Annotated in this window: 42 protein-coding genes and 2 pseudogenes (2 of these 44 only partly in view); 31 read left to right on the top strand and 13 right to left on the bottom strand. The window is 74.1% G+C overall.

The genetic code is table 11. The features are described from left to right. From ABD832_RS29300 to ABD832_RS29290, 3 genes are all read left to right on the top strand, one after another. Positions 1-1,547, top strand: partial view of a polynucleotide kinase-phosphatase gene (locus ABD832_RS29300; RefSeq protein WP_344901232.1) — the 3' portion only. Its footprint begins 982 nt before the window's first position; 1,547 of the gene's 2,529 nt are visible here — the last part of the coding sequence; its start codon lies beyond the left edge, outside the window; the stop codon is at positions 1,545-1,547. 193 nt (positions 1,548-1,740) lie between these two features. Then, entirely contained in the window at positions 1,741-3,150 is a 1,410-nt protein-coding gene (locus tag ABD832_RS29295; RefSeq protein ID WP_344901229.1) for a sugar porter family MFS transporter, read from the top strand. Positions 3,151-3,208: 58 nt separating this feature from the next. Continuing rightward, a complete protein-coding gene (locus ABD832_RS29290; RefSeq protein ID WP_344901226.1) occupies positions 3,209-4,120 on the top strand; it encodes an SMP-30/gluconolactonase/LRE family protein in 912 nt (303 codons plus the stop codon). A gap of 86 nt (positions 4,121-4,206) precedes the next feature. On the opposite strand, the gene ABD832_RS29285 is transcribed toward ABD832_RS29290, so the two are convergent. The 3 genes from ABD832_RS29285 to ABD832_RS29275 form a co-directional block, all read right to left on the bottom strand. Beyond that, entirely contained in the window at positions 4,207-7,422 is a 3,216-nt protein-coding gene (locus tag ABD832_RS29285) for a GH92 family glycosyl hydrolase (protein ID WP_344901223.1), read from the bottom strand. A gap of 135 nt (positions 7,423-7,557) precedes the next feature. Beyond that, positions 7,558-10,257, bottom strand: a complete 2,700-nt coding sequence (locus ABD832_RS29280; RefSeq protein WP_344901220.1) for an AAA family ATPase — start codon at positions 10,255-10,257, stop codon at positions 7,558-7,560. A gap of 145 nt (positions 10,258-10,402) precedes the next feature. Continuing rightward, entirely contained in the window at positions 10,403-12,178 is a 1,776-nt protein-coding gene (locus tag ABD832_RS29275; RefSeq protein ID WP_344901217.1) for a 2-isopropylmalate synthase, read from the bottom strand. 282 nt (positions 12,179-12,460) lie between these two features. Between ABD832_RS29275 and ABD832_RS29270 the strand changes: the two genes are divergently transcribed. From ABD832_RS29270 to ABD832_RS29260, 3 genes are all read left to right on the top strand, one after another. Further along, on the top strand, positions 12,461-13,363 hold the full coding sequence (locus tag ABD832_RS29270) for a UbiA family prenyltransferase (protein WP_344901214.1): 903 nt from the start codon (positions 12,461-12,463) through the stop codon (positions 13,361-13,363). 210 nt (positions 13,364-13,573) lie between these two features. Continuing rightward, complete coding sequence (locus tag ABD832_RS29265; protein WP_344901211.1) at positions 13,574-14,533, top strand: sensor histidine kinase; 960 nt, start codon at positions 13,574-13,576, stop codon at positions 14,531-14,533. Then, positions 14,523-15,200 (top strand): response regulator transcription factor, encoded by a 678-nt coding sequence (locus ABD832_RS29260; RefSeq protein ID WP_344901208.1) that lies wholly within the window; start codon positions 14,523-14,525, stop codon positions 15,198-15,200. The genes ABD832_RS29265 and ABD832_RS29260 overlap by 11 nt, the downstream gene beginning before the upstream one ends. Here the strand turns inward: ABD832_RS29260 and ABD832_RS29255 are convergent. Then, the gene (locus tag ABD832_RS29255; protein WP_344901205.1) at positions 15,176-16,141 is read right to left on the bottom strand and encodes an aldo/keto reductase; all 966 of its coding nucleotides are present in this window, start codon (positions 16,139-16,141) and stop codon (positions 15,176-15,178) included. The genes ABD832_RS29260 and ABD832_RS29255 overlap by 25 nt on opposite strands. 421 nt (positions 16,142-16,562) lie before the next feature. Between ABD832_RS29255 and ABD832_RS29250 the strand changes: the two genes are divergently transcribed. Beyond that, positions 16,563-16,769 carry a hypothetical protein gene (locus ABD832_RS29250; RefSeq protein WP_344901202.1) on the top strand — a complete coding sequence of 69 codons (207 nt, stop codon included), beginning with the start codon at positions 16,563-16,565 and terminating at the stop codon, positions 16,767-16,769. A 30-nt stretch (positions 16,770-16,799) separates the two neighbouring features. On the opposite strand, the gene ABD832_RS29245 is transcribed toward ABD832_RS29250, so the two are convergent. Then, positions 16,800-18,278 (bottom strand): NDP-hexose 2,3-dehydratase family protein, encoded by a 1,479-nt coding sequence (locus tag ABD832_RS29245; protein ID WP_413224687.1) that lies wholly within the window; start codon positions 18,276-18,278, stop codon positions 16,800-16,802. Between the two features lie 282 nt (positions 18,279-18,560). Between ABD832_RS29245 and ABD832_RS29240 the strand changes: the two genes are divergently transcribed. The 3 genes from ABD832_RS29240 to ABD832_RS29230 all read left to right on the top strand — a co-directional run bounded on the left by ABD832_RS29240 (position 18,561) and on the right by ABD832_RS29230 (position 22,140). Next, positions 18,561-19,157, top strand: a complete 597-nt coding sequence (locus tag ABD832_RS29240) for a dTDP-4-dehydrorhamnose 3,5-epimerase family protein (RefSeq protein WP_344901196.1) — start codon at positions 18,561-18,563, stop codon at positions 19,155-19,157. A gap of 362 nt (positions 19,158-19,519) precedes the next feature. Beyond that, a complete protein-coding gene (locus ABD832_RS29235; RefSeq protein ID WP_344901193.1) occupies positions 19,520-20,704 on the top strand; it encodes a macrolide family glycosyltransferase in 1,185 nt (394 codons plus the stop codon). Next, positions 20,704-22,140: an AfsR/SARP family transcriptional regulator gene (locus ABD832_RS29230; RefSeq protein ID WP_344901190.1), complete on the top strand. Its 1,437-nt coding sequence runs from the start codon at positions 20,704-20,706 to the stop codon at positions 22,138-22,140. Before ABD832_RS29235 ends, ABD832_RS29230 begins: the two co-directional genes overlap by 1 nt. A gap of 96 nt (positions 22,141-22,236) precedes the next feature. On the opposite strand, the gene ABD832_RS29225 is transcribed toward ABD832_RS29230, so the two are convergent. Both ABD832_RS29225 and ABD832_RS29220 read right to left on the bottom strand, forming a co-directional pair. Next, positions 22,237-22,620 carry an aromatic-ring hydroxylase C-terminal domain-containing protein gene (locus ABD832_RS29225; protein ID WP_344901804.1) on the bottom strand — a complete coding sequence of 128 codons (384 nt, stop codon included), beginning with the start codon at positions 22,618-22,620 and terminating at the stop codon, positions 22,237-22,239. 232 nt (positions 22,621-22,852) lie between these two features. Beyond that, positions 22,853-23,983, bottom strand: a pseudogene (locus ABD832_RS29220) (FAD-dependent oxidoreductase); the annotation flags it as partial. 134 nt (positions 23,984-24,117) lie between these two features. Here ABD832_RS29220 and fabG point away from each other — a divergent pair. From fabG to ABD832_RS29185, 7 genes and pseudogenes are all read left to right on the top strand, one after another. Continuing rightward, the gene (gene fabG, locus ABD832_RS29215; RefSeq protein ID WP_344901187.1) at positions 24,118-24,870 is read left to right on the top strand and encodes a 3-oxoacyl-ACP reductase FabG; all 753 of its coding nucleotides are present in this window, start codon (positions 24,118-24,120) and stop codon (positions 24,868-24,870) included. A 37-nt stretch (positions 24,871-24,907) separates the two neighbouring features. Next, on the top strand, positions 24,908-25,198 hold the full coding sequence (locus ABD832_RS29210; RefSeq protein WP_344901184.1) for an acyl carrier protein: 291 nt from the start codon (positions 24,908-24,910) through the stop codon (positions 25,196-25,198). Beyond that, positions 25,195-25,719: a 3-hydroxyacyl-ACP dehydratase FabZ gene (gene fabZ / locus ABD832_RS29205; protein ID WP_344901181.1), complete on the top strand. Its 525-nt coding sequence runs from the start codon at positions 25,195-25,197 to the stop codon at positions 25,717-25,719. The genes ABD832_RS29210 and fabZ overlap by 4 nt, the downstream gene beginning before the upstream one ends. Positions 25,720-25,722: 3 nt before the next feature. Continuing rightward, the gene (locus ABD832_RS29200) at positions 25,723-26,787 is read left to right on the top strand and encodes an aminomethyl transferase family protein (protein ID WP_344901178.1); all 1,065 of its coding nucleotides are present in this window, start codon (positions 25,723-25,725) and stop codon (positions 26,785-26,787) included. A gap of 31 nt (positions 26,788-26,818) precedes the next feature. Then, positions 26,819-29,137 (top strand): beta-ketoacyl synthase N-terminal-like domain-containing protein, encoded by a 2,319-nt coding sequence (locus ABD832_RS29195; RefSeq protein ID WP_344901175.1) that lies wholly within the window; start codon positions 26,819-26,821, stop codon positions 29,135-29,137. After that, positions 29,134-29,886 (top strand): nitroreductase family protein, encoded by a 753-nt coding sequence (locus ABD832_RS29190; protein ID WP_344901172.1) that lies wholly within the window; start codon positions 29,134-29,136, stop codon positions 29,884-29,886. The genes ABD832_RS29195 and ABD832_RS29190 overlap by 4 nt, the downstream gene beginning before the upstream one ends. Continuing rightward, a pseudogene (locus tag ABD832_RS29185) lies at positions 29,874-30,038 on the top strand (FAD-dependent oxidoreductase); the annotation flags it as partial. The gene ABD832_RS29190 and the pseudogene ABD832_RS29185, both read left to right, overlap by 13 nt. Here the strand turns inward: ABD832_RS29185 and ABD832_RS29180 are convergent. Then, positions 30,002-30,187 (bottom strand): hypothetical protein, encoded by a 186-nt coding sequence (locus ABD832_RS29180; protein WP_344901169.1) that lies wholly within the window; start codon positions 30,185-30,187, stop codon positions 30,002-30,004. The pseudogene ABD832_RS29185 and the gene ABD832_RS29180 overlap by 37 nt on opposite strands. Positions 30,188-30,270: 83 nt before the next feature. Between ABD832_RS29180 and ABD832_RS29175 the strand changes: the two genes are divergently transcribed. The 12 genes from ABD832_RS29175 (at position 30,271) to ABD832_RS29120 (ending at position 41,372) form a co-directional block, all read left to right on the top strand. Then, positions 30,271-31,128, top strand: a complete 858-nt coding sequence (locus ABD832_RS29175; protein WP_344901166.1) for an NAD(P)/FAD-dependent oxidoreductase — start codon at positions 30,271-30,273, stop codon at positions 31,126-31,128. Between the two features lie 22 nt (positions 31,129-31,150). After that, entirely contained in the window at positions 31,151-32,020 is an 870-nt protein-coding gene (locus tag ABD832_RS29170; protein WP_344901161.1) for an alpha/beta fold hydrolase, read from the top strand. 21 nt (positions 32,021-32,041) lie between these two features. Continuing rightward, complete coding sequence (locus ABD832_RS29165) at positions 32,042-33,061, top strand: ACP S-malonyltransferase (RefSeq protein WP_344901158.1); 1,020 nt, start codon at positions 32,042-32,044, stop codon at positions 33,059-33,061. Further along, positions 33,058-33,597 (top strand): holo-ACP synthase, encoded by a 540-nt coding sequence (locus tag ABD832_RS29160; protein ID WP_344901155.1) that lies wholly within the window; start codon positions 33,058-33,060, stop codon positions 33,595-33,597. The genes ABD832_RS29165 and ABD832_RS29160 overlap by 4 nt, the downstream gene beginning before the upstream one ends. Continuing rightward, complete coding sequence (locus ABD832_RS29155; RefSeq protein WP_344901152.1) at positions 33,597-34,445, top strand: ester cyclase; 849 nt, start codon at positions 33,597-33,599, stop codon at positions 34,443-34,445. The genes ABD832_RS29160 and ABD832_RS29155 overlap by 1 nt, the downstream gene beginning before the upstream one ends. 22 nt (positions 34,446-34,467) lie before the next feature. Continuing rightward, positions 34,468-35,247: an alpha/beta fold hydrolase gene (locus ABD832_RS29150; RefSeq protein ID WP_344901149.1), complete on the top strand. Its 780-nt coding sequence runs from the start codon at positions 34,468-34,470 to the stop codon at positions 35,245-35,247. 65 nt (positions 35,248-35,312) lie between these two features. Next, complete coding sequence (locus tag ABD832_RS29145) at positions 35,313-35,816, top strand: 4'-phosphopantetheinyl transferase superfamily protein (protein ID WP_344901146.1); 504 nt, start codon at positions 35,313-35,315, stop codon at positions 35,814-35,816. Continuing rightward, the gene (locus tag ABD832_RS29140) at positions 35,816-36,832 is read left to right on the top strand and encodes a right-handed parallel beta-helix repeat-containing protein (protein WP_344901143.1); all 1,017 of its coding nucleotides are present in this window, start codon (positions 35,816-35,818) and stop codon (positions 36,830-36,832) included. The genes ABD832_RS29145 and ABD832_RS29140 overlap by 1 nt, the downstream gene beginning before the upstream one ends. Beyond that, complete coding sequence (locus tag ABD832_RS29135; protein ID WP_344901140.1) at positions 36,829-37,779, top strand: ABC transporter ATP-binding protein; 951 nt, start codon at positions 36,829-36,831, stop codon at positions 37,777-37,779. The genes ABD832_RS29140 and ABD832_RS29135 overlap by 4 nt, the downstream gene beginning before the upstream one ends. 14 nt (positions 37,780-37,793) lie before the next feature. Further along, positions 37,794-38,960 (top strand): ABC transporter permease, encoded by a 1,167-nt coding sequence (locus tag ABD832_RS29130; RefSeq protein WP_344901137.1) that lies wholly within the window; start codon positions 37,794-37,796, stop codon positions 38,958-38,960. After that, positions 38,957-40,210 carry an ABC transporter permease gene (locus ABD832_RS29125; protein WP_344901134.1) on the top strand — a complete coding sequence of 418 codons (1,254 nt, stop codon included), beginning with the start codon at positions 38,957-38,959 and terminating at the stop codon, positions 40,208-40,210. The genes ABD832_RS29130 and ABD832_RS29125 overlap by 4 nt, the downstream gene beginning before the upstream one ends. 166 nt (positions 40,211-40,376) lie before the next feature. Beyond that, positions 40,377-41,372: a hypothetical protein gene (locus ABD832_RS29120; protein WP_344901131.1), complete on the top strand. Its 996-nt coding sequence runs from the start codon at positions 40,377-40,379 to the stop codon at positions 41,370-41,372. On the opposite strand, the gene ABD832_RS29115 is transcribed toward ABD832_RS29120, so the two are convergent. The 3 genes from ABD832_RS29115 to ABD832_RS29105 are packed head-to-tail and all read right to left on the bottom strand — an operon-like array spanning position 41,359 to position 45,228. Continuing rightward, positions 41,359-42,540, bottom strand: coding sequence for a cysteine desulfurase family protein (locus ABD832_RS29115; RefSeq protein ID WP_344901128.1), 1,182 nt, complete (start codon positions 42,538-42,540; stop codon positions 41,359-41,361). The two genes, ABD832_RS29120 and ABD832_RS29115, sit on opposite strands and share 14 nt — an antisense overlap. A 4-nt stretch (positions 42,541-42,544) precedes the next feature. Next, the gene (locus tag ABD832_RS29110) at positions 42,545-43,435 is read right to left on the bottom strand and encodes a hypothetical protein (RefSeq protein ID WP_344901126.1); all 891 of its coding nucleotides are present in this window, start codon (positions 43,433-43,435) and stop codon (positions 42,545-42,547) included. A 5-nt stretch (positions 43,436-43,440) separates the two neighbouring features. Beyond that, the gene (locus tag ABD832_RS29105; RefSeq protein WP_344901123.1) at positions 43,441-45,228 is read right to left on the bottom strand and encodes a condensation domain-containing protein; all 1,788 of its coding nucleotides are present in this window, start codon (positions 45,226-45,228) and stop codon (positions 43,441-43,443) included. Positions 45,229-45,434: 206 nt separating this feature from the next. Here ABD832_RS29105 and ABD832_RS29100 point away from each other — a divergent pair, with 206 nt between their 5' ends. After that, positions 45,435-45,704, top strand: coding sequence for a phosphopantetheine-binding protein (locus ABD832_RS29100; RefSeq protein ID WP_344901120.1), 270 nt, complete (start codon positions 45,435-45,437; stop codon positions 45,702-45,704). Between the two features lie 46 nt (positions 45,705-45,750). Here ABD832_RS29100 and ABD832_RS29095 read toward each other — a convergent pair whose 3' ends face one another. Next, entirely contained in the window at positions 45,751-47,403 is a 1,653-nt protein-coding gene (locus ABD832_RS29095) for an AMP-binding protein (RefSeq protein ID WP_344901117.1), read from the bottom strand. Between the two features lie 27 nt (positions 47,404-47,430). Further along, positions 47,431-48,822, bottom strand: a complete 1,392-nt coding sequence (locus tag ABD832_RS29090) for a condensation domain-containing protein (protein ID WP_344901114.1) — start codon at positions 48,820-48,822, stop codon at positions 47,431-47,433. Between the two features lie 263 nt (positions 48,823-49,085). Between ABD832_RS29090 and ABD832_RS29085 the strand changes: the two genes are divergently transcribed. After that, positions 49,086-57,671: the 5' portion of a type I polyketide synthase gene (locus tag ABD832_RS29085; protein ID WP_344901112.1), read on the top strand. It continues 333 nt past the right edge of the window; only the first 8,586 of its 8,919 coding nucleotides appear in the window; the start codon lies at positions 49,086-49,088; its stop codon lies beyond the right edge, outside the window.

Genomic DNA, 57,671 nt, shown 5'->3' with positions numbered 1-57,671 from the left:
CGTCCGGCCGGGTGCGCGCCTTCGCGCTGTACGGCGACACCACCGGCGAGACCGACGAGTACGGCCTGCCGGTGCGCTACCCGTGGGCGCGGGAGTACCGGGGCCGGGCCATGGTCGTCTACGGCCACACCCCGGTCCCGCGGGCCGAGTGGGTCAACAACACGATCTGCCTGGACACCGGCGCCGTCTTCGGCGGGACGCTCACCGCGCTGCGCTACCCCGAGAAGGAGATCGTCTCGGTCCCGGCCGAACGCGTCTGGTACGAGCCGGTACGGCCGCTCACCGACCCCGGCCACGGCGACCCCGGCCACCGCGACCCCGGTTACCGCGACCCCGGCGTGCTCTCGGTCGAGGACGTCCGGGGCACCCGGCACGTCGAGGTGCGGTACGGCGGCGGCGCCGTCAAGGTCCGCGAGGAGAACGCGGCCGCCGCCCTGGAGATCATGAGCCGGTTCGCGGTCGACCCGCGCTGGCTGGTCTACCTGCCGCCGACGATGGCGCCCGCGCAGACCTCGCGCCTGGAGGGCCACCTGGAGTACCCCGCGGAGGCGTTCGCCGAGTTCGCCGCCGCCGGGGTGGACCGGGTGGTGTGCGAGGAGAAGCACATGGGCTCGCGGGCGGTCGTGGTGCTGGCGGCCGGCCCGGACGTGGCGGCGGCGCGGTTCGGCGTCACCGACGGCACCGCCGGGGCGGTCTACACCCGTACCGGCAGGCCGTTCTTCGCCGACACCGGCGCGCTGGTCGACCGGCTCAGGAAGGCGTGCGCGCCGCTGATGCGGGAGCTGGGGTCGGACTGGCTGGTCCTCGACTGCGAACTGCTGCCCTGGTCGGTCAAGGCCGAGGGGCTGATCCGCGAGCAGTACGCGTCGGTGGGTGCCGCGGCCCGCGCGGCGCTGCCGGAGGCGATCGCCGTGCTGGAGGCGGCGGCCGGGCGCGGGTTGGATGTGAGCGAGTTGCTGGACCGCACCCGCCGCCGCTCCGTCAACGCTGCCCGTTTCAGCCAGGCATATGCACGTTACTGCTGGCCTGTCGCGGACCTGGACGGGGTCCGGCTGGCCCCGTTCCAGATCCTCGCCTGCGAGGGCCGGGCGACCGCCGCCACCGAACCGCGGACCTGGCACCTGGAGACGCTGTCGCGGCTCGACGACCCGCTGATCGCGCCGACCCGGCACGTGTTCGCCGACACCTCCTCGCCGGAGTCGGTCGAGGCGGCCACCGCCTGGTGGGAGGCGCTGACGGCCGAGGGCGGCGAGGGCATGGTGGTCAAGCCGGTCCAGGTGCCCGACGGGCGGAGCCGGGTGCAGCCGGGCCTCAAGGTGCGCGGCCGGGAGTACCTGCGGATCGTCTACGGACCCGACTACACCGAGAGCCTGGACGTGCTGCGCAACAGGTTCCTGGGACGCAAGCGCTCGCTGGCGCTGCGCGAGCACGCCCTGGGGCTGGAGGCGCTCTTCCGGCTGGCCGGGGGCGAGCCGCTGTGGAGGGTGCACGAGGCGGTCTTCGCCGTCCTGGCGCTGGAGTCCGAGCCGGTCGATCCCCGTCTGTGATTTTTCGACAAAGCCGGATGAAGAAGGAGACATCTCCCGCGGTGTGACGATCGTCGTATCCGCCCTGGTCCCTAGGCTCTGAACACGCCGGCGGGGCGAGGGCGGGCCACCGATGGGCGGGCGGCGACGCGCGGCCGTCCACGGGAGCCGGAGGTTCGATGTCTCAAGCCCCTTTTCGGGGGAAAGGACTCTCATGGCCGGCACTGCCCCCTCGGGGACCTCCAGTGAGAACATCGGGCACGTCGTCTTCATCACCGCCGCCGCGGCGATCGGAGGCTTCCTCTTCGGGTACGACAGCGCCGTCATCAACGGCGCCGTCACCGGGATCGAGAAGTACTTCGAGGTCGGCGCGGTGCAGACCGGCTTCGTCGTGGCGATCGCGCTGCTGGGGTCGGCCCTGGGCGCGTGGGTCGCCGGAGGACTGGCCGACCGCTGGGGCCGGACCAGGACCATGCAGGTGGCCGCGATCCTGTTCGCGATCAGCTCGGTCGGCCAGGCGCTGCCCTTCGCCGTGTGGGACCTGGCCTTCTGGCGGGTGCTCGCCGGCGTGGGCATCGGGATGGCCTCGGTGATCGGCCCCGCCTACATCGCGGAGGTCGCCCCGCCCGCCTACCGGGGACGCCTGGGCTCCTTCCAGCAGCTGGCCATCGTGCTGGGCATCGCCGTCTCCCAGCTGGTCAACTACGCGATCGCGGAACGGGCCGGGGGCGACGTCAACAACGAGCTGCTCGGCCTGCAGGCCTGGCAGTGGATGCTCGGCGCCTGCCTGGTCCCCGCCCTGCTCTACCTGATCTTCGCGACGATCATCCCCGAGTCGCCGCGCTTCCTGGTCGCGGCCGGCAGGTCGGCCGAGGCGCGCAAGGTGCTCGGCGAGGTCGAGGGCGAGAACACCGACCTGGACGCCCGGATCACCGAGATCGAGAACTCGCTGCGCAGCGAGCACCGGCCCCGGCTGCGCGACCTGCGCGGCTCCCGGCTGGGCCTGCTGCCGATCGTCTGGATCGGCATCCTGCTCTCGGTGTTCCAGCAGTTCGTCGGCATCAACGTCATCTTCTACTACTCGGCGTCGCTGTGGCAGTCGGTCGGCATCAACCAGTCGGACTCGCTGCTGATCAGCTTCTCCACCTCGATCATCAACATCGTCGGCACGTTCATCGCCATCGCGCTGGTCGACAGGATCGGCCGCAGGCCGCTGCTGCTGATCGGCTCGGTGGGCATGGCGGTGTCGCTCGCCGTGGCCGCGTGGGCGTTCAGCGCCGGTGTCCCGAACGGCGAGACGGTCAGGCTGCCCGAGACGCAGGGCACGGTCGCGCTGGTCGCCGCGCACGTCTTCGTGCTGTTCTTCGCCCTGTCGTGGGGCGTGGTCGTCTGGGTGCTGCTGGGTGAGATGTTCCCCAACCGGATCAGGGCCGCCGCGCTCTCGGTGGCGGCGTCCGCCCAGTGGGTGGCCAACTGGCTCATCACCGTCTCCTTCCCGTCGCTGTCGGAGTGGAGCCTGGCGGGCGCCTACGTGGGGTACACGGCCTTCGCCGTGCTGTCGTTCATCTTCGTGATGTTCAAGGTGAAAGAGACGAAGGGCCGGAAACTGGAGGACATGGGGTAGCGCCCCCTTGGCCCGGCGGGGTGGATCCTGAGAAGGTGTGGCACCGAGGAGGTGCCCGGTGGATCTCATTCCCCTGGAGTTCGAAGCGTTCGACCGCCGCATCGCGGGGGTCTCCGGCGACCGTAACGTCGAGCGGCTGCACCGGGGCACGCGCTGGGCCGAGGGGCCCGTGTACGTCCCCGCGGGCCGCTACCTGGTCTGGAGCGACATCCCGAACGACCGCATGCTGCGGTGGGACGAGCTCACCGGCCGGGTGGGGCCGTTCCGGGAGCCCGCCGGGTACGTCAACGGCAACACCCTCGACCGCGAGGGCAGGATCGTCTCGTGCGAGCACGGCGCGCGCCGGGTGACCCGGACCGAGCACGACGGCTCGGTCACCGTGCTCGCCGACCGGTGGCGCGGCAGGCGGCTCAACAGCCCCAACGACGTGGTGGTGCGCTCCGACGGGTCGGTCTGGTTCACCGACCCGCCGTACGGCATCCTCAGCGACTACGAGGGGCACCGGGCCGAGCAGGAGATCGACGGCTGCCACGTCTACCGCGTCGACCCGGGCACCGGCGAGGTGAGCGTGGTGGCGGACGACTTCGCCCGCCCCAACGGCCTGGCCTTCTCCCTCGACGAGCGGCTGCTGTACGTCGCCGACACCGAGCGCCGCCACGTGCGGGTCTTCGAGGTCACCGGCGACGGCGCCCTCACGGGCGGCGAGGTGTTCGCCGGGCACGACGGCGAGGGGAGCTACGACGGCATGCGCCTGGACGAGACCGGCCGCCTGTGGGCCGCCGTCGGCCCGGCGATCCACGCCTACCACCCGGACGGGACGCTGCTGGGCAGGCTGCTCCTGCCCGAGAGCGCCTCGAACCTCGTCTTCGGCGGCCTGAAGCGCAACCGCGTCTTCGTCACCGCCACGACGTCCCTGTACTCGGTCATGCTGAGCATCCGGGGCGCCGAGCCGGTGTGGGCGCGCCGATGACGCGCCCGGGAGGGGCCGGGAGGGCTCCCGGGTGAGGCCGGGAGCCCTCCCGGGGACTACCGGGGACTACCGGGGACCACCGGGGACTAGGAGAACGCCCAGGTGAACAGGTGCAGCTGCCCGTCCTCGGGGGTGGAGAACGTCAGGCTCCGCACCTTCTTGCCCGGGTCCAGGGCGATGGGCCGCGACGCGTAGACGTGGGCCGGCACGGGCTGCAGCGCCCACGAGCCCCAGAACAGCCGGTGCGGGGTGCGGGCCACGACCTCGTTGCCGAACCGGGGCTCGTCCGAGCCGAAGTCCAGGATCCAGTCGCTGAGGCCGAGCCGTCCCGTGCCGGTCGTGCCGTCGGTGTAGGTGACGGTGACGTCCGCCTCGGGCCAGCCGTTCACGCCCGTCCCCAGGAAGGAGACGCCGGTGGCGCCGTCCGGCGCGGCCACCTCCAGCGGCTCCGCCCCGGGGCGGACGTTGTCCCACTCGCCGCGCTTCCTGTCCGGCCAGGTGAAGGTGACGCCGCGCGACGTCACCCGCCCGCCCGGGGTGAGACCGGCCTCGGCCAGGGCCTGCGCCGAGAGGCTGAAGCCGGGCCCGTCGATGTTGGCCTCGCCGGGAGCGCCCATGTGGCCGATGCCGGCGTTGTTGTGGTGCCACTCCGGGGTGCCGCGACCGGCCACGTTGAGCCGTACCGAGGCGGTGAGGTCGCCCACGACGACCGGCACCGTCAGCATGCCGTGCGGCACGGTGCCGGACACCGAGATCCGGAGGGCCTGGCGGGCCTGCCCGCCCGCGGTCAGGGCGAGCGTGCCGCGCGCGGGCGACACGGTGACGCCGGCCGGGGGCCTGGCCTCCCAGGTGAGCGTGGCGGCCCGGCCCAGCGACCGGACCGCGAGGTCCGTGGTGAGCGTGCCGCCGGGCTCGACCGGGCCGCTGCCGCGGCTGAACCCGGCCAGGTACGGCCTGGTCCCGGTGCCGAACGACGGTGGCGCGTCCTCGGGGTCGGCGCCGAAGGCCCGGTTCGGGGAGGTGTCGCGGACGAAGCCCAGCCGCCCGCCGCCGGTCGCGAACGACTCCGGCAGCCACGCCCGGTCCGTCGCCGCGCCGTTCACGGTGAGCGAGCGGACGTACGGCCCGGAGCCGCGGGCGTCCACCACGATGTCGCCGGCGTCGCCGCCCGGCCGGTCGATCGTGACTCGCTCGAACAGCGGGGTGTTCACCAGCAGCTCGGCGCGGCCGGGGATCGCGGGGAAGAGCCCCATGGCCGACCACACGTACCACGACCCCATGGCGCCCAGGTCGTCGTTGCCGACCAGGCCGTCCGGGCCCGATCTGTACAGCTCCTGCTGCACGCGCCGCACCAGCTCCTGCGTCTTGTACGGCCGGCCGGCCCACGCGTACAGCCACGGCGACGTCATCGCCACCTCGTTGCCCAGGTAGGCGTACGGCTCGGCGGGCCCGGCGTTGAGCTTGGTGAAGTAGGTGTCGAGCCGGGGCACGACCGCGCCGGGGCCGCCCATCGCGGTGAACAGCCCGGCCGGGTTGTGCGGCACCAGCCAGTGGTACTGCGCGCCGTTGCCCTCCATGTAGACGTCCGGGTGGGCCGGGTCGAACGGTGAGGTGAACGCGCCGTCGCCCTGGCGCGGCTGGATCCAGCCGGTGCCCGGGTTGTAGATGTGCTGCCAGGCCTGCGAGCGTCCCATGAACTCCGTGGCCGTGGCCCGGTCGCCGAGCCGGGAGGCGAGCTGGGCGATCCCGAAGTCGGCCACGCCGTACTCCAGCGTCGCCGACGGGTCGCCCGGGACGTGCCCCTGGCGCATGTACGCGGCGTTGCCCGGCCGCTCGTCGTACTGCAGCAGCGGGTGCCCGATGTCGCGGGGGCCGGTCCGCCTGGCCGCCTCGGCCATCGCCCGCAGCGCCGCCCGCGCGTCGAAGTCGCGCGCGCCGAACGCGTACACGCTGGACAGGATCGAGTGGTACGGGTCGCCGACCATGACGCCGGTGACCGCGGTCTGGTGCGACCACCGGTCCCACACGTTGCCGAGGGCCTGGGCGTTGTCGTACATCGACTGTGCGATGTCGGCGGCCACGTCCGGCGCCAGCAGCGCGAGGAGCTGCACCTGGCTGCGGTAGATGTCCCACCCGGAGAAGGTCGCGTAGTGGTGGCGGCCCGGCCGCACCCGGTGCGGCGCGTAGTCGCTGCCGGTGTAGGCGCCGTCGACGTCGTCGGAGACGTGCGGCTGCAGCAGCGTGTGGTAGAGGTTGCTGTAGAAGGTGCGCTGCTGGTCCTCGGTGCCGCCGGCGACCCGGACCCGGCCCAGGCGCTCGCGCCACACGCCGGCCGCCTCACGCGCCACCTGGTCCACGCCCTTGCCGGCGATCTCGGCCTGGAGGTTGCGCCGGGCGCCGTCGAGGCCGACGTAGGACAGCCCGACCCGCATCTGCACCGGCCGCTCCGGGTCGAACTGCAGGTACGCCCCCGAGCCCGGCCCGTTGACGGTCACGTCCTCGCGGGTGACCAGGTCGCCCCTGACCCTGGCGGGTCCGGCGTTGGCGACGCTGCTCCCGCCGGGACGCACCTCGCCGTCCTTCCAGGTGCCGAACGCGGTGACCGGCCGGTCGAACGTGGCGTGGAAGTAGATCTTGTAGCGGGTCGGCGGGCCGCAGAATCCGCCGGTCTGCACCCAGCCCTCGACGGTGTTCCCGCTGATCCTGGTCTCACCGTCGTCGACGCCGTTGACCGAGCCGCTGGTGTTCAGCAGCACCGTGCCGGGCTTGCCCTTGGGGAAGGTGAAGCGGGCCACGCCCGTCCGCATGCCGGTGCTGAGCTCGGCCTTGACCCCGCTGTCGAGCGTGGTGCCGTAGAAACCGGGGGAGCCCCGCTCGTTGTCGTGCGAGAACGTCTGCACGTAGTCGTCGCCGTGGGTGGCGGGCGAGCGGCCGATCGTCCCCGAGACGGGGATCACCGGGAAGTCCTGCGCGCCGGTGCAGCCGGGTCCGGAGATGTGCGTCATGGAGAAGCCGCGCAGCCGGTCGTCCTCCCACCGGTAGCCGCCGCCGGCGTCGGAGACCGTGTCGGGGCTCCACTGCATCATCCCGAACGGCAGGACGGCGCCGGGGAAGGTCATGCCGCCGCCCCCGCCGTGGTCGAAGTCGGGTGCCGCCTCCTTGGTCCCGTGGAAGACGTTGACCAGGGACACGGGGTCGCGCTCGGCCGGCACGGGCTGCGGGGCGCCGAGCGGCAGAGCGGTGGCCGCGAGCAGGGCGGTGACGACCGGCACGGACCAGTGAGGCAGGGACCAGAAAGACACGGCAGTCCTCCGAAGGTGGGGTCGCCGTATCGAACCCCGGCCCCGCGCGGCCGGTCAACGGACGGCAACGACGGCCACAACCGGCCACCGGACCCGCCCGCGAACAGGGGTTGACGTCCCCGCGTCCGGGTGCGGTCAGAGCTGTTCACCGGTCAGGGGCTCGGGCAGGTCGGCGCGCCGCGCCACGCTGAGCTTGCGGTAGACGCGCGTCAGGTGCTGCTCCACCGTGCTCACCGTGATGAACAGCTGGGCGGCGACCTCCCGGTTGGAGTAGCCGTCGGCCACCAGCGTCGCCACCCGCCGCTCGGCGTCGCTGAGCGGCGGCCGCGCGCCGGGCAGCTCACCGGCCCACGCGCCGTCGGAGTCGTCGGGCAGCATCCGGCTCAGGGCCCCGGCCTGGCACTCCTGGGCCAGGGCACGGGCCCGGCGGCCCAGCACCGCGGCCCGGCGGAACTCGCCGACCGCGTGGTAGGCCCTGGTGAGGCCGGTCAGCGACCTGGCGAGCTCGTACCTGTCGCCCCCCTGCTGCAGCAGCTCGGCCGACTGGCGCAGCAGCATCACCCGGTGACGCTTGTCGGCGGTGGCGGCCAGCACGCGCAGCGCCATCCCCTGGACCCGCCCGGAGCCGCCGGAGCGCGCGAGCTGCTCCTCCACCAGCAGGCGGGCCTCCCGCACCTCGTCGAGGGCGATCAGGGCCTGCGCCGCGTCCAGCCGCCAGGCGATGAACTCGGCGCTGTCGAGCCGCCACTCGACCATGAGCTCGCCGCACAGCCGCAGGTCGCGCAGCGCCTGCCGGGCCTGGCCGGCCGCCAGGTGGAAGCGGCCCTTGCCGTGCAGGTACTGCAGCCCGAACCGGGTCTCCAGCATGGCTTCGGGCACCGGCCGGGTGAGGGGCGGCAGGAACTCCTCCTGACGGCCCATCGCCACACCGGCCAGCAGCAGGCTGCCCAGCGGCCCGCCGACGGCGACCCCCCAGCTGTCCGGCGGGATGAGCTCCAGGGCGCGCTGCGCGTCGGCGGCGGCCGCGGCCGGGTCGCCCCGGCGCAGGCCGATCTCGGCGCGGATGGCCGACAGGCGGGCCTGCCGGCTCGGGGCCCGGCGCGAGACCGCCTCGGTGATGAAGGAGTCGCACCAGGGGGCGGCCAGATCGGCCCGGCCGGTGTAGGTCAGTGCCAGCAGCGCGCTCTCCACCGTGTCCATCGACATCTCGTCCAGCCGCGAGCCGCGCAGGATGCGCTCGGCGGCCGCCGCCGTCTCCGGGAGCGGGCCTCCCGTCAGCGCGCGCACCAGCGCGTCCGCCGACTCGGTCCTGCGGTCCGCGCTGAGGGAGTGGGCGGCGCCCCCCGCCTGCTCGTCGGTCAGCTCGGGCAGGTGCGGCAGGAACGACGGGCAGCTGCTGCGGAACCAGGCGTGCGCCACGGCCAGCTCCGCCACCGCGTCCCGGTCCAGCTCCTGGAGCCTCCTCAGGTGCGCCAGGACGTCCCTGGCGTCGTCGGCGTGACCGTGCCACAGCAGCGCCTTGGCCAGCACCACGGCGTCGCCGCCGGTCAGGTGACCCCGGCGCAGCGCCTCGGTCAGCTCGGCCAGGTGCCCGGCGAGCGTGCCGGGGTCGATCCGCCACTTGGCCCGCACCAGGACGGTGGCGATCCTGGCGCGCCGGCGCTCGTCCCGGCAGGACCGCAGGGCCAGCACGAGGTACTCGATCGCGGACTCCACGCCGTCCTGGCGCAGCGCCCGCGCCGCGGCCTCCTCCAGGACCGGCAGCGCCCACGGCTCGGCGGCCTGACCGGCCCGCAGCAGGTGCCCGGCCACCACCGGGACCGGCGCGCCGTCGCGGTAGGCCAGCTCGGCGGCCCGGCGGTACAGGTCGACGCGCTCGTGCTCGTCCAGCCCGGCCAGCACGGCGGACCTGGCGGCCTCGTCGCGGAACCGGCCGCCGTCCAGCAGCCCGGCACGGGTCAGGTCCTGGACCGCCCTGACGACGACCGTGTCGTTCTCGCCGAGCAGCCGGGGGACGAGCCCGGCCTCGCCGAGCACGGCCAGTGCCCGCGCCACCCGGGAGGTGTCGTCCCCGGCGCGGTGCAGGCAGGCGAGAACGGCCTCGGCGTACCGCTCGCCCCGGCCGTCCCCGGTGCGGTGGTCCTCCAGCAGGGCGTCCACCAGCAGCCGGTTGCCGCCGGTCAGCGCGTGCCAGCGCTCCGGCGTGGCGCCGGCGTCCCCGGACGCGAGCCGCGTCACCTCCTCGGGGGACAGGTGCCCGAGGCGGATCGCGCGGTAGTGCGGCCGCCGCTGCATCTCCGCGTGCAGGCCGCCGAGGGTGTGCGCGTCCGGCACGCTGAAGGCCAGCATGACCCTGGCGTAGGCGATCCTGCGGGCCAGGTGCGACAGGCACAGCTGCGAGACGCGGTCGGCGTGGTGCAGGTCGTCCACGACGACGAGCAGCGGGCGCCGCTCCGACAGCTCCAGCAGCACGGCGCAGAGCGCGTCCACGACCAGCAGGTCCGCCCGCTCACCGGCCGGCGCGTCCTCCGGGTGCGCGCGGGCACCCTCGCGGAGCAGGCCGACGGCGGTGGCGCGGTCCGGCTCGGTCATGGACGCGCCGTGCACGAGCTGCGAGAGCACGCCGAGCGGGAGCGCGCTCTCGGCGGGCGAGCCCGTGGCGGCGAGCAGGAGGGCGTCGTGGCCGAACGCGTGCTCGCCGAGGCCGTACAGGAGCGCGCTCTTGCCGGTGGCGATCGCGCCGGTCACCATCGCGACGCGGCCCCTGCCGGCCACCGCCTCGTCCAGGAGCTCCCGCAGCGTGGTCATCTCGTGCCGCTGGACGTCCTCGCCCATGACGGTCCTCCGTTCGGTGGTCAAGCGGTCGGTCTGACGGAGCGCGGGCCGGGACGGCGGTCGGGACGGCGGTCGGGGCGGGGAGCCGGGACGGCCCGGCCCCCGCCCCGCGACGAGGCGGGTCACGCCGGTCTCCTCGCGCACGTCAACCGGCGGTCGCCAGGCGGCGCGGCTCGCGCGGGAGCGGGACCGGCCGCGTGCGGCCCGCGAGGCGGGCACCGGCCACGCGCACGGCGGAGAACGCGGCCGTGGCCACGTCGGCGCCGATGCCCGCACCCCACGCCACCCTCGCCGTCCCCGTCCCGCCGGTGCCGGGCCCGTCTGCGCCGGGGGCACCTGCGGGGGTGCACTCCGCGTAGACCACGACGTCGCCCGGGGAGCGGCGGATCAGGGCGGGACGTTCCGGCGCCATCTCGCGCTCGTCCAGCGCCGGGGCGGTCCTGTGCACGGCGCGCACGTCGATGCCCCACGGGCCGAGTACGGCGCGCAGGTCGCACGGCCCCTCGGGGACGCGGGCACCGTCGATCCAGAGCGTGACACCGACCGGCTCGTCCTCCAGCGGGCGGGACCCGCCGCGCTCGCCGTGATCCAGGTACTCCGCGCGGAACAGCTCGCCGATCCGGCTCGGGGACAGCTCGCAGCCCTCGGCGTCGGCCTGCGCCTGCACCCGGGCCGCCAGGTCGGCCTGCAGGCCGCGGGGCAGGTCGAGCCCGTGCCAGGCGCTCATCACGTACGCGACACCGCCCTTGCCGGACTGGCTGTTGACCCGCACGACCGCCTCGTAGGTGCGCCCCACGTCCCTGGGGTCCACCGGCAGGTACGGCGTCCGCCACGGCAGCTCGCGGGCCGGCACCCCGGTACGGGCCGCGAGCCGCTCGTGCTCGTCGAACCCCTTCTTGATGGCGTCCTGGTGCGATCCCGAGAACGCCGTGTAGACCAGCTCGCCCGCGTAGGGGTGGCGCGGGTGGACGGGCATCTGGTTGCACTCCTCCACGGTGCGCCGGACGGCGTCGATGTCGGACAGGTCGACGCCCGGGTCGATGCCGTGCACGAACAGGTTCATGCAGAGCGTCACCAGGCAGACGTTGCCGGCCCGCTCGCCGTTGCCGAACAGGCAGCCCTCGATCCGCTCGGCCCCGGCCAGCAGGGCCAGCTCGGCCGCGGCGACCCCGGTCCCGCGGTCGTTGTGCGGGTGCACGGACAGGCACACGTGCTCGCGGCGCGACAGGTTGCGGTCGAGCCACTCGATCTGGTCGGCGAAGACGTTGGGCAGCGAGCGCTCCACCGTGGTCGGGAAGTTGAGGACGATCCCCCGGCCCGCCTCCGGCCCCCAGGCGTCCATGACCGCCTCGCACACCTCCAGCGCGAAGTCCGGCTCGGTCTCGTTGAACAGCTCCGGGGAGTACTGGTAGGACAGGTCGCAGTCGCCGAGCACGCGTTCGGCCTGGTCCATCATGACCCGGGTGGCCCGTACCGCCATGTCACGGCACCCGGCGCGGTCGACGCCGAGCACCATGTCCCGGAACTGCGGCGACGTGGCGTTGTAGATGTGCACCATCGCGCGCGGCGCGCCCCGCAGGCAGTCCACGGTGGCCCTGACGAGCTCCTCGCGGGCCTGGGTGAGCACGGTGACGCGCACGTCGTCGGGGATGAGGTCGCCCTCGATGAGCAGCCGCACGAAGTCGTGGTCGTCCCGGCTGGCGACGGGGAAGCCGACCTCGATCTCGGTGAACCCCAGGTTCACCAGCAGGTCGAACATCATGAGCTTGCGTTCGGGGGACATCGGGCGGGCCAGCGACTGGTTGCCGTCCCGCAGGTCGGTGGAGAGCCACCGGGGGGCCGAGCGGATGCGCCTGCCCGGCCAGGTGCGGTCGGTCAGATCGAGGGGCATGAATCCGGTGTAACGTCCGGCACCCTGCATCGTGGTTTTCCTTTCGTGGGTGACCCTCGTTCTTCGGGAAGCTCGAAATAGGGGTTGGAAATCCGCGACGTCGTTTTCTAGGGTGAGGATCATCCGCCCCGCATTCGTTCACCGGTGTTATGGCCGGACGCTATAGGGGCTCCGGCGGCCGGGCAACAGGGGGATCGGGAGTTCTCCGGGAATGACCCAGGGAAGCGCACCCGGTATCGAAAGGAGTACCGTCCGCTACACCTTTCGGATCACCCCCTATCGGTGGCGCCGCCCCCGATCACAATGCGAGTCATGGCAGCCATCTCCTCGCACGCCCTCACCCTCTGCGTCATCGAGGCCCGCCCTTCCGTACTCGCCGTCTCGGCCATGCGTTACCTGACCGGTGTCGCGCTCGCGCTGCCGGCCGCCACGGTCGCCGTCCCCCTCCCGCGGGTCGCGCAGGGGACGGCCGCCTGGGTGCTGTCGATCCTCGCGGTCTACCTGTACAACGGTGTCACCGACGTTACGGAGGACCGGATAAACGCTTCCGGCCGTCCCATCGCCAGGGGGGAGCTGGAGACGCGGACGGCCGCCGCCGTCGCCGCCGGCGCGGGCTGCCTGGCGCTCCTGGCGACCTGGGGCCTGCCGTCGCCGATGTTCGGGATCGTCGCCGCCAACCTGGCGCTGGGGTATCTGTACTCGGGGCCGCCGTCTCCGCTCAAGGACAGCTCGGGCGGTACGGTCGCGGTGCTGTGCCTGTCGGGCCTGCTGTCCTACCTGGCGGGATTCACCGTCGCGACCGGTGGCGGCGGCGTGGCCCTGCCGGCCGCGCTCGTGCTGTTCGCGGGCGTCGCCATCGGCTGGATGGTGCTCGTCGGCATGCCCGCCAAGGATCTGTCCGACATCACGGGGGACACCGCGGCGGGCCGGCGCACCCTCGGCGTCCTGCTCGGCGACCGGGTGTCACGGCAGGTCACGGTGGGGGCCGCGGTCGTGCTCCTGGCGGGGTTCGCCATGGCGGTCTCGCTGACGCACGTGCCGCTCACGGGCGTCGTGCTGGCCCTGGCGGCCGGGGTGGTCGCGGTGGCGGTCGCGGCCCTGTCCGCCGCGCCGCGGCCCGGCGACGACGGCCGCCGCCGCACCCGCCGCCCGTACCGGGCGTTCATGGGGACGCAACACCTTCTTCACCTGACCGCATTTTTGTCCCCGATCTGACTGAAACATTGCATGTGACTCCTGGCCGCGCCATAGTTTTGGGGAGCGCTCGGCGGCGGAGAGGGGACACCGGAGGTGACTCACGGGGCCGCGGGGGACCCGGCGGAATTAGTCGAATCGTGTCGTGAAGAAATAATCGACGAGTTCGAATCGGCTCTGCGTTCCACCGGAAACGCCGTCTTCTCAGACCGGGGCGCCCGTGAGCAGGCGTTGCGCACCGCCCATCACATACTCGACGACGTCACGGCCACGTTGCGCGCCGGGAGGATACAGGTGGGGGAGCTGTATCGATTCCAGGCGCGGGAGCTGGGGAACGTGCGCGCGGCCGGGGGGGTGCACCCCAAGGCGTCCCTGGAGGCGGGCTCGCTGTTCTTCCGCGCGGCGCTGCGCCACCTGACCCGCCGGATCGCGGAGGCGTACGAGTCCCCGGCCGACGTCATCGTGCTGGCCATCGGCGGCATGGAGGAGAGCCTGTCCCAGCGCGTCCGGGAGTCCGCCGACAGCTACCACAGCTTCCTGCTCAACCAGGTCCAGGAGAAGCAGGAGGACGAGCGCCGCCGCATCGCCCGCGAGCTGCACGACCACATCGGGCACGGCGTCAGCGTCGCCCACCAGCAGCTCGCGCTGTCCGAGGTCTACCGGCCCGTCGACGCCGCCCGCGCCGGTGCCAAGATCGGCCTCGCCCAGCAGGCCATCAGGGAGACCATGGAGAACCTCCGGCAGATCACCTCCGAGCTGCACCCGCAGATCCCGGCCCGTAGCCTGGAGAAGTCCCTGCTGGGCTTTCTGGAGACCGTCGAGGACGACGCGGTCTCCGTCAGGCTGGACGTGAACGGCGACGAGTCGTGGGCCTGGCCGCAGGTGCTCGACGAGGCGTTCCTCATCATCCGCGAGGCCGTGCGCAACGCGCTCGCCCACGGCCGGCCGAAGACCGTCCTCGTCCGGGTGAACATCGCGCCGCACGAGCTGGCGGCGTCCGTCCAGGACAACGGGCGCGGCTTCACCCCCGCAAGGGCGCGCGAGCGCGGCGGCGTGGGCCTCTCGTCCATGCGCGAACGGGCCGGGCTGCTCGGCGGCCGGGTGCTCATCTCCAGCGACCCGGGGAACGGCTGCCTGGTCGAGCTCGTCCTGCCCCTGCAGGGGCGGTCCGGTGGCGGCCGTGACACCTGAGGCGAACGGGTCGGGCGGGGCCGGCATCTCCGTGGTCCTGGTCGACGACCACGCCCTGTTCAGGGAGGGCCTGCGGGAGATCCTGGAGATGGCCGGCGGCATCGTCGTGGCGGGCGAGGCCGGTGACTCCGCCACCGCCGTGCGGGTGGTGGCGCGGACCCGGCCGGACGTGGTGCTGCTCGACGTGGAGATCCCCGGCGACGAGGTGACCGAGACCGTCGGCCGCATCCGCGAGCTCTCCCCGGAGAGCGGCATCATCATCCTCAGCATGTACGACGGGCCCCACCTGCTCACCCGGCTGCTGTCCGCGGGCATCCGCGGCTACCTGCTCAAGAGCGTGCACCGGCACGAGCTGATCTCGGCGGTGCGCAGCGTCCACGAGGAGCCCTCCCGCCTGGTGCTCGCCGTCTCCCGCACCAGCCTGGCCCGGGTGGAGGCGCCCTCGGCCGGGGTGCTGTCGGGCAAGGAGCTGGAGGTGCTGCAGCTCGCGGCGCAGGCGCTGAGCAACGGCCAGATCGCCCGCCGCCTCGGGCTGGCGGAGGCGACGGTCAAGCGCCACATGCGCAACATCTTCGTCAAGCTCAACGCCGCCTCCCGCATCGACGCCGTCAACAAGGCCCTGGCCGCCTCGCTGATCCCGCCTCAGAGCAGGGGCGGCGAGGAGTGACCCGCGGCCCGGGGCGGGAAGAGCACGGACAGCGCCTCGCGGGTCTCGACCGGCAGTTCGACCGACGAGGCCGACAGGTTCATCTCCAGATGGATCGGGTCACGCGTGCTCGGGACGGGCACGACGTGGTCGTCCTGGGCCAGGAGCCAGCTCAGCGCGAGCCTTCCCGCGCCCACGTCGAGCCGCGCGGCCATGGCCTCCAGCGTCCTGAGACGGGTGGCGTCCGACCACCGCGCCGCCGGGTCGAAACGGGGGTCGGCGCGCCGCCAGTCACCGGGCTCGAAGTCCACGCGCGGCCCGACCCGGCCGGTGAGGAAGCCCCGGCCCAGCGGGCGGGCGGCGACCACGGCGATGCCCAGCTCGCGCACGGTGGCCAGCAGGCCGGGCGCGGGCCGGCGGCCCCACAGGGAGTACTCCACGGCCAGCGCCGTGATCGGGTGCACGGCGTGCGCCCGGCGCACCTGCTGGGGGGTGCCGCCGGTCAGTCCCAGATGGCCGATCTTCCCGGCCGCCACCAGCTCCGACAGCCGCGCCACGCTCGGCTCGACGGTCGCGCGCTCGTCCTGGCAGTCCAGATAGAACAGGTCGATGCGGCCGGTACGCAGGCGCCGCAGTGAGGCGTCGCAGTCCCGGTCCAGCGAGGCGGGGCGCCCGTCGAACTCCTCGGTCCCCCGGGGACCGTGGCGGCGCACCCCGCCGCGCGTGGTCACCACCACCTCGTCACGGCGCCCGGTGACGGCCTTGCCGATCAGGCTCTCCACCCGGCCCCCGGCGTAGAAGCCGGCCGTGTCGAACAGGGTCACACCGGCGTCGAGCGCCGACCGGATCAGCCGGTCCGCGCCGGCGGTCCCGGAGCGCCCGTAGGCGCCGGTGAGGGCGAGCGAGCCGAGCCCGACACTGGAGATGACCGGCCCCGCCGGGCCGAGTCTCGTGTACCGCACGAGTCACCTTTCGTTCCACCGGTCTCCGGTGCGTCTCTCCGGTTAAAGGAGGGGGAAAAGCGAAAGCAACCCCATGTATCGCAAATAACGGGATTCGATCGTCAGTCCCGGTGGATCTTTTTCGCATGATAGGCGATCGCCCGCGTGAGCGGCCGTTTCGGGACCCCTAGGCGAACCCCTGAAACCGCGTGAGACGCATAAAAGATGATTAAGGCTCATTTAAAGAGTGCGCACGGTGGCTAATGTGTGACTTATTGGGATCAGGGAGGTTCAGGGGGACGAGCGTATTCCGCACGTGACGGTCGGGGCCCCGGCGCCTTTACCGCCCCGTCCTCCGGAAGGAGAGCGGAGACGACCGGATCCGGGATCGTGCTCATCGCCGGGAACCGCTCCAGGAACGAGTGGGCCGCCCGGTGCCGACGTGCCGACGTGCCGGGGCGCCGGGGCGCTCGGCGTCCCGGGCCTCGCCGCCCGCGACGCCGCGGTGCGCGGCCTGCGCCGCTACGCCCCGGACCTCACCGTCGAGCGGCTTCCACAGGTGCCGGCGCTCTTCACCGTCACCCCCGCGCGATCACCGAGCGGATCCGCCGCGACCGGGAACGCTAAGGGTTCACCCACGTCACCGTGACGGACTCCGCCATGGAGGACCTCGCGAGGGTCATCGGACCCCTCCGGTGACGGGCCACCGGTGTGCGTCCGCCGCCATCCTCGCGCCCGTCGTGCCCGCCGCCGCCGTGTCCGCCGCCACCGTCGTGCCCGCCGTGTCCGTCAGGCCGTGCAGGCAGGCGATCAGGGTGCGGGCCTGGATGTTCAGGTAGTAGCTGTGCCGCAGCAGCCCGTCGAGCTGGTGCAGGGCGAGCCAGCGGAACGACGGATGACCGGGCAGCGGATCCTCGTCGGTCTCGACGACCAGGTAGCGGTTGCGCGCGTGGTAGAAACGTCCGCCCTCCTCCGACAGGACGGTGTCGAAGAGCACCCGCCCGGGCAGAGTCCTCACCGTCTCCAGCACCCTCTCCAGCAGCACCGGCCGGGCCCGCGCCGGCAGGTGGTCGTAGTTGCCCGGCGCGCACTGCACGGTCGGGGCCAGCTCCACCACGTCGGTGCAGCCGGGCTCGGCGCGGGCGTGCACCAGCGCGTGCAGCACCCCGCGGACCGGTCTGACCAGGAAGGCGACGAGCCCCGTGCCCACCGGCTCGATCATCGGCTGTGTCCACCGGCTCACCTCGCGGCCGTGCGCCTCCACGCGCACGCCGACGACGTCGAAGAACCCGCCGCTCTCATGCGAGATACGGCCACCGGAGCGGTGCCAGCCGCGCAGCCGGTTGAGCGGCAGCGGCCTGGTCTGGACGTCCACCGTGGAGCGGACACCGCTGAGCCAGCTCAGGATCTCCCGCGTGCCGTGCGCGGCGTCCGCGCCCGGGTCGCGCGAGCGCTCCATCAGGGCACCGAACCCACCACCGGACCCACGACTGGACCCACGACCGGGCCCACCGGCGAGCCCGTCGTCCGCCCGGCCGTCCCGCGCCGACAGGCACGCCAGCACCGTCCGGACGTCCATGTTGACCAGATCGGGCACCGACAGCAGCTCCCGCACCCGCCGCAGCGGCAGCCACCGGAACCCCTCGGCCGCGGCCACCTCCTCGCCGACCTCCACGACCATGTTGCGGTTGCGCTTGCGGTAGAACCAGGCGCCCTGCTCCGACTGGCGCACGTCGGCCAGCACCCGCCCGCGCGGCTCCCGGAAGAGGTCCAGGTACGGCACCGGCCGCCCCCGGTGCACCCCGGTGTAGTTGCTCCTGGTCGCCTGCACCGTGGGCGAGAGCTGCGGCCCGTCGATGTTGCCCGGCTCGTTCTTGGCCTGCATCAGCAGGTACGGCACCCCGCCCACGCGCTTGAGCAGGATGCCGAGGATGCCCGCCTCGGGCTGGTTGATGATCGGCTGGGTCCAGGCCGGTACCGCCCACCCGGGCCGGCGCACGTCGAGTCCCTCGACCGTGAAGAACCGGCCGCTGCGATGGCGGATGTCGCCCGTCCCCGGGTCCTCGTACCAGCCGGCCAGCTCCTCCAGGGGCAGCCGGGTCACGCTCATGAACGTGTGCCCGGCCGTCTCGCGCAGCCACTCCTGTACGTCGGTGATGACAAGCTCCTCACAGCGCCGTCCGTCTGCCGTCCGTCTGCCGCCCCTCTGTCGCCCGTCGGCCGTCCGTCCGTCTGCGGTCCGTCGTCCGTCCGCGGTGGTCCGTCGGCGGTCCGCCGGTGGCGACGCTGTCACGGGCCGCCGGGACCGCTCAACCCCTGCTCACGCGCGGTCCCCTGCCCCGCGGGGAGCCGGATGATAGGGGTTCTGCTCCCGGCCGCGGCGTTCCTACGCTTTCGGGGTGAACGCCATGACCGATCACCGGGGAACGCGGACCGGCGGGTGAGGCACCGCGAGCTGGCCGTGGCCGGCGCCTTCGTGTTCGACCCCGAGGTCCGATCCGACCCGAGCGGCAGCTTCGCCTCGCCGTACCAGGAGAGCGCGTTCGCCGCCGCGACGGGCCGCCCGCTCTTCCCGGTCGTGCAGACCGGCCGGAACGTCTCCCGGCGCGGGGTGGTGCGTGGCGTGCACTACACGCTGACCCCGCCCGGCACCGCCAGGTACGTCTTCTGCGCCGGTGGCCGCGCTCTGGACATGGTCGTCGACCTGCGGGTGGGCTCTCCGACGTTCGGCCGCTGGGAGGCGGTGGAGCTGACCGCCGGCAACGGCCGCGCCGTCTACCTGCCGCCGGGCACCGGTCACGCGTTCGCCGCGCTGGAGGACGACACCGTGATGTGCTCCCTGCTGTCCGCCGAGTACCGCGAGGAGGACGACCTCACCCTGTCGGTCCTCGACGAGGACCTCGCGCTGCCGCTGCCGGGCGGGCGGCCACCGGCGCTGTCGGAGCGCGACGCCGCCGCACCCACCCTGGCCGAGGCGGCGGCACAGGGACTGCTCCCGGACTACAGGCCCGCCCCGGCGCCGTACACGGTGCGGTGACGACCCTCCCGCGTGTCCCGCGTGTCCCGCGCGCCGCGGTGGGCCGTCGTGCGCGGTGGCCGTGAGACGACCCCTACTCGCACCCCGGGGTGGACGTCGCGGGCGCGGCTCCCGGGCGGCCCCGTCCCGGTGCCGGGCGTCCGCCGTGGCCGGGGACGCCGGCCGGGCCGCGGGGACGTCCGGGAAGGCGATCCGCGTTCGTTCTCCCCGGACTCCGGCGGCCCCGGATCACCACCCCTTCCCGGAGCGGGGGAACCCCTAGAAAAGGCGCGAACATAAGGGGCACGGTAGGGGAGACCGTCCCTTCCACCCCCCCTAGATTGGGCACCGCACGTAAAGCGCAAAGCCCTCGGGAGGATCCAATGACGGGGCGTTTTCTTTTCATGTGCCAACCCGACCACGGACACGTCATTCCCAGCCTCGCCGTGGTCGCCGAACTGGTCCGCCGGGGGAACCAGGTCACCTATCTCACCTCGCCCACGATGGCCGGGCCGGTGACGCAGGCCGGAGCCACCGTGCTCCCGTACGACTCGATCTACCAGGACGTGGAGCTGCGGAAGCTGGAGGACGACCCGCTCGGCCTGCTCTCGCTCTTCCTCGACGAGAGCACGGAGATGCTCGCCGCAGCCGGCCCCGAGCACAGGCCGGACGTGATCGTCTACGACCTCTCCGTCCTGCACGCCGGGCGCATCCTGGCCAGGAAGTGGGGGGTGCCCGCCACGCAGCTCATCCCCGTCTTCGCCTCCAACGCCCACTTCTCCTTCCTGTCGGCCATCTACGCCGAGGAGGACGGCGGGGCCGTTGCCGAGTTCCCGGGCTGGGTGGACGGCATGCTCGCCAGGACCCGCGACCTCGCCGAAGCCCACGGCGTGCGGGCCGACCCCACCGAACTGTGGTGGGAGGTGCAGGACTCCACCCTGGTCGCCCTGCCGCGCGCCTTCCAGTTCGCCGGCGACACCTTCGACGAGCGGTTCGCCTTCGTCGGCCCCTGCCTGGGCGAGCGCCGCTTCCTGGGCGGATGGGAGCCACCGGGGGACGGGCTGCCGATCGCACTGCTGTCCTTCGGTACCGTGCTCAGCAGCCGCCCGGAGGTGTTCCGCACCTGCGTGCGGGCCTTCGCCGAGCTGCCCTGGCGGGCCGTGATCACGCTGGGCGACGGCATGGACCCGGCCGACCTCGGCGCGCTGCCGCCCAACGTCGAGGTCCACCGGTGGGTGTCGCACCTGGACGTGCTGCGCCACGCGTCGGTGGCGGTCACCCACGCCGGCATGGGGACCGTCATGGAGACGCTCTACCGGGGCCGTCCCTCGGTCCTGCTCCCCGCCACCGCCATCGACCGGCTCAGTGCCCGCCGCGTCGAGGAGCTCGGGCTCGGCCGGGTGCTCGACTCCGCCGTCCTCACCCCGGACCGCCTGATGGAGACGGTGCTCGCCGTCGCCTCGGACGAGGGCATGCGGCGGGCCGCGGACGGGATGCGGCGGGAGATCGAGGCGGCGGGCGGCACGGCACGCGCCGCCGACGTGCTCGAACGCCGTCTGGCCGCCTGATGGAGCGCCCCGCGCCCGGCCGGGCGCCCGCGTTCGAGTTCCACGTGCTCGGCCCGCTCAAAGTGTTCAAGGACGGCACCGAGCTGCCCATGAGCGCCAACAGGGAACTGGTCATCCTGGCCAGCCTGCTGCTCAACGCCAACCGCGTGATGAGCGTGGAACGGCTCGTCGAGGCCGTGTGGGCGGGCTCGGCCCCCCCGAGCGCCTGGCGGCAGGTGGCCATCTGCGTCTCGCGGCTGCGCCGCACGCTCGGCGCGGGCCTGATCGAGACCTCCAGCCCCGGCTACCTGCTGCGCGCCGCCCCGGCCGCCATCGACTGGCTCCGGTTCCGGGAGCTGGTGGCGCGCTCGCGCGGCCAGGCGGCCGCCGGTGAGCGCGAGGACGCCGTCCTGCTGCTGCGCGACGCGCTCGCGCTCTGGCGCGGCCAGCCGTTCGAGGACATCCGCGGGCTGCGCTACGACGCGGCGCGGATGGCCGAGTCGCGGCTGGAGGCACTGGAGACCTGCCTGGTGCTGGAGATCGAGCTCGGCCGCCACCACCAGGTGATCCCCGAGCTGCTCGCCCTCGTGGCCGAGTCGCCCTTCCGGGAGCGGGTACGGGCGCAGCTCATGCTGGCGCAGTACCGGGCGGGCCGGCGCGCCGACGCGCTGCGGACCTACCAGGAGACCCGCCGTTACCTGCTGAAGCAGATCGGCCTCGAACCCGGCCCGGCCCTGCGGCGGCTGCACGAGCAGATCCTGCGGGACGAGTCGGCCCTGATGCGCCCGCCCGTGTCGCGGCCCTCCGCCGCCCGGCCGATGCCCTCGCAGCTCCCGCCGCAGGTCCTGCCGTTCGTGGGCCGCGACGAGGAGCTGGCCACGCTGGACGCGATCCTGGGTTCCGCCCGCGCGCCGGGCGCCATGGTGCTGTGCGGGGCGGCGGGCGTCGGCACGACCACGCTGGCGGTGCACTGGGCGCACCGCCGGGCCGACCGCTTCCCCGACGGGCAGTTGTACGCCGACATGGGCGGCACCGGGCCCGCACCGGTGATGGACCGCTTCCTGCGGGCGCTCGGGGTGCAGGACATGCCGTCCGACCCCGCCGAGAAGCTCGCCCTCTACCGGAGCTGCACGGCACGCAGACGGCTGCTGGTCGTTCTGGACGGCGCCGAGCACGGCGACCAGGTGCTGCCGCTGCTGCCCAGCGGGCCGGACTGCCGGGTCATCGTCACCAGCGCCGACCCGCTCGACGACCTGGTGGCCCGGCAGGGGGCCGACCGGGCGTTCCTGCGGCCCCTGACCGACGACGCGGCCAGGCACCTGGCGGACCTGCTGGTCGGCGGGGCGCTCGGCCCCCAGGCGGTGTCGGACCTCGTGGTCACCTCGGGCGGCAACCCGCTGTCGCTGCGGCTCGGCGCCGCCCGCCTGCGCTCCCGCGCGGGTCAGCCCGCCGCCTGAGGCCACCGCACCGGACCGGGCGCCGGCCCGCACCCGGCCCGTGCCCGCCGGGTGGTCCGCCCCGTGGACCCCGGCCGGTCGCCGGGGGTCACCGCGTCAGCGCCTGGACAGGATCCGGCCGAGGGCCTCGGTGAGCGTCCGCGCCGAGGCCGGGCCACCCGGGGAGCGCCAGGCGACGTGACCGTCCGGGCGGACGAGGACGGCGCCGCCGGGACCGAGCTCGTACTCCTTGGCCCAGGTGGGGGAGACGAGCGGGCCCGGGGGACGGGAGGCGCCGGCCCCCGTGGTGCCGGTGTTCGGGACGTCGGTGTCCGGGACGTCGGCGTCCGAGATCTCCGCGACGGTGAGCGGGACACCGGTGAGGCGGGCCGTCTCCGTGGCCGCCGCGGGCCAGCCGGCGCCCGCGGGGGCGAGCAGCGTGAAGTGCGGGCCGAGCAGGTCCAGCGTCGAGACGCGTCCGTGCGGACCGTGCAGCCACACGTGCGGGGCCCGGTGCCCGGGCCGGGCCGTGGGGACGTAGGTCCGGTACGGGTCGGCGGGTGCGGGGGGGCGCGGTGCCGTCGGGCAGCACGGCGCCGGAGTCGTAGCCGAACCCCAGCACCAGCCCCTCGCAGCTGCGCCGCCCGGCCTGCCGCTCGATCGCCTCCCGCATGGACAGCCGGCCCTCCATCATCGCGAAGGTGATCAGCGCGTTGTTCAGGCTCTCGTCCACCGTGCGGACCGCGACGGGCCGGCGTTCGGCCTCGTAAGTGTCCAGCAGCTCCTCGCCCGCCGTGCCGCGCAGCACCGCGGCCAGCTTCCAGGCCAGGTTGTGCGCGTCCTGGATGCCGCAGTTCATGCCGAACCCGCCCTGCGGTGTCGCCACGTGCGCGGCGTCGCCCGCCAGGAAGACCGGCCCGGCCCGGAAGGCGGTGGCGACCTTGGCCTGCTGCAGCCACGGCATCACGCCGAGGACGGTGACGGGCAGGTCGGGCACGCCGACGGCGGCGCGCACGGCCGCCAGGCAGACCTCCTCGGTGAAGTCCGCCGGGCTGCCGCCCAGCTCGGGCTCGTAGCCGGTCTGCACCATCCAGCGCCGCTCGTGGTCCACCGCCTCCACGGCGCAGGGCGGGTCACTCAGGAACGACAGCGCGGCCCGCCGGTCGGGGGGCAGGAAGCCGAGGTCCGCCTCGAACATGATGCTGATCATGTGGCCGAGCGGCGGAGGCCCCTCGACGGCGATGCCGAGGTCCTCGCGCACGCCGCTGCGGCTGCCGTCGGCGGCCACCAGGTAGCGGCAGCGCACGACCGTCTCGCCGCCGGCGGTGGTGCTCGTGCCGGTCGCCGTCCCGCCGCCGGCGGTGGTGCCGTCGCCGGTGCCGGGCGTCGTCCCGTCGCCGGTGCGTCTCACGGTCGCCGTCACGCCGTCGGCGGTCGCGCTCATGCCGGTCATCGTGGCGCCGAACCACACGTCCGCCTCCGGACGGGACTCGGCCAGCCGCCGGAGGATCACCTCCAGGCGGTCCTGCGCGCACAGGAAGGTGTAGGTGGGGCTCTGCGGGGCGTCCCGTTCCAGCTCGGCGGCCGACCGGACGAAGTCGTCGGCGGTCAGGGAGCTGCCGACGCCCACCGCGAGGTACTCCTCCCGGGGCATGCCGGTGCGCTCCACCTCGTCGTGGACGCCCCAGCCGCGCAGGATCTCCATCGTCCTGGTGGTGATCAGGCGGGCCTTCGGGAAAGCCGACGTGTCCGGGCGCCTCTCCACCAGCAGCACGGATATTCCGTGGCGGGCGAGTTCAACGGCGGTGCTGAGCCCGACGGGCCCGCCTCCGACCACCAGAACGTCGACATCAACCTTATTCATGACCTAACACTCGTAGATAAAGAATGTTCAGGTCAATTGCCAGATATCTGGATGATGTAGGCGTGATATCAGCTCTTAGTAGCTTATGCGTAAAGATCCATTAATCCTGCGGCGATTATCGAATTCCTGGAGAGATGATGCTCTTTGCCCCCGGCTCTGTGGCCGTGGTGACGGGCGGGTCCCGCGGGATCGGCCGGGCCGTCGCGCTCGACCTGGCCCGGGAGGGCGCCCACGTCGTCGTCAACTACGCCCGGTCCGAGAGTGACGCCAAGGAGGTGGCCGACCAGATCGCCCGGGAGGGCGGCAGCGCGAGCACCGTACAGGCCGACGTCACCGACGAGGACGCCGTCAAGCGCCTCTTCCGCACCGTGCGGGCCGACCACGGGCGGCTCGACGTGCTGGTGACCAGCGCCGGCGTCACCCGGGACCGGTACCTCATCGCGATGAGCCTGGAGCAGTTCCGCGCCCCCCTGGACACCAACCTCGTCGGCACCTTCCTCGCCTGCCGCGAGGCGCTCAAGCTGATGCAGCACCAGCGGAGCGGGTCCATCATCACCATCTCCTCCTCCAGCGGGCTCGACGGCGGCTTCCCCGGCCAGACCAACTACGTGGCGTCCAAGGGTGCGATCATCGCCTTCACCCACGCGCTGTCCAACGAGGCGGCCCCGCACGGGGTGCGCGCCAACGTGGTCGCGCCGGGCTTCGTCTCCACCGACATGACCCGCACGGTGCCCGCCGACATCAGGAAGCGCTACGAGTCGCGCATCCGCCTGGGCCGGATGGGCCGGCCGGAGGAGATCGCCTCCATCGTCAGCTTCCTCGCCTCGGACAAGGCCTCGTACATGTCCGGCTCGGTGGTCGTCGCGCACGGCGGCGGCCTCCAGTGACCCGCCCGCCCTTCAGCACGGCGCACAAGGAGAACCCATGACCATCGACGAACTGCGGGCGAAGGCCGCCCACCGGCGGCAGACCTGCAGCCAGATCAAGAAGATGATCGTGTCGCGGCTCGACCTGGAGATCGAGCCCGGCTGGATCACCGACGACCAGCCGCTGTTCGGCCGCGGCCTCGAACTGGACAGCCTCGACGTGCTGGAGCTCTACGTCGCCATCGAGGCCGAGTTCGGCGTCGCGCTCTACGACAGCGACATGGCGGTGTTCGGCTCGGTGTCGCGGCTCGCCGACGAGGTCGACCCCACGCTGAGGGCCCCGGCATGACGGTGACCCAGGCGGCGGCCCAGACGACGACGGCGTCCCCGACGGCGACGACGGCGACCCAGGCGCAGGCCGTCTCCGGGTTGTCCCACGACCAGATCCGCGCCGTGCTGCCGCACCGCTGGCCGATGCTGCTGCTCGACCGGGTCGTCAAGGTGGTCCCGGGCGTCAAGGGGACGGCGACCAAGAACGTCACCGGCACCGAGCCGTGGTTCCAGGGTCACTTCCCCGGCCAGGCGGTCCTGCCCGGCGTCGTGGTCGTCGAGGCCATGGCCCAGCTCGCCGGCGTGGTCTTCGCCCTGGCGGGCGCCAGCGAGATCGGCTACCTCGCGGGCGTCAGGTCGATGCGCTTCCGCCGCCCGGTTGTGCCCGGCGACCAGCTCGTGCTCACCGCCGAGCAGACCGGCGGCGGCGCCGGATTCGCCGAGTACCGGGTCTCGGCCCGGGTGGACGGCCGGGTCGCCGCCGAAGGAAACCTCACGATCGCCGATCCGGCGAACCAACGTCCCGCGCGAAAGGTGTGAACCATGGTCAACGTCCTCGCGACCCGGCATCCGGAGGGGACCGTCCACGGTGACGTGGGCGACTCCACCGTCCCGCTGCGCTTCTCCTCCCTCTCGCAGGAGTACCGGGTGCTCAGGGAGCGCGCGGCCGTGCTCGACCTCGGCGGGCACGGGCTCGTCGAGATCACCGGCCCCGGCGCCGTGGACCTCGCCCAGCGGCTGCTGGCCCGCGACGTGGAGTACCTCACCTCCGACCGCTGCATGATGAGCCTCGTCCTGGACGAGTCCGGCCGGGTCGTGGACCAGGTCATCGCCTTCGGCCGGGAGGACGGGCTGCTCCTGGAGAGCTCCTGCGGCGCCGGCGCCCGCCTGCTGGACCACGTGCTGGCGCACGCCGAGGACGACGTCGAGGTCGCCGACCGCTCCGCGGAGCTCACGGTCATCGGCCTGGAGGGCCCCTACGCGTGGGGCGTGGTCGGCCGCCTGATCGACGGCGAGCTCGCCTCGCTGCCGTTCGAGTCCGTCGTGGACACCGTCTGGGACGGCGTGGACATGATCTTCGCCAGGACCGGCTACACCGGCGAGTACGGCTACCAGATGATCGTCCCGCGCGAGGCCGCGCCCGGCCTGTGGGCGGGTGCGCTGGAGCACGCCCAGCCCGCCGGGCAGGAGGCGCTGGAGCTGGCGATGCTGGAGGTGCGCCAGCCGATCCCGCGCCACGAGGTCACCCCGGGCGCCACGGTGATCGAGATCGGCGCCAACTGGCTGGTCGACATCACCAAGGCCGACTTCGTCGGCCGCGCCGCCGTGGTGGAGGCGTTCGAGTCCGGAGGCGGGCGGCGCACGGTCGGGTTCACCGGCGGCGGCGACGTCCCGGCACCGGGCACCCGCGTGCTCGCCGGCGGCCAGGACGTGGGCGAGGTCGTCCACGCCGTGCACAGCACCGGCCTCGGCGCCACCCTCGGCCTGGCCAGGGTGGACCCCGAACTGGCGGCGGCCGGCCTCGACCTCACCGTCGGCGGTCTCGGCGTCACCACACTGACCAGCCCGTACATCGTGCCCAAGAGCTGGAGCATCCCGATCATCTGATCGGCCGGTAACGCTGAGAAGGAGGCAGAGCATGGCGCTGCGGCCCGTCGTCGTCACCGGACTGGGCATCATCTGCGCGGCCGGCAGAGACCCCGCGGAGTTCTGGACGCGGCTCACCACGGCCAGGGGCGGGCTCACCCCGATCGAGGACGAGGCGTTCGCCGTGTTCACCGCCAGGTACGCCGGACAGGTGCCCGACGCGTGGATCGACGACCAGCTCCCCGCGGACGAGGCGGCCGGGGACCGCACCGCGCGGCTCGCGCTCGTCGCCGCCCGCCAGGCGATCGAACAGGCCGGACAGGCCGGCCGGGCCGGGGGGCCGGGGCAGGCCGATCCGGCACGGACGGCACCCGATCCCGGCCGGTTCGGCATCATCCTCGGCAAGTGCCAGGCCACCCCCGGCCCCGGGGGGAGCTACCAGCCCATGCACCACACCGCCGACGTGGTCGCCGAGCGGCTCGGCCTGGGCGGGCCGCGCATCCTCGTCTCGACCGCCTGCGCCGCCGGCGGCAACGCGGTCGGCCTGGCCAGGGACAAGATCCTCACCGGTGAGGCCGACGCGGTCCTGGCCGGTGGCGTCGACCCGCTGCTGTTCGGCACCTACGCGGGCTTCGCCGGGCTGCAGGCGCTCAGCACCGGCCCGTGCCGGCCCTACAGCCACTCCGACGGGCTCAACCTCGGCGAGGGCGCCGCGTTCCTGCTGCTGGAACCGCTGGACCTGGCGCTCGCCCGGGGGGCCACGCCGCTGGCGGAGGTCGCCGGCTACGGGCTGTCCGCCGACGCCTACCACGCCACCGCACCCGACCCCACCGGGCGCGGCGGGGCCGGTGCGATGCGCCGCGCGCTGGCCGAGGCCGGGCTCACCCCCGGCGACGTCCACTACGTCAGCGGGCACGGCACCGGCACCCCGGCCAACGACACCATGGAGGCCAAGGTCATGCGCCTGGTCTTCGGCGACCGCGCCTCGCAGGTGCCCACCAGCAGCATCAAGTCCTTCGTCGGCCACACCCTCGGCGCGGCCGGCGCGGTCGAGGCCGTGGCGAGCGTGCTGGCGCTGCGCCACGGCGTGGCGCCGCCCACGATCGGCTTCGACGACGGCGCGCGGGCCGACCTGGACTACGTGCCGAACCGGGCCAGGACGATGGCCATCGACACGGTGGTCTCCAACAACTACGCCTTCGGCGGCAACAACGTCTCGCTCGTGCTGACCCGTCCGCGGGACCCGGCCCCGTACGGGCCCACGCCCCGCCGGGAAGCGGTGATCACCGGGCTGGGGCCGGTCACCGGCGCGGGCACCGGCATCGCCGAGACGGCCGCGGCGATCACCGCGGGCCGCCGCGCCGACGGGCGGGACCCGTCCCTGGAGGGCCGCACGTTCGCGCCGCGGTCGCTGTGGCGGCACATGAACCGCCTGTCGCGCCTGGCCATCGCCGCCTCCCGCCTGGCCTGGGAGGATGCCGGTCTCAAGCTGCCGCGCAAGGAGCTGGACGACGTCGCGCTGGTCTTCGCCACCGGCGCCGGGTCGGCCGAGAGCACCGGCGGCTTCGACGACAGCATCGCCCTCAACCCCAACAAGCCGGCCGTGCTGAGCTTCTCCAACGTGGTGCTGAACGCCACCGGCGGCGCGGTCTGCCAGACGCTCGGGCTGCGCGGCCCCACCACGACCCTCTGCAACGGCGCGGCCTCGGCGTCCATCGCCCTGGACTGCGCCCTGGAGATGATCGACGCGGGCAAGGCCGAGGTGGTCCTGGTCGTCGCCGCCGACGAGACCGCCGCCCGGCACGCCCCCGGACTCCCCGGCACGCCCGACACCCTCGACCCCGCCGGGCCGGTGCCCTACGGGGGGCAGGCGGCACCGGTGACGGCCGGATCGGCGGCCGTGGCCTTCGTCGTCGAGTCGGCCGAGCACTGCGCCGGGCGCGGCGGCAGGCCGTACGCCCGCGTGGCCGGCACCCGGCACGCGGCCGGACGGGGAGCCGGACCGGTGACGCGCAGCCTCGCGCTGCCCGGGACGGCACCCGGCCTGGTCGTCGGCGCCGCCACCGGCCTGCCCCGCGACGGCGAGGAGGCGGCGGCGGTCCTGGCCCGCATGCCGGACGCGCTCCTCACCGCCTCGGCGGCCCTGATCGGCGACTGCCAGGCCGCCACCGGCGCGATGAACATCGCCCTGGCCGCGCTCGCCGTCCGCGACGGCCTGGCCCCGGCGCTGACCGGGCTCGCCGCGCCGCTCACCGGCGACCTGGGCTCGTACGTGACCCGCCCCGAGCTCGCCGCGCCGGTGGCGAGCGCGCTGGCGCTGACCGCTGCGCACGACTCGGTCCGCGGCGCCGTCCTGCTGGAGGCGCCGTGAACGACACCCCGTCCGGCACCCCGTCAAGCACTCCCTTCGACGTGGCCGAGACCGACCGGCTGCTGACCACCACCCGTTCCGTGCGCCGCAGGCTGGACCTGGACCGGCCCGTGGCCCGGGAGGTCGTGGAACAGGCCCTGGAGGTCGCCGTCCAGGCGCCCACCGCCAACAACCACCAGAACTGGCGCTGGCTGGTCATCACCGAGGCGGACGTCAAGGAGAGGCTCGCCGAGATGATCCGCTCGTCGTGGGCCTTCCACCGCAACGACATGTGGACCAACGCCGGGCGGCGGCGCAACGACGCGCAGGCGCGCCGCAACTACGACTCCGCGCGGGCGCTCACCGAGACGATCGCGAGGGTGCCGGCGCTGGTCATCCCCTGCGTGCTCGGCCGGCCTCCGGACATCGCCGCCATCAACGCCCAGTGGCGCGTGCGGATGGCCGACCTGGCCGAGGAGGACCCCGGCCACCTCGTCCAGCACGGCGAGACGCGGGCCAGCATCTTCTACGGCTCCATCTTCCCCGCCATCTGGTCCTTCCAGCTGGCCCTGCGCAGCCGGGGACTCGGCAGCACGATCACGTGCCTGCACGTGCCGCACGAACGCGAGACCGGGCGGCTGCTCGGCATCCCGAGCGGGGTCACGCAGGTCTGCATGATCCCGGTCGCCTACACGCTGGGGACCGGCTTCCGCCCGGCCGACCGCTACCGCGCCAAGGAACGGACCTACTGGGAGAGGTGGGGTCAGTGACCCGATCCGAGCGGCCCGACGTCGTCATCGTCGGCGGCGGCATCGCCGGCGCGTCCGCCGCCTGCAAGCTGACCGCCGGAGGGCTCTCCGTGGTGGTGCTGGAGAAGCAGGACGCCTACCGGGACCTGGTCCGCGGCGAGTGGCTGGCGCCCTGGGGCATCAGGGAGGCGCAGCGCCTGGGCGTCGACGACTGCTTCTCGGCCGGCGGCGCCTGGGAGATCCGCGAGTGGATGACCTGGGACGAGGCCGTCGCCGACGACGAGGTCGAGGCGGTGGACATGACCAGGTTCATCCCCGGCATCGGCGGCCCCATGTCGTTCCCGCACCACGCCGTGTGCGAGCTGATGGCCGAGCAGGCCACGGCCGGGGGGCGCCCGCCTGGTGATGGACGCCTCGAAGATCAACGTCGTCCCCGGGGAACGGCCCGTCGTCACCTACCGGACGCCCGAGGGCCCGGCCGAGCTGCGGCCGCGCATCGTGATCGGGGCCACCGGCCGGGGCTGCACGGTCGGCCGCCAGGTCGGCATCACCATGCGCAACTCCATGCACCACTGGGGCGGCGGCATGATGGTCGAGGACATGGCCGGCTGGCCGCCCGACGTGCAGGCCATGGGCACCGAGGGCGACGTCATGTTCATGGTCTTCCCCCAGGGGTACGGCCGGGCCCGCCTCTACCTCAACTTCCCGACCGTCAACAAGCACCGCTACCGGGGGCCGGGCGCCGTCGAGCGCTTCCTGGCCGCGTTCGAGCTTCAGTGCCTGCCCGACCGGGGCAAGGCGGTCACCGAGTCGACGCCCGCGGGCCCGCTGTCGGTGTGGCCGTCGGTGTCCAGCGTCCCCGAGGGGCCCCCGCTGACCGAGGGCGTCGTCCTGATCGGCGACGAGGCGGGCAACGCCGACACCGTGCTCGGCACCGGCCTGTCGTGCGCCATGCGCGACTCCCGCACGGTCTGCGACATCCTGCTGGACTCCTCCGACTGGTCGCCCGCGGCGTTCACGCCGTACGTGAGCGAGCGAGAGTCGCGCCTGGAGCGCCTGGCCTTCGGCGCCTCCATCATCAGCAGGCTGCACGTGGAGTTCGGCCCCGCCGCCGTCGAGCGCAGGCGCCGGGTGCGACGGCTCATGGCGCGCAACTTCGCCGCGCAGGTGACCGGGCTGCTGAACATGGTCGCCCCGGAGGACGTACCGGAGTTCGGGTTCAGCGAGTTCTTCGCCGAGCGGTTGTTCAGGGAGACGGCATGACCGAGATGCCCAGGGAGACGGCGTGACCGAGAAGAGAACCGTACGCGTCAACGACGTGGACCTCGCCTACGTGGACGAGGGCGAGGGCGACCCCGTGATCCTGCTGCACGGCTTCCCCGACTCCTCCTACCTGTGGCGCCACCAGATCCCGGCGCTCGTCGAGGGCGGGTTCCGGGTCATCGCGCCCGACCTGCGCGGCTTCGGCGACTCCGGCAAGCCGCAGGAGGCCTCGGCGTACGGGATGCAGACCATCGTCAACGACATCGTGGCCCTGACGCTGCACCTGGGCGTCAAGCGCCCGCACCTGGTCGGCCACGACTGGGGGGCGGCGATCGCCTGGATGTACGCGTTCCTGATGCCGCGCAGGCTCGACCACCTGGCGGTCCTGTCGGTCGGCCACCCCGGCGTCTTCGCCACGCCCTCGCTGGAGCAGCGCGCAGCCTCCTGGTACATGCTCTTCTACCAGTTCCCCGGGGTGAGCGAGGAGCTGCTGCGGCGCAACGGCTGGCGGCTGTTCAAGGAGATCATGGGCCGCGAGGGCGACCACGACCGCTACCTGCGCGACCTGGCCAGGCCCGGCGCGCTCACCGCCGGGCTCAACTGGTACCGGGCCAACCGCTCGCCCGAGGCCGAGCTGCGCCCGGCCCGGCCGTTCCCGCCGGTGTACGCGCCGACGCTCGGCATCTGGGGCGCGGGCGACAAGGCGCTCCTGGAGGAGGGCATGGCCGCCTCCGGCAAGTACGTCAAGGGCCCGTGGCGCTACGAGCGCATCGACGACGCCGGCCACTGGCTCCCGCTGGACGCCCCCGACGAGGTCAACAAGCTGCTGCTCGGCTTCCTCGGCACGGAACGGCCCGCGCACCAGGAGCGGCGCCCCAGGCGCCGGCTGTAGTCGGCGAAGGGAGACGACGACATGCTGGGCTATCTCTTTCCCGGACAGGGAACGGTCCGCGTCGGCATGGGCGCCTGGCTGCACCGCAGCCCGGTGGCCCGGCGGCGCCTCGACCAGGTCGACGCGTTGCTGGCCCGGCCGATCTCACCGCTGTGCGCCCGGGGGCCGCTGGAGCGCCTGGTCGCCACCGAGCACGCCCAGATCGCGGTCACGGCCTGCAACCTGGCGGCGCTGGCCGTGCTCGACGAGGCCGGGTACGAGCCCACCGTCGTGGCCGGGCACAGCGTGGGCGAGCTGAGCGCGCTGCACGCGGCCGGGGTGCTGGACCTGGCCGGCACGGTCCGGCTGGTGGAGCTGCGCGCCCGGCTCATGGCCGGGGTCGCCGCCCACGGCGGGATGCTGGCGGTGATGGGCCTGCCGGTGGAGCGGGTCGAGGAGCTCGCCGCGGCGGCCTCCGCGCCCGGGGAACCGGTCGTGGTGGGGCTGGAGAACGCGCCCGGCCACGTGGTGGTGTCGGGCTCGCAGGCCGGGCTCGACCGCCTCGCGGACCTCGCCGCCGACGCCGACAAGATCGTTCCACTGAAGGTGGGCGACGCCTTCCACTCGCCGCTGATGGCCGGGGCCGAGCGCGCCTGGGCCGAGGCGGTGGCGGCGGCCCCCATGCGCGCTCCCCGCGTCGCCGTCGTCCCCAACGTCACCGGCGAGCCGACCGACGACCTCGACGTCCTGCGCCACGCGCTGGTCGCCCAGCTCACCGGCCGCGTCCGCTGGACCCGCACGATGGAGGCGATCGCATCCGCGCCACCGGGCACGACGCCCGGCACGGCGCCGGTCTCCGCGCCGGACGCGCTGCCGATCTCCGGGCCGATCTCCGTGCCGGTCTCCGGGGTGGCGTCCACGCCGGTCTCCGGGCCGGTGTCCGTGGTCGAGGTGGGGGACAGCAAGGTGCTCACCGGGCTGGCCCGCCGCACCGGGGTGCGCTGCCTGAGCATGGCCGACCCCGCCACCCTCAGGCGGCTGGCGAAGGCGGTGGCGGCGTGAGGCGGTGGGGGAGCGCGATCGTCGGCCACGCCGGGCTCGCCGGCCCCCGCGACCTCGTCGGGGACATGCCGCTGGAGGTCGTCTACACGCGCGCCGAGCGCCTCAGGTCGTCGGGCGGGCGCACCCTGCAGCACTGGGCGGGACGGCTGGCCGCCAAGCACGCCGTCCTGCGCCTGCTCGGCCTGCCGCCGACCCCCGAGCGCCTCGGCCAGGTGGAGATCCTGCCGCTCCCCACCGCGGCCTGCCGGGCGGACCGGGCCTGCCTCGGCGGGCACCCGCCCGCCGTACGCCTGCACGGCGACCTGGCGGCACTCCCGCCCGCCACCGGCCCCGGCGCTGCGGCGAACACCGACGCTTCCGCGGACGACGCCGATTCCGCGAACGTCACCGATCTCGCGGACGACGCCGGTCCCGCTGCGTCCGGCGACACCGGGTGGATCCGGGTGTCGATCAGCCACACCGACGTCCGGGCGGTCGCCCTGGCGGTGCGCAGCGGGCGGCTGCCGGAAGACGGGCCGCACGAGGGGGAGGCCTGATGGACGCCAGGAAGACGGCCGAGACGCACCTGGAGGCGTGGCGGGCCGGCGACGCCACGGCGGTCGCGGCCAGCACCGACACCTACACCGACCCCGACTGCCCCGCCCCGCTGGCCGGTGAGGAACTGGCCGCGCACGCCGCCGCCACCCTGGCCCGCTTCAGGAACCCGAGCTTCCGGACCGGTCCGGTCGTCGGGGACGAGGACGCCGCCGCCGTGTCCTGGAGCCTCGAGGCCGACCACCGCGAGGCGTACCTGGGCATGCCCGCGACGGGGGGCACCGTCACCGTGTCCGGCCTCGACATGGTCACCGCCGGCCCCGGTGGCGTGCACGTGCGGCGGGTGTTCGACCGGCTCGCGATCGCCGGGGCGCTCGGGCACACGGCGCGGTTCGTGCCCGCCGCCGACGAGAGCCGCGAGTTCGGCGTGAGCGCCAGGGCCGCCACCGGCCGCACCGAGCGGCCCGGCGCGCTCGTCCTGACCTGGCTGGAGATCCGCGACGACGCCGAGTCCGCCGACGTGGACCTGCTCAGCGTGGAGATCGTCAAGTCGCTGCGCGCCTCGCGCGGCTTCCTCGGCGTGACCACCTTCGACGTCGGCGGGCGCAAGTTCACGCTCAGCGCCTTCGACCGGCCCGAGTCGCTGCGCGCGGTCCACGCCCGGCCGCACCAGCGGGCCATGCGCCGCTTCTTCAAGGGCGGGCTGTGCACGCGCGTCCACACCAGCGTCTGGTACCCCGCCACCGCGCGGGACTACGCCCGCTGCCCCGAGTGCGAGCAGGTCGTGACGGCGGGCACGGGCGCGGCCTGCGACTGCGGATGGACCCCCGACGACGCCTCGACGCTGTGACCGAGTGACTGGAGCCTTGACGATGAGGGAATTCACCACCGAGCACCGGCCCGGTGACCGAGCACCGGCCGTGGTGTTCATGTCCGCCCTGTTCGCCGGCGGCTGGATCTGGGACCACCCGTACGAGAGCCTGGCGCGGGCGGGCCGCACGGTGCTGCGCACGAACGAGGCGATCTGCGCCATGGACCGCCAGGTGGCCGGCTCCATCGAGCGGCTCGGCGACACGCTGCTGGACGCCTGCGACGCCGCCGGCCTGGACGACATCGTCGTCTGCGCCAACTCCCTCGGCGGCCTGGTCGCCATCGACCTGGCTGGCCGCCGCCCCGACCGGGTACGCGGCATCGTGGTGAGCGGCGCGCCCGGCCTCACCGCGGACCCGGACGTCGGGCTGAGCTTCGACCGGCGCGGCAGCATCCGGCCGACCGGCGAGGACTTCGGCCGCCGCATGGTGGCGGCGCTCTTCCACCGGGGATGCCACTTCTCGCCCGAGCGCATGGCCGAGGCGGGCGAGCTGATCAACCGCCCCGACTCGATGGTGTCCATGGCCCGCAGCCTCAAGGCCACCCGCGCCTACCGCGTCGGCCCCGCCCTGGACAAGGTGACCTGCCCCGCCCTGTACGTCTGGGGCAGGCACGACCGGATGACGCCCGTGGACCCCTGGCTGGAGATCCTCGCCGGCCGGGAGGGGCACGAGACGCTCGTCGTCGAGGAGAGCGGCCACATCCCGATGGTGGAACGCGCCGAGGAGTACACCGCGGCGCTCACGCCGTTCGTCACCCGATGCGCCGGGGCCCTCGCGTGAGCCCGCCCGCGGTCCGCGCCGGAGCCCCGCGTGAGGCCGCCCGCCTCCCGTACCGGAGCGTCCGCGTGAGCGCGCCCGCCGTGCTGGTGGGCGTGGACATCGTGGAGGCCGGCCGGCTGGACAGGGCCACGGGCCGGGGCGGGGAGACCCTCGCCCGCCACGTCGCCACCGCGGCCGAGCGGAGCCTGGGAGCGGGCCGCGCCGCCTTCTCGGTCAAGGAGAGCCTCGTCAAGGCCGTCGGCGGGCGACCGCCCGGCTTCACCTGGCACGACTTCGAGGCCGTGACCGCGCCCGCGGCGCCGTGGGCCGAACCGCTGCTGGACGAGGCCGCCGGTGAGCTGGCCGCCTCCACCGGGCTGCCGCTGACCGCCGGGGCGGCGTACGCGATCCGCGGCGCCAGCGCCCGCGCGGCGCTGGCACGGCTGAGTCCCGGCACGCCGGCGACGGTCGCGGCCGCCGCCCGCTGGGGCGAGGGCCACGGGGTGTTCGTGTCGGTGGCCGTCGTCTACGCCGCCCCGCCGGTCCGGCAGGGGAATTCGCAGCGGAGTTCGCAGGGGGAGGAGAGCTGATGCCCGAGCCGAGAACGGTCCATCCGGGGGAGTCGATCCAGCGCGCGCTGGACGAGAGCGGCCCCGGTGCCCGGATCCTGCTGGGGGAGGGCACGTACGCGCAGAGCGCCTGGATCAGGCATCCCGGCGTGACGCTGACCGGCGCCGGGGCCGGACGCACGGTGCTGGTGCCCGGCGACGGCGGGCCGCCCGACGTCCCCCGGCTGCACGACGCCGCCGAGGACGTGGTCAGCGGCCTCACCGTGCACGGCGACGCCGTGGGCGACGTGCGCGTGGAGGCGCTGACGGTACGCGGCTTCTCCGGCGCCGGCGTCTACGCCCACTCGGCCGCCGGTGTGAGCGTGCACGAGGTGGAGGCGCGCGACAACGCCGTCTGGGGGATCTACCTGCGCGAGTCCACCGGCTGCCGGGTGACGCGCTGCCGCGCCTCGGGCAGCCAGTACGGAGGCGTCGCCCTGAGCTTCTGCCCCCGCTCCGGCGCCGAGATCACCGGCAACGAGTCCTTCGCCAACGCGTTCGGCGTCTTCGTCGACAACTCCTCCGGGGCCGCGCTGCGGGGCAACGCCTGCCACGGCAACGCGATCGGCGTCCTGATGCTCAACCAGGTCTACGAGGGCGAGCCCGAGGGCGGCGTGCGCGACTGCCTGGTGTCCGGCAACGACCTGTACGGCAACGTGCTGGCCGCCGGAGCCGAACCGGACGGCCTGGGCGCGGCCGGTCCGCCGATCTCCGGCGTCGGCCTCGCCCTGATCGGCACCCACCGGGTGGTCGTGGTGGACAACCACATCCACGACAACCATCCCGGCGGCGAGTCGATCATGGGTGCCGGGTTCGTCATGGGCTCCTCCGCCGACTTCGGCGGCGACGACGTCCTCGACTGCCACGTGCTGTGGAACCGCGTCACCGGCAACACCCCGCTGGACTACCAGCTCGGCGCCGACCTCGCCCGGCAGGTGTTCGCCGCCAACACCGCGGCCAAGGGCGACCCGCCGCAGGCACCGGGGTGGCGACGATGACCGCCGCGACGACCGCCGCCCTGTCCTGCCTGGACCTCGGCAAGCGCTACGGCGACCTGGTCGCCGTGCACGACGTCGGCTTCTCCATCGCCCCCGGCCAGGCGTACGGCCTGCTCGGCCCCAACGGCGCGGGGAAGACCACCACGATCTCCATGCTGGTGGGACTGCTGCGGCCGGACGCGGGCACCGTGACGGTCGGCGGCGTCGACCTGGCCCGCGAGCCGCTGCGCGCCAAGTCCAGGATCGGCTACGTACCGCAGGAGATCGCCCTCTACCCCGAGCTGACCGGCCGGGAGAACCTGCGCTTCTTCGGCCGGATCTTCGGCCTGCACCGCCGTGCCCTGGCCGCGCGCATCGCCGAGGTGCTCGACCTGGTCGGCCTCGCCGACCGGGCCGACACCAGGCTCGACACCTACTCGGGCGGCATGAAACGGCGCATCAACATCGGGGCCGCGCTGCTGCACCGCCCCGAGGTGCTCATCCTCGACGAGCCCACCGTGGGCGTGGACCCGCAGAGCCGCAAGGCCATCCTCGACGGCCTGGAACACCTCGTCGGCGACGGCATGGCGCTGCTGTACACCTCCCACTACATGGAGGAGGTCGAGCGGGTCTGCGACCGGGTGGCGATCATCGACCACGGCCGCATCGTCGCCGACGGCACCCGCCGCGAGCTGGTCGCCCTGGTCGGCAGCGCCGACACGGTCGACCTCACGCTCGACGGCGACGTCGAGACCGCCTTCGCCGAGCTGCGCGCCGTGAGGGGCGTGACCGAGGCCGCCAGGACCGGGACCGCGTCCGTGCGCCTGATGGCGGACGGCGGCAGGTACCTGCTGCCCGCGCTCATCACCGCCGTGCAGGGGCACGCCGTCGTGACCGCCGCCCAGGTCGTCGAACCCGACCTGGAGGCGACCTTCCTCCACCTCACCGGCACCACCCTCCGGGACTGACCATGTGGCGAGCCATGCTCACGGTGAGCGCACTCGAACTGCGCACCCGGCTGCGCGACGGCACCGCGATCGTCATCGCGATCCTGGTGCCGGTGACCCTGGCCACCCTGTTCGGGCTGGCCCTGGGCGGCGACGACCCGCCGCTGCGCGCCACGATCGGCGTCGTCGACCTGGACGGCGGCGAGTTCCCGGCCAGCGTGCGGCGCGAGGTGACGGCCGACAAGGAACTGAAGGGCAGCGTGACGCTGCGCGACCTGCCGGGCGAGGCGGAGGCGCGGCGGGCGCTCGACGCCGACGAGATCGGCGCGGCCGTCGTCTTCCCCGCCGGGTTCAGCCGCGGCGTCGGCGAGGGGGAGGGCGGCGACGTCACCGTCCTGACCTCGCCCCGCTCGCCGCTGGCCGGCGTGGTCGCGAGCGCCGTCGTGGACCGGATCTCGGCGGTCGTGGACGCCAGGACACTGGCGGTGCGCGCGGCCCTGCTCGCCGGGGTGCCCGGGGACCGCGTCAAGGAGCTGGTGGAGCGCAACGGCGCCGCCGGGCCCGCGCTCACGCTCACCGGCGACCCGCTGGCCGGCGGCAAGGTGGACCTCGCGGTCTACTACGGCTCCGGCATGGCGGCGCTGTTCGCCTTCTTCGTCGTGGGCGCGTCGTTCCGGAGCCTGCTCACCGAGCGCAGGCTCGGCACCCTCGACCGGATGCGGGCCGGGCCGCTGGCCTCCTGGGTCCCGGTCGCCGGCAAGGCCCTGGTCGGGTTCGCCCTGGCAATGGTCGGTGTCTGCGCCACCTGGCTCTCCGGCACGCTGATCTTCGGTTCGAGCTGGGGCGACCCGCTCGCGGTGCTCGCCGTGCTGACCGCCCACGTGCTGGCCGCCGCCGCGATCACCATGCTGGTGACCGTCCGGGTCAGGACCGACGCCCAGGCCGACGGGGTGATCATGGTCGTCTCGTTCGTGATGGCGTTCCTCGGCGGCAGCCTCGTACCGCTGCACAACCTGCCCGGCGTGCTGCAGAGCGTGGCGCTGCTGACCCCGAACGGCTGGACCGCCACGGCGCTGGCGGAACTGGCCGCCCCCGGCACCGGCGTGACCGCCGTCGCGGGCCCGATTGCCGCCCTGCTGGCGATCGCGCTCGTCACGGGCGGCCTGGCCGTCGCCGGCCTCAGGAAGGGGATGCTGCTGTGACCGTTCCCGCGACCTCCACGACACCCGGGACGCCCATGCCCCCCGCGACGCCCGTGCCTCCCGGAACGCCCGGGACACCCGGAACGCCCGGGACCGCCACGGCGCTCCGCCCGAGCCCGGTGACCGCGCTGGTGGCCGCCAACCTGCGCAGGCTCACCCGTGACCGCACCGGCCTGTTCTTCATGCTCGTCATGCCGTTCGTGTCCATCCTGTTCGTCGGCATGACGCTCGGCGGCGGCAGCGGTTCGTCCCGGCTCCCCGTGGGCGTCGTCGCCCCCGGCTCCGACGCCGTCACCGCCTCCCTGCTCGCCGAGCTGCGCCGCCACCCCGACCTGGACGTACGGCCCATGGGCGGGGCCGAGGACGTGCGGTCGGGCGTGCGGACCGGCTCGCTGGCCGCCGGGCTGATCATCGCGCCCGGCGCCACCCGCCTGGACCTCGTCGTGACCCAGACCAACGGCAGCGGCCTGGCCGCCCGCGGCGCCGTCGACGGCGCGGTCGCCAAGGTCGCCGCCGTCCTGGAGGCCACCAGGGCCGTGGTGACCTCGGGCGCCACTCCCGAACAGGCCGCGGAGTACGTGCGCCGGGCACAGGCCGAGTCGGGCCGCGTCGGCGTGACCGGCTCGGCCGCGGCCGGCGGCGACCCGCGCGGCTTCGCGTACACCGCCCCGGCCAACCTGCTGCTGTTCACCTTCGTCAACTCGATGGCCGTGGCGGCCGCCATGGTGGAGAGCCGCAGGCTGGGGATGCTGCAGCGCGCGCTCACCGCGCCCGTACGGCGCCGGTCGGTGCTGCTGGGCGAGGCGCTGAGCCGCCTGTTCGTCGCGCTCGCGCAGGCCACGCTCATCGTGGTGGTCAGCGCGCTGATGTTCGGGGTGTCCTGGGGCGACCCGATCGGCGTGGCCGCCGTCGTGGGGACGTTCGCGCTCGTCTCGACCGGGGCCGCCATCCTCGTCGGCACGCTGCTGCGCTCGCCCGAGCAGGCCCCGGCGATCGGCCCGCCGCTCGGCGTGGTCCTCGGGATGCTCGGCGGCTGCCTGTGGCCGCGCGAGTCCTCCGGAGAGGTGCTGAACACCATCGGCCACTTCTTCCCGCACGCCTGGGGGATGGACGCGCTGCTGACGCTCGCCGTCCCCGGCACCGGCCTCGCCGCGGTACTGCCCCAGCTCGGCGTGCTCGCCGCAATGGCCGCCGTGCTGCTGACCGTCTCACTCGTCCTGTTCGACCGCCGTACCCGGACCCGCGCGTGAGCGCCGGGAGGAAGGAGGGGAGCACGATGAACGGCGCCCTGCCCGCCGCGGGACGGGGCAGGGCCGAGATCCGTCACCGGCTCGGCACCGAACCCGGTACGTCCGCCCACGGCCAGTACGTCATCTCGGGGGCCGAGCGGTTCGCGAACAGTAAGGAGCGACCATCATGTCCATGATGAGCCTGTTCACCGGCAGGCCGCCCTCCGAGGGCGAGCATGTGACCGATGTGTATCACTACGCCACCCGCAAGGGGGCGATCGAGGCGATCGACGTGGCCGCAGCCGACCTCGGGATCGACGCCCACCTGGTGAGCGAGGCGGTACGGCACCTGGTGGAGAACCGCCTGCTGCGTACCGACGACGGCATCGGCGGCCGGTTCGTGCCGGTCGACCCCGACCTGGCGGTCGCCTCGATGGTCTCCTCGGTCGAGCGGGAGATCTACCGGCGGCGCGAGCTCATCGACCAGATCCGCGAGCGGGTCGGAGCCTTCGGGACCCCGGCCGGCGGCGACTCCGCCCCCAGCACCGTGGAGTACCTGGTCGGCGCCATGGAGGTGCGCGGCTTCCTCAAGACGGCCGGTGACGCCTGCCGCGACGAGCTGCTCGTCCTGCAGGCCGGCGTGAGCGAGGCCGGCGACCTGTCGCAGATGTTCCTGGTGCTGGTCGCCAGGGGGGTGACCGTGCGGGTCATCTGCCAGCACCGCAGCCGGGCCGACGTGACCACGCGGCTGGTGATGAAGCGGCTGACCGACGCCGGCGTGGAGGTCTACACCGTCAGCCACGTGCCGCGCTCGGCCATCGTCTTCGACCGCTCGCTCGTCGCCCTGTTCGGCGGCGACGGCGCCGACGGCGACGTCACCCTCGCCCGGGTGCGCAACCAGGGGATCGCCCGGTTCTTCCTGGACATGTTCAACCACCTGTGGGAGAGCGCGACGCCGCTGGAGGGCGTCGAGTTCGGCTACGGCACCGTCGCCGACGACCTCCAGCAGTCCATCGCCGCGCTCATGGCCAAGGGCTACACCGACGAGGTGGTGGCCCGCAAGCTCGGCATGTCGGTGCGCAGCTGCCGCCGGCACATCGCCACCCTGATGCGCGACCTCGACGCCACCAGCCGCTTCCAGGCGGGCGTGGAGGCGGCCAGGAAGTTCCTCAAGACGGGCTGACGGGGGCGTGGCCGCCCATGGCGACGGCCACGCCCGCCAGATCGCGGGCCCGTTCGACGATCAGGTCGAGACCGAGCACCAGGTCCTCGAACGGCATCCGGGCGTCCAGGCAGATCCGGACCGTGCTGTTGGCGTCCTGCGCGCTCAGGCCGACGGCGGTCAGCACGTGCGAGGGCTCCTGCGAGCCGGAGTTGCACGCCGACCCGGTGGCCAGCGCCACCGACGACAGGCTGGAGACCAGGCTCTCCCCGCGCACGCCGGGCAGGACCACGCTGAGCACGTGCGGCACGCCGTGGTACGGGTCGCCGTTGACGCGCAGGCCCGGCAGCCCGGCCCGCAGCACGTCCAGCGCGGTGGCGCGCAGCTCGGTGACCCGCCGCCGCTCGGCGTCCATCCGGGCCAGCGCCAGCTCGCACGCCCTGCCCAGCCCCACCACCAGGTGCGTGGGGATCGTGCCGCTGCGCAGCTCGTACTGCCCGCCGCCGAACATGACCGGACGCAGCCGGTGCCGGATCTCCGGCCGGACGTACAGCGCGCCGACGCCCTTGGGGCCGCGGATCTTGTGCCCGGACAGCGACAGCGTGTCGATCTCGGCCTCCCGCACGCGCAGCGGGACCCGGCCGGCCGCCTGCGCGGCGTCCACGTGCAGCACGGCCCCCACCGCGTGGCAGAGCGCGGCCATCGCCGCCACCGGCTGCACGGTGCCGATCTCGCTGTTGACCCAGGCGGTGGTCGCGACCCTGGAGTTCAGGTCGAGCAGGCCGGCCAGGTGCTCCAGGTCGACGCGGCCGTCCGGCCCGACCCGCATCGCCCGGACGTCCACGCCGCGGGCGGCCAGCGCCCGGCCGATCGCCAGCGACGACTTGTGGTCGGTCGGGCAGAACACCCCGCCGGCCGGAGCCCGGTCGTCGTGGCCGAACATGCCCAGCAGCGCCAGGTTGTTGCTCTCGGTCGCGCCGGAGGTGAACACCACGTCGGCCGGGTCCGCGCCCAGGAGCGCGGCCACCGAGGCGGCCGCGTCGTCCACGGCCCTTCTCGCCCGCTTGCCGAGCACGTGCGGGGACGAGGGGTTGCCGTACTCCTCCCGGAGGTACGGCAGCATCGCCTCGAACACCTCGTCGTCCACCCGCGTCGTCGCGCAGCCGTCCAGATAGATGACCTTCCTCACGGCGTCAGCTCCGGAACGTGCTGACGGTGACGAGCTTGCCGTAGATCTCCTGGGCGGACATCTCACCGCTGCCGCCGGGATCGGCGATCACCACCCGCATGTCCGGCAGGTCGTACAGGCTCAGCGCGATGTCCACGCCGGTCTGCACCGGCATCAGGCACTCGCCCGGCGCGAAGATCAGGATCGATCGGTGGCCCGCCCGGTACACCTCGGCGATCATCTCGGTGATCTCGCCCGCGCAGCCGGTGATGCCGCAGCTGATCAGCGTCCGGTGGTTGCCCGCGGCGTCGAGGAAGGCCACCTCGCTGTCCCCGTTCCCGCCGGGGAGGTAGCGCTTCTCCAGGCGGCCCTGCTTGACCAGCCGGTCGGCGGACTTCTGGAAGCGGTACTTCAGCCAGGTCTCGGGGAAGGCCAGCGGGTGCTTCCTGCTCGGCAGCACGTCCGCGGCCGACAGGCCGAACTCGCACAGGATCTTCTCGTAGGAGGGGGGCAGCGCGGTGAAGCCCTCGAAGAACTCCGCGCGCAGCTCACCGGCGGGCCGGCCCGTCACCGGCACGTACTGCCAGTCGTTGACGAGCAGGAGCAGCCGGGAGTTCACCCCGGCCGCGGCGTACTCGCGCAGCAGGCCGGCCGACAGCTCCCAGGTGTAGCCGGGAAAGACGCCGACGCGGCCGCAGACGCGGCGGCGCATGGTCTCGCCGGTCTGCTCCTCGATGACGCCGGGGACGAGCCGCCCCGACTCCTCGTCCTCGAAGAGCATGAAGTGGCCGCCCATGACGACCAGGTCGGCGAGGTCCTCGGCGGGCAGTTCCCGGGCTATGGCGTCGCGGAGCTCCTGCTCGGAGGCGACCAGCCGGTGGGTCTTGGACACCTGGCCGGTGGATACGTGGTTCATGGGCGTCACTCCGAATTCACGGGGTTCTGGAAAGGGGCGTTCCGCGGGTCCGGGGCCAGCCGGGAGGCCAGCGCGCCCAGTGGTGCGGGCCCGGCGAGCTGGTTGAGGGTCAGGCCCTCCCAGCCCTGCCGGGCGAGTTCGGCCAGCACCTGCGGGATGCGCAGGGCCTGGCCTCCGGCGAGGGTGTAACTGTCGGACAGGTCGGGGCCGGTGCCCGGGCCGGCAGCGGGGCCGCCGGGCTCGTGCGCCCGCCGTACGGCGTCGGCCAGCGCCAGGGCGGCGGGGCCGGTCGTGCCGTCCCAGGTCTCGACCGGGGCCGGGGCCGGCGCGGCGCGGGGCGGTTCGAACCCGGCCAGCCGGGCCGCCTCGCTCAGCGGCAGGCCGTCGTCGGCGTTGTCGGTGTGGTCGGTTTTGGTGTCGTCGTCGGTGGCGGGGCCGGGGGAGTCGGGGGCGGGGCCGGGGTCGTGGGCGAGCACCAGCGCCTCCATGCCGCGCAGGAAACGCTCCACGGCGACGGCGTCCATGACCGGCGAGGCCGCGTGGAGCGCCACGGCGACGGCGTCACGCCACTCGTCCACGCGCAGGTAGGTGTCGGAGCCGGTGTGCGCCCACGCCTCCGGGACCGGGTTCCAGGTGAAGACGGTGCGCCGGCCGCCGTACTCGCGGGTGCGCTGCTTGATGAAGTTGACCTCCGAGCCCAGCCGTACGGCCGCGCCGCGCCGGGAGCCCTCCCGCGACACCATCTCGACGACCTTGTCGTAGGGCACGTACGCGTGCTCCCGGGCACGCTCGTACGCGGCGGCCGTCCGGCGCAGCAGCTCGCCGAACGACGGGTCGCCCGCGCAGCCGACCCGCACCAGCATCGGCGAGAACATGCACGTCAGGACGTCCGGGCAGGGGTGCGACTCGCGGTTGCTGACGAACGCCAGGTGCGCGACGTCCTCCTGGCCGGTGTAGGCGGCCATCATCGCGGTGTAGGCGGCCACGTGCACCAGCGACGGCCACACGCCGTGCCGGGCGGCGATCCGCCGCGAGGCCCCCAGCATCGCCGGAGAGATCAGCGTCGCGTGCCGGGCGGGCGGCTCCGGCCGGATGCCCGCCTGAGAGGCGGACCGCTCCGGCCGGGTGCCCGGGGCCGCGTGAAAGGCGGGCGGCACCGCGCCGCGCCGTGCCGCGAACGGGTCCGCGGGCAGGGCGGTCACCTCGTCCTGCCAGTACGTCATGGCCCGCGACGCCACGATGGCGGCGTCGGCCGAGGCCTCGTACCGGGCCAGGTCGACGGGCCTGCGGCTCACCGGGAGCAGGACCGCCGGGCGGCGGGCGGCGATGCCGGCCCCCTGCGTCCGCAGCTCCCGCTTGAGCTCGCCCAGCGTCCACACGTCCACGGCCAGGTGGTTGAACACCAGCACGCAGTGCCTCGGCGTGCCGCCCGTGGTGATCAGGCAGGCCCGGACGGGCCACTCGGTGGCGAGGTCGAAGGGCCTGCCGTCGAGCTCCTCGACCACGTCGGCGGGGGAGGCCGTGCCGTCCCGCTCGGTGGTGACCACCGTGACGGGGAGCGGCGCGGGCGGGTGCACCCGCTGCGCGGGCTCCGGGGCGAGGTCGAAGGTGGTGCGCAGGATCTCGTGCCGGCGCACCAGGTGGGTGAGCATCGCCCGGCAGGCGGCGACCGTGAGCCCCGCGGGCAGGTCGAAGCGCAGGACCACGTGCGTCTCACGCCGGTGCCGGGGCGGCAACTGGTGGAATCGCAGCCACATATGGCGCTGCCCCCAGCACAGGTTCGCGGATTTCACCGGTTCCCACCCCCAGCGGTCGTCGCATCACCCCGTACACGATGAGGATCGGCTTTTCCGGAAGGCGGCACAACCACTGCTCAATGGCAGGTTCCGGCCCAGAATAAACTGCCAGACATGCGTTCCCCATCACCTTGACCGGTGCCCCGCCGTTCGGCAGCCTCGATATCGGCGACCAATTGACCGCCGGAGGAGGAGGTAACGCGATGCTGGAAATACCCGACAGCTTCCAGAGCATTCTGCGCGCGCATCTGCCGTACGCGGAGACGGGCGGCCTGACCCCCCACGACGAGCTGTCCGCGCTCGGCCTGGACTCGATGGGCGTCGTACGCCTGCTCGTCGACATCCAGAACGGCTACGCGGTCGAGCTGCCGGACGAGATCCTGGACGAGGCCACGTTCGCGACCGTCGGCTCGCTGTGGCGGGCGCTGTCCACGCTGATGACGATCGGGCCGGACCGTCCCCGGCCGTTCTGAGGCCGTTGTCAAGGTTCACGGGGTGCTGGGCGGCTCTGACCGCGGGTCACCTGCCCAGCAGGCCCGCCAGGGCGCGCCGGTCCACCTTGCCGTTGGCGTTGAGCGGCAGCTCCGCCAGCAGCGTGACCGAGCGGGGCACCATGTATCCGGGCAACACCTGCGTGACGCCCTTGACCAGCGTCAGCGCGTCCAGGTCCGCGCCGGTGCAGGCGGCCGTCAGCTCCGGCTCGCCGTCGGGGCCGGGCATCGCCAGCACGGCCGCCTCCCGCACCCCCGGCTGCCCGCGCAGGGCACACTCGACCTCGCCCAGCTCCACCCGGTGACCCGAGATCTTCACCTGCTGGTCGAGCCGGCCCAGGTGCACCAGCAGCCCGTCGCGCCAGGCCACCCGGTCCCCGGTGCGGTACCACAGCCCGGCCGCGGCCGTCTGTCCGGTGTCGGCGGGCACGGCGGTGGCGCCGGTGGCGCCGGTGGTGTCGTCGAAGGCGGTGAACCGGCCCGCGTTCACCGCGGGGTCGACGTACCCGGGAAAGCGCTGCACCCCGCGCAGGCACAGCTCGCCCTCCTCGGCGGGCCGCCCCCGGTCGTCGAGCACCAGGTGCTCGACACCCGGGTAGGGCAGGCCGATCGGCACCGTGCCGTTGGCCGTCTCGGGCCACAGGGACCGGTCGGCCGGCAGGCGGTACTCGGTGCAGCTGAGCGTCAGCTCCGTCGGGCCGTACAGGTTCTCCAGGACGCTGCCCGGCGCGGCCACCCGCCAGGCGTCGGCCTGGCTCAGGGTGAGGGGTTCCCCGCAGAACAGGCTCCACCGCAGCGACGGCATCGCCGAGGGCGTCAGCCGGCGCAGCCGCATGGCCACCGACACCACCGACGGCACCGAGAACCAGTGGGTCAGCCGTTCCCGGGCGGCGAACGCGATCGGTTTGAGCAGGTCGTAGCGGCCCGGCACGACGAGCGTCGCGCCGCCCCCCCAGGTGGCGAACAGGTCGAACACCGACAGGTCGAACGTCAGGTCGAAGGTCTGGGAGACGCGGCAACCGGGGCCGAGCTCGTAGCGGGGGATCACGTGCCGCAGGTAGGCGTCCACGCTCCGGTGACGCACCGGCACCCCCTTGGGCACGCCCGTGGAGCCCGACGTGAACAGCACGTAGGCCAGGTCGTCGGCGCCCGCCTCCCGCCGATCGCCCGTCTCCCGGGGGGCGGTTCGCGGGACGTCGGCCGGGTCCACCCGCAGGACGCGCGGGCCGTCTCCCGGAGGCCCGGCGAGATCGGACGGCCCGGCGGGATGCGGTGACCCGGTGGGATGCGGTGACCCGGTGGGATGCGGTGACCCGGCCGGGTGCGGTGGCCCGGTGAGGTTCGGCGGCTCGTGGCCGGCGTCGGACAGCACGAGGTCGAGGCGGGCGGACGCGGCCACCAGGCGGTTGCGCGCGGCCGGCGCGGCCGGATTCAGCGGGACCGCCGCCGCGCCCAGCCGCTGGATCGCCAGATACCCGGCGTAGGCGAGGACGCCCCGGTTCGCGTGCAGTCCCACGCGCTCCGGCGGCCCGTCGCAGGCGGCCGCGATCCGCGCCGCCAGGTGGGCGGACATCGCCTCCAGCTCGGCGTAGGTATACCGCTCGCCGCCCACCTCCAGGGCGGTACGGTCGCCGAAGCGCGCCGCGGAGGCGGCGAACCACTGGTGGAGGGTGTGTGCCATGGGGCTCTCCAGGTGACGGCCCGGCCGCTACCGGGGTGGTTCGGGCAGGCGGGACGGGAACAACGCCGGTGGCAGCTCCTCGCCCGCGCCCCACAGGTCCTTCAGCGCCCGGCCGGGGTCGGTCAGCGCGAGCTGCATCCCCAGCGGGATCATTCGCATGATGTCGACCATCGCCGGGGCCGGCAGCACCTCGGGGTCGGCCAGCATGAGCACGCCGGTGCGTCCGCCGCGCACCTCGACCCGCACCCGGAACGCCTGCCCGTACGGCTGGGCCAGGGGTGTCCACGCCAGCTCGGCGGGCGTCTGGTCGGCGGGATCGCTCGGCTTCCGGTCCACCTGGATGTAGTTGAACCAGGCCCGGAAGAGGTGGTTGACCCAGCAGCCGTGCTCCGGCACCGACCCGGCGGCCTCGGCCACCTCGGCGATCCGGTCGAGATCGTAGGAGCCGTGACGGTACGCGCGGGCCCCCGCCCAGTGCAGGCGCCTGATGTGCTCGGCGAGCGTGGCCCGCGGGTCCACCTCCGTGACGACGGGGACGAGCTGGTTCATCGTGCCGACGAGGTGCTGGTCCTCCGGGGCGAACCGGTTGGACGACATCAGGCTCATCGTGACCCGGTCGGTGCCCAGGTGCCTGGCCAGACCGGCGGCCACGAACGCCATCACCACCGCCGGGGCGGTGACGCCGTGCGCGCGGGCCGCCTCCGCCGCCAGGCCGCCCAGGCGCCGCGAGTGCAGGGTCAGCTCCAGCCGCTCGCCCTTGACCCCCGCGGGCAGCGTCGGCAGCGCGTCCGTCAGCCCCTCGGCCAGCACGTTCCGCCAGTGGCGTTCCGCACCCTCCTGCCGGGGCCGCCAGGCCGCCTCGCGCTGCCGCCGCGCCAGCTCACGCGGCGGGGGCGGAGGCGGTGACGACGGCGACAGCAGGGCCGGTGCCGTCGTGCCGGGCCTGCCGGTGCCGGACGTCAGCGCCTTGAACTCGTCCTGCAGGTGATGGATCGACCACAGGTCCACGATCAGGTGGGAGAACGTCAGCGACAGGTACATCGGGGCGCCTCCCGAGGAGACCAGCCGGCCGCGCCAGTTGAGGTCACCGGCCATCGCGAACGGCAGTGCCACCAGTTCGGCCTTGGTCCGCTCGTGTTCCGAGGGGTCGGTGACGATCCGGTCGATCCACTCGATCGGCAACTCCACGTCCTCGTGCACGTGCTGGACCGGGCGGATGCCGCCCGGCTCGTAGGTGGTCCGCAGGGCCTCGTGCCGTTCGACGAGCCGCTCCAGCGCGGCCCTCACCCGCCCCATGGACAGACCGCGCAGATCCCAGGTGGCCGGCAGGTTCGCCTCGGCCAGCCAATCCTCCGGATACCGCTCGATCTCGCGCCAGCTGAAGAGCTGGCCGTGGCTGAGCGGAGACTCGACGGGCATGCGTCCCTCCTCCCGCGGATTTCTCCGCCCGTCATTCATCCCGGACCCGGACAACGAGGTCAAGGCCCCGCCCGGTCGGAGGCGATGGCAATAAACGGCGGTAACAAGGTGCCGCCCGCAGACCATGTGCCCCGTGAGAACCGGCAATTAGGGTCGCACTCACTATGCAATAGCCGCAAACTCCTCCGGTTGCCGATAAATGCGTCGCAGCCGTTCGGATAAACGGCGTCCGATGGGCGCCCGAGGCTTGGGGTGGCGTATTAATGGGTGAGTCGAGACAGCAGGCCGAGAAGGGCGGGCCGGACGTCATCGCCGTCATCGGCATGGCGTGCAGGCTTCCCCAGGCCGACGATCCGGCGGGATTCTGGAGACTGCTGCGCGAGGGCGTGGACGCGGTCACCGACGCGCCCGCCGGCCGGTGGCCGGACGCCACCGAGTACCGGCGGGGCGGCTTCCTGGCCGACGTGGACGGCTTCGACGCGGCCTTCTTCGGCATCTCGCCGAACGAGGCGGCGTCGATGGACCCGCACCAGCGGCTGGCGCTCGAACTCGGCTGGGAGGCGCTGGAGAACGCCCGCGTGCTGCCCTCCGCCCTGCGCGGCAGCGTCGCCGGCGTCTTCCTCGGCGCCATCTCCCAGGACTACGCCGCGCTGAGCGACAGGGCCGCGCGCCCGGGCCGGCACTCCTACACCGGCGCCAACCGGGCGCTGATCGCCAACCGCATCTCGTACGCGCTCGGGCTGCGCGGGCCCAGCCTCACCCTGGACGCGGGCCAGTCGTCGTCACTCGTCGCGGTGCAGATGGCCGGGGCGAGCCTGCGGCGGGGCGAGAGCGACCTGGCGCTGGCGGGCGGGGTGAACCTGAACCTGCTCGGCGAGACCACCGCCGCCATCGGCGCCTTCGGCGCGCTGTCCCCCGACGGCCGCTGCCACGTCTTCGACGAGCGGGCCAACGGGTACGTGCGCGGCGAGGGCGGCGCGGTCGTGGTGCTCAAGCGGCTGGCCGACGCGCTGGCCGACGGCGACCCGGTGCACGCGGTGATCCTCGGCGGGGCCGTCAACAACGACGGCGGCGGCGATGGGCTGACCGTGCCGAGCGCGCGGGCGCAGGAGGAGGTCATCAGGCTCGCCTGCGCCGACGCCGGGATCGCGCCGGGCGACGTGGGCTACGTCGAGCTGCACGGCACGGGCACCAGGGTGGGCGACCCGGTGGAGGCGGCCGCGCTCGGCGCCGCGTACGGGGCCGGGCGCACCGAGCCGCTCCTGGTCGGGTCCGTCAAGACGAACATCGGCCACCTGGAGGGCGCGGCTGGCATCGCCGGGTTGCTCAAGGTGGTGCTCGCGGTCAAGCATCGCCGCCTGCCCGCCAGCCTGCACTTCCGGACGCCTCCCGCGCGGATCCCCCTGGACGACCTGCGCCTGCGGGTGGTGCGGGAGACCGGTGCCTGGCCGGAGGGCGACCGCCTGGTGGCGGGCGTCAGCTCCTTCGGCATGGGCGGCACGAACTGCCACCTGATCGTCGCCGAGCCCCCTTCCTCCGGGTCCCCCTCCGCCGGGCCCGCCGCCCCGGAGGCGACGCCCCGCGCCACCGGTCACGATGCCTCGCGACACGGTACGAGTGCACACGGCACGACGGCACACGGCACGACGGGACCGGGTGGCGGGGGACCGGGCGTGGAGGCGCCCTGGGTGGTGTCCGGGCGGACGGAGAAGGCGGTGCGCGAGCAGGCCGGCCGGCTGGCCGAGCTCGTCACGGCCACAACCGCGGCTACCGACACCTCCGCTTCCGCTGACACCTCCGCTTCCGCCGACACCGGTACCGTCGACGGTGCGGGCGGGGGGATCGGTGACGCGCGGCCGGTGGACGTGGCGCTGAGCCTCGCCGTGACCCGTACGTCCTTCGAGCGCCGTGCCGTGGTGTTCTCCCAGGACTCCGCCGCGCGCCAGGAGGCGCTGCGCGCGCTGGCCGCGGGCCGCCCGCACGACGACGTCGTCACCGGTGGCACCGTCGGCACCGTCGTCACCGGCAGCACCGATGGCGCCGATGGCGCCGCCGGCGGGGGATGCGCCTTCGTCTTCCCCGGGCAGGGTTCCCAGTGGGCGGGGATGGCGCGTGAGCTGATCACCGCCTCGCCGGTGTTCGGCGCGCGGCTTGCGGAGTGCGCCGACGCGCTCGCCCCCTTCACCGACCACGCCCTGATGGACGTCCTCCAGGAGCGCCCCGGCGCCCCGGGCCTGGACCGGGTGGACGTGGTGCAGCCCGCCCTGTGGGCCGTCATGGTCTCGCTCGCCGAGACGTGGCGGGCCCACGGCGTACGGCCCGACGTGGTCGTCGGCCACTCGCAGGGCGAGATCGCCGCCGCCGCCGTCGCCGGGGGGCTCACCCTGTCCGACGCCGCCAGGGTCGTCGCGCTGCGCAGCCGCGCCATCGCCGGCATCGCCGGAAAGGGCGGCAGGGGCGGCATGATGTCGATCGCCGCCCCCCTGGAGGTGGTCGAGCGGGTCCTGCCCGACGGCGTGTCCGTGGCCGCCTTCAACGGCCCCCGCTCGCTGGTGGTCTCCGGCCCCCGCGAGGCGCTGGCCGAGCTCGCCGCCCGGCTGCCGGACCACCGCACCAAGATCATCCCCGTGGACTACGCCTCCCACTCGCCCGAGGTCGAGGCCGTACGCGAGGAGGTGCTGGAGGCGCTCGCCCCCATCCGGCCGGTGAGCGGCACGACGGCGTTCGTCTCCACGCTCACGGGCGAGCCCATGGACACGGCCGGGCTCGACGCCGCCTACTGGTACCGCAGCCTGCGCCGCCCGGTCCGCTTCGGCCAGGCCGTACGGGCCGTCCTGGCGCGCTGCGCGCTGTTCGTGGAGTGCAGCCCGCACCCGGTGCTGGTCACCGGCGTGGAGGAGACCGCGGAGGACGCGGGCCGGGACGTGGCCGTGATCGCCACCCTGCGCCGCGGCGAGGGCGACGCAGGGCGGCTGACCCGGTCACTGGCCCAGGCGTACGCCCAGGGCGCGCCGGTGGACTGGTCCCGGCTCTGCCCCGGCGGGCGGCTGGTGGACCTGCCCACCTACCCGTTCCAGCGCCACCACCACACCGCGACCGTCCCGCCGCCCCGGACCGCACGGCCGGACACGGCGGACGCGCAGGGCACGCCGGACGCGCAGGCCACCCCGGGCACATCCGAGGCGCGGCCGGACACCGCGGGCACCGCGGCACCGTACGGGAATCAGGACGACGAGGGCACGACGGCGCGGGACACGGCGGACGCGCGGGGCACGGCGGGAAGCGGCAGGTCCAGGGCGGAGCTGCGCGAGCTGGTGCTGGCGGCCACGGCACGGCTTCTCGGCCACGCCGACACCACCGGCGTCGAGCCGGAGCGCACGTTCAAGGACCTCGGCATGGAGTCGGCCACCGCCGTCGAGCTGCGGGACAGGCTGCGCGAGGCCACCGGGCTGCGGCTGCCCGCCGGACTGCTGTACGAGCACCCCACCCCCGACCGGCTGGCCGGCCACCTGCATGCCCTGCTCACCGGCGACCGCACCGCGGCCGCCCACGGCGGCGACGGCGGCTCGCGGGACCGGGCGGACGACGACCCGATCGCGGTGGTCGGCATGGGCTGCCGCTACCCCGGCGAGGTCGCCTCGCCCGAGGACCTCTGGCGGCTGGTCGACACCGGCACCGACGCGATCAGCGAGTTCCCCGCCGACCGCGGCTGGGACCTCGACACGCTCCTCGCCACCGGCCGCTCGGGCAGCAGCGACACCCGCCACGGCGGTTTCCTGCACGACGCCGACCGGTTCGACGCCGCGTTCTTCGGGATCAGCCCCCGCGAGGCCACGGCCATGGACCCGCAGCAGCGGGTACTCCTGGAGGTCTGCTGGGAGGCCGTGGAGCGCGCCGGCATCGACCCGGTCACCCTGCGGGACTCGGCCACCGGCGTCTACGTCGGTGCCATGGCCCCCGACTACGGGCCCCGGCTGCACCGGCCGGACGGCGTGTCCGACGGGCACCTGCTGACCGGCACCGCGCTCAGTGTCGTCTCCGGCCGCGTCGCGTACACGCTCGGCCTGCGCGGACCGGCGATCACCACGGACACGGCCTGCTCGTCCTCGCTCGTCTCGATCATCCTGGCGATGCGGGCGCTGCGGCACGGGGAGTGCACGCTGGCGCTCGCGGGCGGCGTGACCGTGATGTCGACGCCCGGCATGTTCGTGGAGTTCAGCAGGCAGGGCGGCCTGGCCCCCGACGGGCGGTGCAAGGCGTTCTCCGCCCTGGCCGACGGCACGGGGTGGGCCGAGGGTGCGGGCATGCTCGTGCTGGAACGGCTCTCCGACGCGCGCCGCAACGGCCATCAGGTCCTCGCCGTGCTGCGGGGCGGCGCGGTCAACCAGGACGGCGCGAGCAACGGCCTCACCGCGCCGAACGGCCAGGCGCAGCGCGAGGTCATCAGGCAGGCGCTGGCCGACGCCCGGCTCACCCCTGCCGAGGTCGACGCCGTGGAGGCGCACGGCACCGGCACCCGGCTGGGCGACCCCATCGAGGCGGACTCGATCATCGCCGTGTACGGCGAGGGACGGCACCCGGAGCGTCCGGTGTGGCTCGGCTCACTCAAGTCCAACATCGGGCACACCCAGGCCGCGGCCGGGGTGGCCGGAGTGATCAAGGTGGTGAAGGCGCTGGAACACCGCGTCCTGCCGCCCACCCTGCACGCCGACGACCCCACGCCGCACGTGGACTGGGCCTCGGCCGGGGTCAGGCTGCTCACCGGGCGGGTCGAGCTGACCCAGGACCGGCCCGCGCGGGCCGGGGTGTCGGGCTTCGGCATCAGCGGCACCAACGCGCACCTCATCGTGGAGGCCGCCCCGTCACCCGCCTCGCTCCCGGCCGCACTCCCGTCCTCGCCTCCGGACACGCGCACGGACACGCACGCGGACGGACCGCCGCCGGTCCTGGACACGGCGGACGGGCCGGTGGTGTGGGTGGTGTCCGCCAGGAGCGAGCCCGCGCTGCGCACCCAGGCGGCCCGCCTGCACGCGTACGCCGACGGGCTCGCCGACTCGGGGCTCGCCGATCCGGGGCTGGTCGATCCGGGGCTCGTCGACGCCGGGCGGACGCTGGCCAGAAGGGCCGCGTTCCCGCACCGCGCCGTGGTGGTGGCCGACGACCGCGACGAGCTGCTCGCCGGGCTCGCGGCCCTGGCCGCGGGAACCCCGCACGCCGCCGTCACCACCGGGACCGCACCCGCCGAGGCCCGGCCGGTGTTCGTCTTCCCCGGCCAGGGCTCCCAGTGGGCCGGCATGGCCACCGACCTCCTCGACGCCAGCCGCGCCTTCCGCGACCAGGTCGACCGGTGCGACCGCGCGCTGCGGCCGTACACCGGATGGTCGGTCGTGGACGTGCTGCGCGGACGCGAGGGCGCGCCCCCGCTGGAGGGCTCGGACGTCATCCAGCCGGTGCTGTTCACCGTCATGATCGCGCTGGCCGGGCTGTGGCGCTCGCTCGGCGTCCACCCCGCGGCCGTCGTCGGCCACTCCCAGGGCGAGATCGCCGCGGCGTGCGCGGCCGGGGCGCTCTCCCTGGAGGACGCCGCACGCGTGGTCGTGCTCCGCAGCCGGGCCCTGACGCGGCTCGGCGACAAGGGCGGCATGCTGGCCGTGTCACTGCCCGCCTCCGAGGCCGAGGACCTGCTGCGGCCGTGGGCCGGTCGCCTGTGGCCGGCCGTGTACAGCGGCCCGTCCAGCACAGTGGTGGCCGGTGACGCCGACGCGCTGGAGGAGTGCGCCGCCGCCTGCGGCGACGAGATCCAGGCCCGCCGGGTCGCCATCGGCTACGCCGCCCACACCCCGCACATCGAGGAACTGCGCGAGGAGATCCTGCGCGACCTCGACGGGGTACGGCCCCGCGACACCGAGGTGGCGTTCTGCTCCTCCTACGCGGGCGAGTTCATCGACCCCGCGCTGCTGACCGCCGACTACTGGTTCGCCGGCCTGCGCAACCCGGTCCGCTTCCAGCAGGCGATCGAGGCGGTGGCGGCCACCGGGACACCGGTGTTCGTCGAGGCCAGCCCGCACCCGGTGCTCACCGGCCACGTCGCGGACACGCTGGCCGCGGCGGGCGCCGCCGGAGGCGCCACGGGCACGCTGCGGCGCGGCGACGGCGGCGCGCCCAGGCTCCTGAAGGCGCTCGGCCAGGCATGGGTGCTCGGCGCCGCCGTGAACTGGCCGGCCGCGCTCGGCCGCGCCGGCCGCCACCACGACGACCTGCCCGCCTACCCCTTCGAGCGGCTGCGGCACTGGCTGGCCCCCGCCTCCGCCGACGGCCAGGGCGGCTCCGGGCACCCGCTGCTCGGCACCACGCTGCCGCTCGCGGCCGACGGCGGCTTCCTGCTGGCCGGCCGGCTGTCCACCGGCACCGATCCGTGGCTGGCCGACCACGCGGTGGACGGCACCGTCCTGCTGCCCGGCACCGCCTTCGTCGAGCTGGCGCTGCACGCCGCCGTCACGGCCGGCTGCGACGCCGTCGAGGAGCTGACCCTGGAGGCCCCGCTGCCGCTGCCCGCCGAGGGCGGCGTCCAGGTCCAGGTCACCGTGGGCGGACCGGACGAGCAGGGCCGCCGCGCCCTGACCGTCCACGCCCGCCCGGCCGGTGACGCCGACGCCTCCTGGACCCGCCACGCCACCGGCCTGCTCGGCCCGGCCCCGGACGACTTCCCCGAGCGCCTGACCTCCTGGCCGCCCGGCGGCGTCCCGGTCGGCCTGGACGGGGTCTACGACCTGCTCGCCGAGCGCGGGTACGCGTACGGCCCCGCGTTCCAGGGGATGCGCGCCGCCTGGCGCGCGGGCGGCGACGCCTTCGTCGAGGTGACGCCCCCCGAGCGGGTACGCGCCGACGCCGGACGGTTCGTCCTGCACCCGGCCCTGCTGGACGCGGTGCTGCACCTGATGGTGCTGGAGTCGGCCGACGACCCCGCCGCGCTGCTGCTGCCGTTCTCCTGGAGCGGTGTGCGGGTGGCCGCGCTCGGCGCGGAGACGCTGCGCGCCCGCATGACGGATCTCGGCGAGGACCGCATCGCGCTGACCCTGTTCGACGAGGCGGGCACCCGCATCGCCGCCGTCGAGACCCTGGTGCTGCGCCGCCTGCCCAGAAGCGCCGCCCGTCCCGCCCCCGCCGCCGTCTCCTACACCCTCGAATGGGCCGAACCGCCCGCGTCCGGGGCCGCGACGGGCGACGGGAACGGTGACGCGGGCGACGGCCCGGACGGCGGGGACTGGGCGCTGGTCGGCTACGACGAGGCGGCCGACGAGCTGGGCGTGGAACTGGAGCGTGCGGGGATCACCGTGCCGCGCCACTACGACCTCGCCTCGCTGGCCGGCATGAGCGCGGGCCGGGTCCCGGGCCTGGTGCTGGCACCCGTCCACGCCGACGACGACGACCTCCCGTACGCCGCGCACGACGCCCTGCGCGAGGTGCTCGACCTGGCACAGGGCTGGCTGGCCGACGAGCGGTTCGCCGAGTCCCGGCTGGTCTTCGTCACCCGTCCGGGCGGGCCCGAGGTGGCGGCCGTGTGGGGCCTGGTGCGGTCGGCGCAGTCGGAGCACCCCGGCCGGTTCGTCCTCGCCGAGATCGCCCCGGGCTTCTCCGGCTGGGAGCGGCTGGCCGCCGCGATCGCCGCCGGTGAGACCCAGCTCGCCGCCGCCGGACAGGAACTGCTGGCGCCGCGCCTGGCACGGCGTGAGCTGCTCGCCCGGACCCCTGAGACCGCTGAGACCGCTGAGACCAGTGAGACCGCTGAGACGCCGCCGGTGCCGGGCACGGTGCTGGTGACCGGTGGCACCGGTGGTCTGGGGGCGTTGGTGGCGCGGCGGCTGGTGTCGGGTCACGGGGTGCGGGACCTGTTGCTGTTGTCGCGGCGGGGTCTGTCGGCCCCGGGGGCGGGTGAGCTGGTGGCCGACCTGGAGGGCCTGGGTGCCCGTGTGGCGGTGGTGGCGTGTGACGTTTCCGATCGTGACGCGCTGGCCGCGGTGCTGGGCGGCGTGGTGCTCGGCGGGGTCGTGCACACCGCGGGGGTGCTGGACGACGCGGTGGTGGAAGGACTGTCGGCTTCGCGTCTGGACGCGGTGCTGGCGCCGAAGGCGGATGCGGCCTGGTATCTGCACGAGCTGACCGCCGGCCGTCCGCTGTCGATGTTCGTGCTGTTCTCCTCCATTGCCGGGGTGGTGGGCAACCCAGGGCAGGGCAACTACGCGGCGGCGAACGCGTTCTTGGACGCGCTGGCCGCTCATCGTCGCCGGGAGGGGCTGGCGGGGGTGTCGATCGCGTGGGGGTTGTGGGACACCGCCTCGCAGATGACCGGTGGCCTGTCCCAAGCCGACGTGGCCCGTCTGGCGCGCGCCGGGGTGGTGCCGTTGAGTGTGCAGCAGGGTCTGGAGCTGTTCGACGCCGCACTGGCGAGCCCCGATCCGCTGGTGGTGGCGGCGCGCTGGGATGTGGCCGGGTTGCGGGCCCGCGCCGAGGCGGGGGACCTGCCGCCGATGCTGCGCGGGCTGGTCCGCACCCCCCGGCGTGCGACGACCACCGGGAGCGCCACCGGTGTCACCGGCGGCACCGGTGGTCCCGGCGGGCTGATCGACCGGCTGACCGGGCTGAGCGAGGCCGACGGCCGTGCCCTCCTGACCGAGCTGGTCCGCGGCCACGTCGCCGCCGTCCTCGCCCACGGCAGCCCGGACCAGGTGGACGTGGACCGCGTCTTCAACGAGCTCGGCTTCGACTCGCTGACCGCCGTCGAGCTGCGCAACCGGCTCACCACCGACGCCGGGCTCCGTCTGCCGACCACGCTCGTCTTCGACCACCCC

The organism is Streptosporangium longisporum, assembly GCF_039534895.1.
Classification (GTDB): Bacteria; Actinomycetota; Actinomycetes; order Streptosporangiales; family Streptosporangiaceae; genus Streptosporangium; species Streptosporangium longisporum.
The sequence above is the reverse complement of the archived record's forward strand: the minus strand, read 5'-3'. Positions and strand labels throughout refer to the sequence as shown.

Bases quoted from the DNA above. Each gene is read 5' to 3' on its own strand.
- ABD832_RS29295 (WP_344901229.1), top strand. From the start codon at position 1,741: ATGGCCGGCACTGCCCCCTCGGGGACCTCCAGTGAGAACATCGGGCAC.
- ABD832_RS29280 (WP_344901220.1), bottom strand. From the start codon at position 10,257: ATGGGCGAGGACGTCCAGCGGCACGAGATGACCACGCTGCGGGAGCTC.
- ABD832_RS29275 (WP_344901217.1), bottom strand. From the start codon at position 12,178: ATGCAGGGTGCCGGACGTTACACCGGATTCATGCCCCTCGATCTGACC.
- ABD832_RS29270 (WP_344901214.1), top strand. From the start codon at position 12,461: ATGGCAGCCATCTCCTCGCACGCCCTCACCCTCTGCGTCATCGAGGCC.
- ABD832_RS29235 (WP_344901193.1), top strand. From the start codon at position 19,520: ATGACGGGGCGTTTTCTTTTCATGTGCCAACCCGACCACGGACACGTC.
- ABD832_RS29230 (WP_344901190.1), top strand. From the start codon at position 20,704: ATGGAGCGCCCCGCGCCCGGCCGGGCGCCCGCGTTCGAGTTCCACGTG.
- fabG (WP_344901187.1), top strand. From the start codon at position 24,118: ATGATGCTCTTTGCCCCCGGCTCTGTGGCCGTGGTGACGGGCGGGTCC.
- ABD832_RS29210 (WP_344901184.1), top strand. From the start codon at position 24,908: ATGACCATCGACGAACTGCGGGCGAAGGCCGCCCACCGGCGGCAGACC.
- fabZ (WP_344901181.1), top strand. From the start codon at position 25,195: ATGACGGTGACCCAGGCGGCGGCCCAGACGACGACGGCGTCCCCGACG.
- ABD832_RS29200 (WP_344901178.1), top strand. From the start codon at position 25,723: ATGGTCAACGTCCTCGCGACCCGGCATCCGGAGGGGACCGTCCACGGT.
- ABD832_RS29195 (WP_344901175.1), top strand. From the start codon at position 26,819: ATGGCGCTGCGGCCCGTCGTCGTCACCGGACTGGGCATCATCTGCGCG.
- ABD832_RS29180 (WP_344901169.1), bottom strand. From the start codon at position 30,187: ATGCCGGGGATGAACCTGGTCATGTCCACCGCCTCGACCTCGTCGTCG.
- ABD832_RS29175 (WP_344901166.1), top strand. From the start codon at position 30,271: ATGGACGCCTCGAAGATCAACGTCGTCCCCGGGGAACGGCCCGTCGTC.
- ABD832_RS29165 (WP_344901158.1), top strand. From the start codon at position 32,042: ATGCTGGGCTATCTCTTTCCCGGACAGGGAACGGTCCGCGTCGGCATG.
- ABD832_RS29155 (WP_344901152.1), top strand. From the start codon at position 33,597: ATGGACGCCAGGAAGACGGCCGAGACGCACCTGGAGGCGTGGCGGGCC.
- ABD832_RS29150 (WP_344901149.1), top strand. From the start codon at position 34,468: ATGAGGGAATTCACCACCGAGCACCGGCCCGGTGACCGAGCACCGGCC.
- ABD832_RS29140 (WP_344901143.1), top strand. From the start codon at position 35,816: ATGCCCGAGCCGAGAACGGTCCATCCGGGGGAGTCGATCCAGCGCGCG.
- ABD832_RS29135 (WP_344901140.1), top strand. From the start codon at position 36,829: ATGACCGCCGCGACGACCGCCGCCCTGTCCTGCCTGGACCTCGGCAAG.
- ABD832_RS29130 (WP_344901137.1), top strand. From the start codon at position 37,794: ATGCTCACGGTGAGCGCACTCGAACTGCGCACCCGGCTGCGCGACGGC.
- ABD832_RS29120 (WP_344901131.1), top strand. From the start codon at position 40,377: ATGTCCATGATGAGCCTGTTCACCGGCAGGCCGCCCTCCGAGGGCGAG.
- ABD832_RS29110 (WP_344901126.1), bottom strand. From the start codon at position 43,435: ATGAACCACGTATCCACCGGCCAGGTGTCCAAGACCCACCGGCTGGTC.
- ABD832_RS29100 (WP_344901120.1), top strand. From the start codon at position 45,435: ATGCTGGAAATACCCGACAGCTTCCAGAGCATTCTGCGCGCGCATCTG.
- ABD832_RS29095 (WP_344901117.1), bottom strand. From the start codon at position 47,403: ATGGCACACACCCTCCACCAGTGGTTCGCCGCCTCCGCGGCGCGCTTC.
- ABD832_RS29090 (WP_344901114.1), bottom strand. From the start codon at position 48,822: ATGCCCGTCGAGTCTCCGCTCAGCCACGGCCAGCTCTTCAGCTGGCGC.